Source organism: Haloflavibacter putidus, from assembly GCF_006546625.1.
Taxonomy (GTDB): Bacteria; Bacteroidota; Bacteroidia; order Flavobacteriales; family Flavobacteriaceae; genus Mesonia; species Mesonia putida.
Genome location: NZ_VIAR01000001.1, coordinates 346027 through 403697, shown reverse-complemented (window position 1 = coordinate 403697; position 57671 = coordinate 346027). Strand labels below are relative to the sequence as shown.

Here is a 57671-nt window from a genome sequence, read left to right as displayed (position 1 = left end):
TCAAACATATGATCACGTTTGCTGGCAGAAGGTCTAAAGATAAAACCTTCTAAAACTAGATATCTATTGTTTTTTTCGTCCTTAATGGCATAATTTATAAATGGTCCCGCCATAAATGCGTCTTTTACATCCCAAGTGCCTTTGGTTTCGTAAGCAAAATGTCCGTCTACTTTAGACTCAAACAAATACGGGGCGTAAGCATCTTCTGTTTTTAAGTAACTGCCTTTGTTGGGACCGGGAATATACTTCTGCCCAATAGAGTCGCGCATTTTTATAATATTGGCAATAACGTTGGTATCTTTATCTATAACCTGCATAGGAATTTCGTAAATCAACATTTCCATACTGCCGTTAGGAATGTCTTTTCGTATCCAAACAAAATCTTCTTGTTTTTTTGCATAACGGTAAGCCGAAGGAAAACGTAAGGAAACGCCTAAATTTTCTTCTAAATAAGCATCACTCTCCAAAGATTTTGAAATTCTTCTTTGTTGCTCGTAAATTTCGGTTTGCTTTAAGGCTTTAATTATTTTCTGGTTGTTGTCTTTAAAAAGCGAGATAATCGTATCTGAAGTAGGACCTGCAATATATATTCCTGTTTGAGGTTTGGCAAAGGTATCTTTGGTAATTCTAAAAGAAGCTTGCTTGCGTTTTTCTATTTTAAGGAAAGTTCTATTGGTTTTTACAAAACCTTTAAAAGCTTTAGACGGTATATGGCTAATGGTAAACAAAGGTTCTTGCTGGGGTAAACCTTCTACGGGGCTGGCCAGGGTATCGCGTAAAGCTTCGCCTACTTTACCTTGCCACAAATCATTATCGGTTATTACCGTTAAATGGTTAATACGCCCGGTGCTAGTAGATAAAACAATTTCATTTTTTTCGCCGTTTTTACAGGCAAATAGACTTAAGAACACTCCCAACAATAACAGTGTTTTTTTCATAATAACAGGTTTAGAATAGATAATTACCCGTCAGATACTTTTAGCTTCATTCCGGGTTTTAGCTTATGCCCGCGAATATCATTCCATTTTTGAATATTTTGAACCGTAATACCAGGAAATTTTTTAGAAATGCTCCAGAGGGAGTCACCGCTTTTTACCGTATATATTTTTTGGTCTATAGCAGTTTTCTTTTTCTTTTCTGTTTTAGAAGCGGTTACAGCAACATTTGTAGCTGGCTTACGCGGATAAATAGTGAGATATTGCCCAACTCTAATGTTGTTGCCGCGCAGATTATTCCACCGGCGAATTTTACTTACGCCAACACCATAACGCTCGGCTATTTTTCCTAAATAATCGCCACTTCGAACACGATATCTAATTTTTGCATCTGCTTCTACATAACGCGGCAAACTTTCTTTTTCTTCTTCTAGTTTTTCTTCTACAAAATTGTAAATCACATCTTCGTTAGCCACAAAAACGCCGGTTTCTTTTAAAGGTAAACGTATGGCGTAGTCTTTTCCTTTTATAAAAGGAATAATACCCAGTTTATAACTCGGGTTTAAAAACGAAAGCAATTCTTTATCTATACCGGTTACTTTACTAATTTGCTCAAACTTTAATAATTGTTTTACCTTAATAGTGTCTGTTTCGTAATAAGTAACTTCTGGCTTGTAGGGCTCAAAACCGTGTTCTTTAGAAAATTCAAAAATGTACATTGTTGCCAAAAATGCCGGTACATAACCTGCAGTTTCACGTGGTAAAAAACGTCTCATTTCCCAATAGTTTGTATTGCCACCACTACGTCTTATGGCTTTAGAAACGTTTCCGGGACCAGAGTTATAAGAGGCTAAAGCCAAATCCCAGTCGTTAAACATTCCGTAAAGTCTTTTTAAATATTGTGCTGCTGCTTCTGTAGATTTTAACGGATCCATGCGCTCGTCTACATAACTGCTCACATTTAAATCGTGCATTTTGCCGGTAGCAAACATAAATTGCCATAAACCGGTAGCGCCAACACGCGATTTTGCACGCGGATTTAAGGCCGACTCTACAATTGCCAAATATTTCATTTCTAACGGAATGTGGTACTTGTCTAATTTTTGCTCAAACATAGGAAAGTAGTAGGCGCTTAAAGCCATTAACCGTTCCATAGATTCACGATCGCGTTTTAGGTAATAATGAATAACGCTTTCTAAAGAAGTATTATAACTAATATTAAACGGGGTTTTGGCATCTAACATTGCCAAACGTTTTTTTAAGGTATCTGTAGGAACGTGCTTTATAATTTCATCTTCGGTTTCCAGCTCTTCACTCTTGGCTATTTTACTGATAGCTTTGCGCATTTTGGGATACAAATCAGAATTTATAAGTTCTTTTATCCATAAAGAATCTATTACGGCAGTTTTTTTATAATCTTTTAAAGCAAAAACAACCGAGTCTTTTAAAATCTCAGGAATTGGCGAAATAGTAGTATAATCTGGTATTAACAAATCTGTACTATCCGGATTTGCCGTTTGCGCAGCGGTTTCTTTAATAGGTTGTTCTTTTAGTTCTTTCTGACCAAAAACAACTATTGGTAAAAAGAAAAGAATAAAAAGTACGTTTCGCATAATTTATAAAAGGGGTTTTTTGTATTTCTAATTTTCTAGAGCTGCAATGCCGGGTAAAGATTTGCCTTCTAACATTTCTAACATAGCGCCGCCGCCGGTAGAAACATAACTAACGCGATTTTCTAAACCAAATTGTTTTACGGCTGCAACGCTATCTCCGCCACCAACAAGAGAAAATGTACCGTTTTTGGTTGCCGCGGCAATAGCTTCGCCTATTTTTATCGTGCCTTCTGCAAATTTTTCCATTTCAAAAACACCCATTGGGCCGTTCCACAATATAATTTGAGAAGCCTTTATTATTTCCGTAAAGTTTGCAACACTTTTTGTGCCAATATCCAATCCCATCCAGCCATTTTCTATTGCATCTACCGGCATTGTTTTGGTATTGGCATTTTTATCAAACTTATCTGCTACCACGCTGTCTACGGGTAAATGCACTTCTACATTTCGCTTTTTAGCTAGTTTTAAAATATCTAAGGCCAAATTGAGTTTATCTTCTTCTACCAAAGAATCACCAATCTCTCCGCCTTGCGCTTTTATAAAAGTAAAAGTCATACCACCACCAATTATAAGATGGTCTATTTTTTCTAAAATATTTTCTATCACCGTAATTTTAGAAGAAACTTTTGCGCCACCCAAAATTGCAGTTACCGGTTTTTCTTTTGCATTTAAAACCTTATCCAAATTATTAATTTCTTTTTCTAATAACCTGCCGGCACGCTTGTTTTCGAAATATTTGGCAATAACGGCAGTAGAAGCGTGAGCGCGATGTGCGGTACCAAAAGCGTCGTTTACATAAATATCGCCATGTTTGGCCAATTGCTGTGCAAAATCTTCGTTACCTTCTTTCTCTTCTTGATAAAAACGCAGGTTTTCTAATAAAAGTATTTCGCCATTCTCCAATTTTTCTGATGCTGCAAAAGCTTCGTCACTCACACAATCGTCGACAAATTTAACTTGCACACCCAAAATCTCAGAAACTTTAGAAGTAATATGTTTTAAAGAAAATTTTTCTTCTTTACCAACCGGTCTTCCCAGATGCGACATTAAAACAACTGCGCCACCATCTTCTAAAATCTTGGTTATGCTAGGTTTTGCAGCTTCTATTCTGGTGGTATCGGTAACTTCAAAATTTTCGTTTAGTGGGACGTTAAAGTCTACGCGAATTAAAGCTTTTTTATTACTGAAATTATAATTGTCTAAGGTTTTCATTGGTTTCGAATTTTTCCAAATTTAAAGAATTATTGCTTTTCTAGGGCTTCAAAATAAATTAAAAATGGCTAATTTAGCCGAATATGTTGTTTTCGGAAATTTTAGGTTTAGAACATCTTAAAAATCACCTTTGCGGAAGTGCCGACAGGGGTCGTATACCGCATGCGCAGCTTTTTGTAGGTAAGTCTGGCAGCGGAACTTTGCCCATGGCTATAGCTTATGCGCAATATATTTTATGCAGTAATACCAACTCTGAAAATACTACCGGAAAAGAAGCTTGTAACCTAAAGTTTAAAAAATTGGCGCATCCAGATTTGCATTTTGCCTTTCCGGTGGCCTCTACTGCAAAAATACAAACCAAACCGGTATCCAGTTATTTTTTGGAAGAATGGCGTAATTTTGTAAAAGAAAATCCATACGGAAATTTATTTGATTGGTACCAAGCGGTTGGTATAGAAAGAAAGCAAGGTAACATTAGCGTACACGAAGCACAAGATATTGTAAAATCTTTGTCGTTAAAAGCTTATGAAGGCGGTTATAAAGTAATGCTTATTTGGGGAGCAGACAAACTAAATATGGAAGCCTCTAATAAACTGCTTAAACTTATAGAAGAACCACCTACAAAAACCGTTTTTTTATTAATTAGCGATAATGAACAGCAAATTTTACAAACCATCCGCTCGCGGTGTCAGGTAATTCATTTTCCGCCTCTAGGCGAAAAAGTAATAGAAGAAGCGCTTATCAACTTTAAACAAGTAAACCAAAAAGAAGCTAAAAAAATTGCACACCAGGCGCAAGGAAATTATAGAAATGCTTTGCATATTTTAGAAAAAGACGAAACGGATGCGCAATTTGAAAAATGGTTTATAAACTGGGTACGCACTGCTTTTAGAGCAAAAGGAAATAAAACCGCTATTAACGCATTACTAAATTGGAGCGAAGAAATTTCTAAAGAAAATCGTGAAGTGCAAAAACGTTTTTTATATTATTGCTTAGACTTTTTTAGACAAGCACTTTTGCAAAACTATACGGTAGGCAAATTGGTTTATTTAGAACCTAATGAGAAAAAATTTCAATTAGAGAAATTTGCACCTTTTGTGCATGGCGGTAATATTATAGAGATAGTAGCGCAGCTTGAAGAAGCCATTTATCATATAGAACGCAATACCAATTCTAAAATGGTACTTACAGATTTGTCTATAAAGCTAACCCGTTTATTGCATAGAAAAGAAACAGCTTAGCATATTTCCGTAAAGAAAAATACGCTAAGCTGCACGACTAGAAATTACTCTTTAACATCTTCTGCTTTGTCTGTTTTATTATCTTCTTTATTTAAAGCTTTTAAAACGTCATCTGTGATGTCTTTGCCTTCTTTGGCATACATAATATTGGCGGTTTCGTTAGAGCCAAAAATATAAGTGTAATTATGCTCTTTGCCGTAGTCTACCACAAAATCTTTTACAGTGTCTATTAACGAGTCTATCACCGCATCACTTTCTTGACGCAATCTATTACTTTGTCTTTGCTGTTGCTGCTGCAAGACTTGCTGTTTTTGCATCAATTCTTGCTCTCTTTTCTGTCTGTCTTGCATAGACATGCTTTCTGCTTGTTGTTGGTATTCTTGCACTTCTAGCTGAAAAACCTTGGCTACAGAATCTAATTCGGTTTTGAGCTTTTCCATTTTTTTATTAAACCTACTTTCAGTAGATTTCATTTCTTTATATTCTTTTATCAGCTCTGTATTATCTACATAGGCGGTTTTTTCTGTTTCATTACAAGAAACTAATAATGCAACTGCCGCAATACTTAAAATTAATTTTTTCATGATTGATTTTTATTTGTACGCAAAAATAAGCATCCTAAATCAAAAATCTTATTTTAAAATAGAATAAATATTTTCTATTAATTTAATTATATTTATAGTTAAATATTATTAAAAATGACGGTGTATTTTTCGATTATAGATAATTTCTTTAAAATTAAGGCATAAATAGACCTAGACGCTACAATAATGCTTTAAATAACCTAATTTGGCTTATTTTTTAAAATATAAATTAAAGATGAATAATTACCGGACTTTTTTGCCTTCAAATTACTTTGTAATCCAATTTGAAAAGCTTTTATAAAATTATTAGACTTATTTTTATACTTTTCGGAAAGTAGACTAACATAAAAAGAATCAAAGGGTAAAGCTTCTGTTTGCACCAATTCTAAATCAAACTTAGAAAATAAGTTTTTTATGCCTGCAGGCGAAAAATGCCAAAGATGTCTAGGCACATCGTAAGCTGCCCAAAATTCCTTATAATATTCTGCATCGTAACTTTTAAAATTAGGAACGGCAACTATTAAACTCCCGTCGTCTTGCAGCAGTTTTTTTATATTTTCTATTTGCTCTTCCAAATTTGGTAAATGCTCTAAAACGTGCCATAAAGTAATTACTGCAAACTTGCTCTTTACATCTTCCAAAGAATTATTTAAAAACACTCCTTTTTCTTTAGCTAAACTCCGTGCCTTTTGGTTAGGCTCTACTCCATTTATTTGCCAATTGTTTTCTTTTGCCAAAGCTAAAAAATCACCGGTTCCTGCACCAATATCTAGTAGCGATTTTTCGCGTTTATTTTGTTTTGTTAATAAACGCAACTTTTTCTTCAGCATAAATCGCTTTACCATTTGATAAATTTTATCGGTAAAACTTTTAGAAGAATCGGTGTGCGAAATATAGGCTTCGCTCTTATAATAATCTGCTAGTTTTTCTCCGGAAGGCTGCGGTTGGGTAATTAGAATACTTTTATCATCATTATAATAAAGATCAAAATTTTCTTGCGATACACTAAAATCTTTACAAGTAAAAGCAATGGTAGAAGGTTGAAGTAATTTCATATTAATAGCTGAAAATTTTTCGGAATTCATGCAGGCGCAGAAGAACCATTCGTTTTTCTAAACTTTTCCCTTTTAGAAGATCTTCGCCATTTTCTCCCATAACCCGAATGTATAAATACTGGTGTTTATTTTGTCTTTCCTTCCGTTCATCATCTTTTGCATCCTGAATTGCTTTCCTCCGTTTTTGCTCATGGGTTTTGCTATCGCGATTCTCTTTGGCATCTAAAATACCTTCCAACAAATTAAAATGCTTGTCATAATCATAAACCGGACTTATATCTACGCGTAATTCTTTTCCTTCCACCAAACTGGTGGTTGTAAAGTAGTACGGATTTTGTGTTTCGGTTAAAACAAAAAAGTCTTCGATTAGTCTGGTTTTTTGAGCAAAAGAGCCATTGTATTCAAAAATATACGTATTTAAAGCATCTTGATTTTTCTGATTTTCTACAATTTTATAGGTAGGTATCTCGGGAGCCCTATGTACATAAAAACAGGACTGCAAGCACAAAAGAACAACTAAGAAAACTACTTTCTTCATTTTTACAGTATTTGTTCCACGTGGAACAATTTACTTTTAACGTCCCATATAAACCAATAAAACAGAAATATCACTAGGACTAACACCGCTAACACGTGAAGCTTGCGAAACCGTTTTAGGTTGAATTTTATTTAACTTCTCACGGGCTTCCATAGACATAGACTGAATATTGAAATAATCAAAATTTACCGGGATTTTCAAATTTTCCAGTCTGTTTAATTTGTCGGCGTTATTTTTCTCCTTTTCGATATAACCCGAATACTTCACTTGAATTTCAGCCTGCTCCAAAATTTCATTATCCAAATCGTTTTCACGAATATACTCCTCTACTTTACGGAAATTACGTACGTCAGATAAATCTAATTGCGGTCGTGCAAAAATTTTGAACATTTTACCGCTTTGTTTTACAGGAGCAGATTTATTTGCTTCTAAAACCGGATTAGCTTCTTCTGGACTAACGCTGGTTTCCTTAAAGAACTCAACGAACTTATTGGCTTGTTCTTTCTTGTATTGCATTCTTCGCAAGCGCTTCTCGGAAGCCAATCCTATCTTATAGGATTTTTCCGTTAAACGGAAATCTGCATTATCCTGTCTTAAAAGCGTACGATACTCTGCTCGCGACGTAAACATTCTATACGGCTCTTCTGTACCTTTTGTAATAAGATCGTCTATTAAAACGCCTATATATGCTTCATTTCTACTCAAAACAAAGCTTTCTTCTTTTTTAACTTGCAGAGCTGCATTAATTCCCGCCATTAGCCCTTGACAGGCTGCTTCTTCGTATCCGGTAGTGCCATTTATTTGTCCGGCAAAAAACAAACCTTTAACCAGTTTTGTTTCTAAGGTGTGCGTTAACTGGGTTGGCGGAAAATAATCATATTCTATCGCATAACCAGGTCTAAAAAATTTTACGTTTTCAAAACCTTTTACAGATTTTAAAGCTGCAAACTGAATATCTTCCGGTAAGGAAGTAGAAAATCCGTTAACGTAATATTCTACTGTACTCCAACCTTCCGGTTCTACAAATAACTGATGTCTATCTTTATCTGCAAACCTATTAATTTTATCTTCTATACTAGGGCAATATCGCGGACCAACACTTTCAATTCTTCCATTAAACATTGGAGAACGATCAAAACCATCTTTTAAAATTTCATGTACTTCCGGAGAAGTGTAACTCATATGGCAAGAACGCTGTTCTGTAAGCGGTTTTGTAATATCTAAATAAGAAAATTTAGCCGGTACATCGTCGCCGGGTTGTTCTATCATTTTAGAAAAATCTAAACTTCTTCCGTCTACCCGCGGCGGCGTTCCGGTTTTCATTCTTCCGGCCTCAAAGCCTAAATCTATCAAATCTGCAGTGATTCCGGTTGCGGCGCGCTCGCCACTTCTTCCTCCGCCAAAATTTTTATCTCCAATATGAATTAATCCGTTAAGGAAAGTACCATTTGTTAGAATTACCGTTTTAGCTTTAATCTCTAAACCTAATGAAGTTTTTACTCCTTTAATTTGATTATTTTCAACCAAAATGCCGGCAACCATTTCTTGATAGAAATCAAGATTTTCGGTATTCTCTAACATTAAGCGCCAATCTTCTGCAAAACGCATTCTATCACTTTGCACCCGCGGACTCCACATTGCCGGACCTTTTGATTTGTTGAGCATTTTAAACTGAATAGCACTAGTATCTGAAACGATACCGCTATAACCGCCCAACGCATCAATTTCGCGAACAATTTGCCCTTTTGCAATACCTCCCATAGCCGGATTACACGACATTTGAGCGATATTTTGCAAATTCATAGTTATTAGAAGTGTTTTGCTTCCCATATTAGCTGCGGCAGCGGCTGCCTCGCTTCCTGCGTGTCCGCCTCCTACAACAATTACATCATATTCCTTTTCAAACATAAACTTTCTATTCGGATTGTTCCACGTGGAACAATTTAATTTTTTCGTCTTCTTTATTGCGCATTATTTCTTTATCGGGAGCGCTTTTATCTTTGTAACCCATTAGGTGTAAAATGCCGTGCGCCATTACTCGACGCAGCTCTTCATCAAAAGTCACACCAAAATCTTGTGCATTTTCTTTTATCCGTTCTGTACTGATAAAAATATCGCCGTTTAATAAACTACCCTCAACATAATCAAAACTAATAATATCTGTATAGGTATCGTGGTTTAAATAATTTTTGTTGATGGTAAGTAAATAAGCATCGTCACAAAATATATAGTTTAATTCGCCGGTAACAAAGTCTTCTGACTTTGCCACCCCTTCTAACCAATTGCGATACTTTTCTGCGTGCGTCAACCGAAAAGCATTTTCACTAAAAAAATTAATCATTAATTTGTTTTAAAATAGTCTTGCACAATTATTTTATAATTTTCGCGCAAAGGTAAGCTTTGACGATTTAAAATTTCAGTAGTATTAAAATATTCTTTAGCCTTTTTTAACTGCTCGTTTAAGGTGTTTTGATACTGTTTCTGATTGGTTTCAGCTTTTCTTCTATTTTCTTTGCCCTGTTCTATATTGGCTTCTTTTAACTTTAGTAATTGATGCTCTAAATTCTGCATTCTTTTTTGGGTTTCAGAATTAAAACCATCTTCTAACAATTTATTCTCAATAAAATCCATTTTTCTAGCAAGACGTTTAGCATTTTTCCCTAAACCTTCTTTGCGTATCATATCTTCTAATTGCATACGCAGCATTTGTTGTTCTTGGAAAATTTGATACAAGCGTTTACTTTGCTCTTCACCATTATCTCCTTGCTGACCTTGCCCCTTACCTTGACCTTGCTGTTTTCCCTGTTGGCTTCCTTGTTGTTTGCCTTCTTGTCCACCAGAATCTTTGCCTTTGCCCTTTTTCTTTCCTTTTTCGCCCTTTCCTTCCTGCATACCTTGCTTCATTTGCTCACTTAATTCGCCTTGTTTTTTGATTATATCCGGTAACTGAAAACCTTTTCCCGGACTATTACCGGATTGTCCGGGTTTAGAATTTCCTTGTCCGGGACTGTTCGCTTGCATTTGCGCATTCATTTGGTCCAAAGATTCATTAAGCATATTAGCCAATTCGTTCGCGCCGGTTAAAGCGTATTGCTGATTAGAAACTCCTTTTCTTATTTCGTTTTGGGCTAGTCTGTCTAAAGCTTTATCCATATTAAATTCAACATCCACAATTTTTTCGGTAATCTTATCAGAGATTATTGGGTTCCGTAAAGCCAAAGCGTATAAACTATCGTCTATAAATTCAAAATTTTCTCGTAAAAGATTTTGCTTGCGTAATTGTTTACCAAAGTCTGGATTGCGGTTATTAATGGTCTTAAAAACTTCCATTAAATCTTCTTGTTCAAAAGAAAAAATAAGCAAATTTTTTAAAATCTGTCGTAACATTTTGGCGTCTTCGGCCTGTTGTTCCATACCGCCCTGCATCATCATTTGTTGCATTTTGGCACTCATTTGTTGCATCTTTTTTGCAGCGTTTTTTTGTTTTTGCTTGGCTTTTTGAGAAGATGGCGATTCTTTTTGTTTTTCTTGCGCGTCTTGCTCTTCTTGTTCGGCTTTTTCTAAGTTTTCTGTAGCCTCTTCTTGATCTTCTTTTACAGATTCTTCTTTGTCCTTATCGCGCGATATATCCATTGGTTTTTTTAATGCCTCATTTTCCTTTTGTAAACTGTCTAATTCCTTTTGGATTTCCTCAAATTCTTTATTTAAATTCTTTTGCTTTTCCGCAGTGTTTTCCTGCTTTTCTTGCTTAGATTGTTGCGACTGTTTTTTAGCCAATTCTTCTAAATCTGAGGCTATTTTCTCAGCTTTTTGTTCTACATAGTAACGCTTGGTCAATTCTAACAGCTGCTCTAGATTCTTTTGTTGATTTTCATTTTTTTTAGAAAGTTGCTCTAATTTTTGGTTAAGCTGCTCTTTGTTAAGCTTTTCTTGGTACTTTTCTATTTCTTCCAGCAACTTCTCTTTCTCTTTTAGCTTTTTTTGGGTTCGTTCTAAACGTTCTTGAAGTTCTTCGTTAAAGGCATCGGGTTTTTCTTTTCGCGCTTCCTTTAAATTCTTTTTCATTTGCTTGGCATATTCCTGCATCATTTTTTCTTGTTGCTTTTGTCGCTGCAGAAAAGATTCTAGCTTTTTCCTGTCATTATAACTAAGTTGTTTTTTTTCTTTTTGCAACTTATCTAAGTCTTTAAACTCTTCTCTACTCTCGCGCATTTTAGACATGGATTTATCCATACCTTTAATCATTTTTTCTTGCTGATTTAATTGCTCGTCGCGCTTTTCATTTTCGGTTAGTTTTCGGTAATTGAAAACGGTAGAATTGGTAGCTTTAAAACCATTAATACGGTCGTTGTCCAGCAACCTAAAAAACAATTGATAATCTTTGCCTGCGTCTACTTCCAAGGCATTGGGAAAAGCATAAACAAATTGATCTATAGTAGCTTTATTTATAGCAATACTGGCAGTTTTTCTATTATTAGTTTCTTTTGTGGGATAGTAAATTACCTGCAAACTTTGCAAACCGTGATCATCGCTCAATTTGCCTTTAAAGTATAATTTATCTGCGTTTAAGCTATCCCGTTTCATCTCTACTTCAATTTCCGGAAATTGATCTTTGACAACTTTTAATTGATAGTTGAGACGTTCGTAATTTTCTAAAGCCTTATTAGATGTCGTAATTTCATAAGGAAAGTTGGACAATATTTGCTTTTCCAATTTAAATTCCGGTTGGTTTTGCTCAAATTGTAAGATGGTGTCGGCATAAAATAACTTTACGAAATTGGTTGCAGCCGTGCGCAATTGCCAATTGACCTTTGTACCTTCGGGAATGGTTGCATTTCCGGTTCCTTTTAAAGTTTCGTTAGATTTCCCTAAATAATCCGGGTAATCTAAATACATTTCAAAGTCTATTAATCGCGGAATTTCGGTTACCTCCAAATTGTATTGCGGAGAGCGAACGCCGTTGGCTTCCAAATAAAAGGAAACATCTTCCTCTAAACCAATAAAATTATAAGCAAAGTATTGATTATTAAATTTTTGCAAATAGTAAGTATCTTGATTAAAAACAATTTTTACATCTTCCGGTTGTATTTTACCTAAGGTTTGCACCTTTAGCTCAAAATTTTGATTTTGATTAACCTTTAAATCTTCGTTTAGAATAAAAAACTTTAATGGCGCAGGAGGTTGGTAGGCTTGCTTATAATTAACAACACGCGTATAACTGTCCGAAAATAGTGCTTGATTGCCTGAAATATAAACTGCCAAAATTACCAATAACGGAATAGAGGCATATTTTAAAAATTTTAGGTTGGTGCGAAAATCAATTGATTTCTGGAAAGGGATTGGTTTTAACTCTTCTGCTTTTTGCTCTATGCTTGCCAATAACAGTTCTGATTGGTTAGTTTTTTCAGAGGTTTTAAGCTGTAAAACATTAAGAAGTTTATCATTAACTTCAGGAAAGTGTTTTCCGATTATTTTGGAAGCTTCAAAATAATTAATTCCCTTAGCAAGTTTAAATAATTTTGTTACCGGATATAAAATAAAACGTGCAAAAAGTGCAATTTCCACTCCTACAAATAACCAGAATAGAACCCTTCTTGCACTACTTTGTAGCCAAAAGAAATACTCAAAAGAAACGGTAAACAAAAAATAAAGTAAGCCAATTGCAAAAAATAGAATTACACCTTTGATTAATTCGTTTACATAAAAACGTCTAATAAAAACTTCTAATTTCTGAATAATTTGCCCGTAATTAGTCATATTCTCTTGAATTTTCTTTCACCTTTAAAAGTACAATAAAAAAATTTAGAGTAAGCTTACCTAAAATGGTTTAACTTTCTAGGTAAATCAAATATCCTCCCAGTTTTATATTCGAGATTTGAATAATTTATACTAATCCATTTTTAAAAATATGACAAGCGACTACCCTAAATTTACTCCGGTTTTTTAAGTATAACGTGAGCGTAGCTTGTTAGGAAGGAAATAGGGTTTTTAACTAAGTAGTTCGTTTTACGCTTTTCTAAAAGATGTAAAAAAGGGAGTTTTTTTCTATAATAACCATGGCCAAAATAGCCAACAAACTCAAGGACTTCATATCCAAGTGAGTGAAATTTTTGAATATATTTTTTAGAAGGCCCTCTACTCCAACTATAATGCGCAGGAAATTTCTCGTGTTGTTGACGATCGCGCGGATTAAATATATCTAGCAATTTATTGGAAAGTTTTTCTGGGAAAATTCTGTTAACCAAAAATGGCAAAGCATACAAAGTAGAAAAACAATGAGCAGTTACTCCTCCCGGTTCAAGTAGTTCAAAAATATTTTCATAATATTGTTTGCCACTTCCTATATGCTCATTTACCATTCGACTAAATATTAAATCATATTTTTTTGAATGATTTTTAATCTCTTGAGTATTACATAAATCTGCCTCCCATGTAGCAAATATCTTCGGCGCTTTTTTTAATTCTTCCGCAGATAAATCATTAGTGGTATAATTTATCCCCAAAGACAATACTGTATCAGAATCGAGTGTAGGATTAGCTCCTGAACCAATTTCCAATACATTCTTGATTTGATAAGAAGTAATTAAAGTACTTAAAAATTGGGGCGCTAGTTCCCAACCGGGAAACGCTGCTTTATTCCGAAACTCGATTAGCATAGTAAGGTATCAACTCATTGGTAATACAAAAATACAATATTATACTTTACCTTCAATATATCTTTTTTGCATCACTAGAATATTCGCAAACATTCATTGTATATTTGTTAAAAATTAGAAATTATGCAAGCAGTTAGAGTACGTTTTGCCCCTAGCCCAACCGGGCCATTACATATTGGTGGTTTACGCACCGCCCTTTTTAATTATTTATTTGCAAAACACCACGACGGCCAGTTTATTTTAAGAATAGAAGATACAGATGCCAGTCGTTATGTAGAAGGAGCAGAAAAATATATTAAAAACGCTTTAGCTTGGGCTAATATTCCCTATGATGAAGGCCCGGAGCAAGAAGGCAAATACGGGCCATATCGTCAAAGTGACCGGAAAGAAATCTATGCAAAATATGCCGATAAACTTTTAGAAAGCGGCCACGCTTATTATGCTTTTGATACTGCCCAAGAATTAAATTTGCAACGCGTTAATTATGAAGCAGAAAAGAAAACCTTTATTTATAATTGGCATAACCGCAAACAGCTTTCTAACTCTATTGCATTATCGCAACAAGAAGTACACGAAAAATTGCGCAATGGCGAGCCGTATGTGATTAGGTTTAAAACTCCCGAAAAAGAAACCTTGCATATGACCGATGAAATTCGTGGAGAAATACAAATTGATACCAGTACTTTAGACGATAAAGTACTTTTTAAAAGCGATGGCATGCCCACTTACCATCTAGCCAATATTGTAGACGATCATTTAATGCAAATTTCGCATGTAATTCGCGGAGAGGAATGGTTACCTTCTATGGCTTTACACGTTTTACTCTATAAAGCTTTTGGTTGGGAAGCGCCAAAATTTGCGCATTTGCCGCTTATCTTAAAACCAACCGGAAAAGGAAAGTTGAGCAAAAGAGACGGCGATAAAATGGGCTTTCCGGTATTTCCGTTAGAATGGAAAAATCCGGAAACCGGCGATGTTGCCAGTGGCTATCGCGAAGAAGGTTATTTGCCAGAAGCGGTAATAAATATGCTGGCGTTTTTAGGTTGGAACGAAGGAGAAGGTTCGGAAAAAGAAATTTATTCATTACCGGAATTAGTAGAAGCTTTTAGCTTAGCACACGTTTCTAAATCTGGTTCTAAATTTGATCCAGAGAAAACAAAATGGTTTCAACACTATTATTTACAGCAAGAAGACAATAAAAAATTGGCAACCCAATATTTTCAAATTTTAGAAGAGAAAGGTGTAAAAACTACTATAGATTATGTTACCGAAGTAGTAAAAACCATTAAAGAACGTGCCGAATTTGTTAGCGATTTCTGGAGTTTAAGCTCTTTTTATTTTGAAGCTCCAAAAGATTTTGATTCCAAGGCAGCCAAAAAAGCCTGGAAAGAAAATACTACCACAATAATGGTACAAGTTAAAGAGCAATTACAAAAAATAGAAGATTTCTCACAAGATAGCCTATCAAATAATTTAAAACCTTGGATAAAAGAACAAGGTATTGGTTTTGGAAAAGTTATGCAACCTTTACGCCTAACGCTTGTTGGCGAGATGAAAGGCCCAGACTTGTTTCATATAATGGCTTCTATTGGAAAAGAAGAAACCTTAAAGCGAATAGATTATGCTATTAATTATTTTGATTAGAAAAAATTTATTCATTTGACAGAATTTAAAACCGTTTTTATATAAAAGCGGTTTTTTTATTGCTTTACGCGGAATGGAAGTTCGTAAAAAAGAGCTTTTAAAATTCTTTTATTGCATTTGTTTACGGAAGGAATCTTGCTCGAATAAGGTTTTAAAAACTCTTTAAACACTTTATAAAGCAAAAATATTTGCGCTTTCGCTAATAAAAATTTAAGTATCTTACCACGTTTTTAAACTATACTATTATGGGAATGTTTTTATTAGGCTTTATCGTCTTACTGGGATTAATTATTTTAATTAGCGGAATTTTTACTGTAAGACAACAAACCGCAGCCGTTGTAGAACGCTTTGGTAAATTTTTAAGCATTAGAAGGTCTGGCTTACAGTTAAAGATACCATTGGTAGATAAAATTGCCGGCCGTATAAATTTACGTATTCAGCAGTTAGATGTTTTGGTAGAAACCAAGACCAAAGACGATGTTTTTGTGCGTTTAAAAATCTCGGTGCAATTTCAAGTATTACGCGATAACGTTTACGATGCTTTTTATAAATTAGAAAGTCCGCAAGACCAAATCACTTCCTACGTTTTTGATGTAGTGAGAGCAGAAGTACCTAAAATGAAATTAGACAGTGTTTTTGAGCGCAAAGACGATATTGCCAATGCCGTTAAAGCAGAACTAAACGATGCAATGATAGATTACGGCTATGATATTATTAAAACCCTGGTAACAGATATTGACCCAGATGTACAGGTAAAAGCTGCTATGAACCGCATTAATGCTTCTGAAAGAGAAAAAGTTGCAGCCGAATACGAAGCCGAAGCAGAGCGAATTAAGATAGTTGCAAAGGCTAGAGCCGAAGCAGAGAGTAAACGCCTTCAAGGGCAAGGAATTGCGGATCAGCGTCGTGAAATTGCGCGTGGTTTAGAAGAATCTGTAGATGTTTTAAACAACGTAGGTATAAACTCGCAAGAAGCATCTGCGCTTATTGTGGTTACCCAGCATTACGATACGCTACAATCTATTGGTGAAGAAACCGATACTAATTTGATTTTATTACCAAACTCGCCTCAAGCCGGAAGCGATATGCTAAATAATATGATTGCTTCTTTTACCGCATCTAACCAAATTGGCGAAAAAATGAAAGAACAAAACAAAGCTAAAGGCATTGTAAATAGAAAAGATAAAGCCAAGAAAAAATTAAAAGATAACAGAAACGAGCAAGAAGATAATGACAATTTGTATGATGAAAATAAAGACCAATAAAATTTAAAAAGCTAAAATTAGCTTCGGGTTTTACCTACAATTTTAGCCTTCTGAATACCTAAAATTTTATTTACTGCTTTTAATATTAAAGCTTTTTTTGCAATAGAAACCGCTACGTTGGTTGCAATATTTATAGGCGATAAGTCTTCTTTTACATCATTGATGCTAAGTTTAATTTTTTCCTTATCTATTTGCGTTTGCAAACGTAAAATTTTAAGGTCGTGGTTTACTTCGTGATAAGATTTATAAGTTTTCATCGTCCGGTTTTTCTTGGTTATTAACGGTCTGATTTTCTAAGGTCTTATCTAAAACTTCTTCTTGCTGATCTGATGTAAAATATAAGGCCGAAACTTTTTCGAGTATAATTTTGTCTATCAAAGGCCTTCCGAAAAGTAAAATAAATAAGAAAAGTAAGAAATAAATACCTCCCATAATCAAAAAACCTAACGTATAACTTCCTATTGCGTTACCAATAAGAAATGCGCCGGCTACAGATATAAAGGCCAGAAACATAAAGAAAAGACTACCCATTAATAAAATCTTAATTAAAGCAGAAGAAAATTTTGTAATTTTCTTAAAAGCATCCAACTTATAATATTCAAGCATACTTTGCACGTATGCTTGAATATTTTCATTAAGGTCGTTAATGTGGTTGGTTAGATTGGAAAGACCCATAAAGTTTTATGCTAATTTTTTGCCTTTGGTTTTAGCCTCTTCTTTTTGGACTTCTTTTTGTAAACGTGCATTTTTTTCACGCAACTCTTCCAATTTACTCTCCATTGACTTTAAAATATCGTCTGCTTTATAACTTGCAGAAGATAAGGTTTCTTCTAAACGTGTTTCAAAATTCACCTTTGCCTTTTGAGCAGTATCGCTTAGTTGTGAAGTTGTTTCCTTCATTTGTTTATCAAACCTACCCTTTGCTTTTTTTGCTTCTTTATTAAGTTTTTTACGTGTTTTTACACCAGAATCTGGTGCATATAGCATACCTATTCCCGCGCCTATTGCTGCTCCGGTTATCAATGCTAAGAAAGTATTTCCTGAATTTGCCATGGTTATTGTTTGTTAAGTTAACATATATTTGTCTCAAAAGTACAAAACATTCGTATTCTTGCTGTTAATAACCGGTTAATATCTTAAATACCTATGCTAAAATATTCTTAATTATTTTTTCTTAGCCCAAGAATCGCGCAAGCTTACTGTTTTATTAAAAACCAATTTTTCTGCACTACTCTTCTTATCTACGCAAAAATAACCAATACGTTGAAACTGAAAACGATCTAAGGTTTTAGCACTTTTTAAACTCGGTTCTACAAAACCGGTAGTAACATTTAACGAGTTTGGGTTTACAAATTCTAAATACTCTTTTTCTTTATCTGCAGTTGGATCTTCTACCGTAAATAAACGGTCGTACTCGTTAACTTGTACCGGTAAAGCGTGTTTTATAGATACCCAATGCAACGTGCCTTTTACTTTGCGTTTTGCTTCTTCAAAATCGCTACCGCTTTTGCTTTTTGGGTCGTATGTACAATGAACTTCTATTACATTACCATCATCGTCCTTTACACAATCGTTAGCTTTTATAATGTAAGCATTTTTTAACCGCACTTCTTTCCCTAACTTCAAACGGAAAAATTTGCGGTTTGCCTCTTCCCTAAAGTCTTCTTGCTCTATATAAATCTCTTTAGAAAAAGGTAATTCACGGCTTCCAGCAGTTTCGTCTTCGGGATTATTTTCTGCCTCTAACCACTCTTCTTCTTGCTCATAATTGGTAATTACCACTTTAAGCGGATTTAAAACACCCATTACCCGCGGCGCGGTTTTATTCAGATCTTCTCTGGCGCAAAATTCTAAATGCGACATGTCTATCATATTTTCGCGCTTACCAACACCAATAGATTCGGCAAATTTTCTTATAGATTGCGGTGTGTAACCTCTTCGGCGTAAGCCAGAAATAGTTGGCATTCTGGGATCGTCCCAGCTTTCTACCACATTTTTTTCTACCAATTGTGCCAATTTGCGCTTGCTTACCACCGTATGGCTTAAATTACGTCTTGCAAACTCACGTTGCTTCGGTAAAAAATCGCCGGGTTGCTTAATTTTTTCTAAAAACCAGTTATACAATTCGCGGTGCGGTAAAAATTCTAAAGTACAAAACGAGTGCGAAATACTTTCTATAAAATCGCTTTCGCCGTGTGCCCAATCGTACATTGGGTAAATTTTCCAATTATCTTTTGTGCGATGGTGTGTTTGGTGCAAAGTTCTGTACATAACCGGATCGCGCATAAGCATATTGCCGGCAGCCATATCTATTTTCGCACGTAAAACGTGCGCTTTTTCTTTGGTTTCGCCATTTTTCATGGCTTCAAAAAGTTCTAAATTCTCTTCTACGCTACGATTTCTGTACGGACTTTCTTTTCCCGGTTCTGTAGGCGTTCCTTTTTGTTGCGCAATCTCGTCAGATGTTTGGCTGTCTACATACGCATTGCCATCTTTAATAAGCTTTACCGCCCAATCGTACAACTGCTGAAAATAATCTGAAGCATAACATTCTTTTTCCCATTTAAAACCCAACCACTCTACATCGCGTTTTATAGAATCTACATATTCTTGTTCTTCTTTTATAGGATTGGTATCGTCAAAACGCAAATTTACCGGCGCATTGTATTTTAATCCTAAACCAAAATTAAGATTTATCGAAGATGCGTGCCCAATATGCAAATAGCCATTGGGTTCCGGCGGAAATCTAAACTTTAAATCTTCTTTTTTATAATCGTTTTTTAGGTCTTCTTCTATAATTTGCTCAATAAAATTAAGCGATTTTTTTTGCTCTGTCATAAGTACAAGGTATAAGCAACAAAGTTATCAAAAATAAAAAACTTGTAGAACGCTAGGTTTAAAGTATTTTCAAAATATAATCGGAAAGTATAAAGAAGGTAAAATTTTCTTTACGGAAGATTTCTTTACGGAAAAAAAACCTATTTCAGTAAAATTATACTTCAAATGTTTTTTCCAACTCCATTTAAGATTTCAGCGACTATTACTACCAGAATTTTTAACGTTATATAAATATACATCCGCGCATAAAATTTTTAATTTTAAACCCCTACCCCAACTTAAAGATAAAAGAAGTTAGAAAAATAAGTGTTCAAGTTCGCTTTCGCGGAATTTTTTAAAAAGTAGAACCATTAAAATTATAGTTTATGAGTGAATTGGGTGAGATTTTATTATACGCTGGTTTTTCTGGTATAACCGTAATTATAGGCGGATTCTTAGCGCACTATTTTACCAAAAAATCTAAACAAAGTAAACATCGTACCATTTTTAACCACAGTATAACCGCCTTTGGTGGTGGGATAATACTTTCTGCCCTAGCCATGGTTTTAGTGCCTAAAGGTATGGAAGAATTAAGTTTAGCCCCGGTTATAATTTGGTTTGTTCTGGGCTCGTTAACCTTTTTTCTTATCGATAGATTTTTAGAAAAAAAAGGCGGTCAAATAGCACAGCTTCTCGCTATGTTAATGGATTTTATACCCGAGTCTATTGCCTTGGGAGCTATTTTTGCCACAGATACCAAAACCGGTATTTTGCTGGCTATTTTTATAGGTTTACAAAACCTACCCGAAGCCTTTAACTCTTACCAAGATTTACGTAAAAGCAACTTTAGTAACCAAAAAACTTTATGGCTTATGTTTGCTTTGAGCTTTAGTGGTATTGTGGGCTCGTTAATTGGATATTTCTTTTTGCAAGACCAACCAGAAGTAACCTCTTCTTTAATGCTTTTTGCAAGTGGTGGTATTTTATATTTAATTTTTGAAGATATTGCACCACAAGCCAAATTAGAACAAAGTTGGTTGCCGGCCTTAGGTGCCAATTTAGGATTTTTAATTGGTATTGTAGGCGAGAAATTAATTGGTTAAACGCGTAGAAAAAGTTACCTTAGTACTTAAAAGAAGTATTTGTTATGGAAAAAATACGTTTAAACAATATTAGGGTTTATGCCTACCACGGTTGCTTGAAAGAAGAAGAAAAAATTGGTAGCGATTATTTGGTAAATTTAACCGTATACGGCTATTTAGAAAAATCTGCTTATAGCGATAAGTTAGAGCATACCATAGATTATGTCTCTCTTAATAAAATAGTAAAAAAAGAAATGGCCAAACGCTCTAAATTGCTAGAACATGTGGCACAGCGAATTTTAGATAGAATATTTGAAGAGGAAGAAGAGGTTATAAAAGCAGACGTAGAAGTCTCTAAATTAAATCCACCCTTGGGAGGAGATGTAGAAAGCGTTACAATATGTCTATCTAAAGAACGATAATTTTATTGCTATTTGCAAAAATTTATTACATTTGCATTCCTCTTACAAAAGGTGCCGTGGCCGAGTGGCTAGGCAGTGGTCTGCAACACCATCTACAGCGGTTCGAATCCGCTCGGCACCTCAAAAAAAATCTCTTATTTTTAAGAGATTTTTTTATTTCTTACCGTTTGGTAGAATGGTTTCTACCTGGTTTTCTACTTGCTCTAGCTCTGACGGAAACAAGCCTCTGCTTATTAAAATTGCACCAAAGACCATAATCGCAATGCTTATACCTCTTTTAATACGGTAAATACGAATGGGGGTTAATTTATGGTTAAGCTTTTTTGCTAAGAGTATTTTTAGTAAATCTAGAACAAAATAGGTTCCTATCACAGTCATAAAAAATACCAAAAGACGCTCTGGATCCATATTCATCGTGGGGCCAAAAACTATAATTAAACCCAGCCAAAAACCCAAAACACCTATATTAACAAAATTCAGTAAAAAGCCTTTTACTATAAGCCCTATAAAATCGCTTTTTTTGAGTTTTCTAAGTTCTGTATCTTCTGGATTAGGAACTATTTTTTTCTCTTTTACAAAAGTTATAATGCCGTAAGTGGCTAAAATACAACCGCCAAAGACAAACAAAGCCGGATCGTCTTTAATACTGTTTAATAGTTTACTGGTACTAAAATAAGCAATAGATAAAAATACCACATCTGATAGGATAACGCCAACATCAAAAAAAACAGCAGCTCTAAAACCTTTTATGGCAGCGGTTTCTAACAATACAAAAAAAACCGGGCCTAATAAAAAAGCCAAGAAAAATCCCAAGGGTATGGCCGAGAGTATATCTTGAAACATTAAATTATATCTTTTTAAACCTAAACGTTATTGCGTTTTTAATTTTTGCTGATAATCGTTCCGCCAAAGGTAGTTTTTTGTTTTAAAGTAGAAGGATTGCCATAAATATAAATTGTACCGCCTGCGGTTACTTTAGCATCGCAAGATTTACTGGCAAAAACATCTGCACTACCGCCGGCACTTACTTTAACTTGCGTGGTTATACTTTCTAATTTTTTGGCTTCATAACTACCGCCGGCTTTTACGGCTACTTCTTGTTGCTTGGCAGTACCTTTGGCTAATATACGGCCGCCACTATACACCTTAATAATTAATTTTTCTACTTCTAATTGCGTGATAATTTGTGCACCTTCTTGAGCAGATAAAGTAAGTTCTGGTTGTACTATTTTATCTTGCACTTCTATAACAGAACCTTCGTTTACATCTAAAAGCTTTGCGCCGGTATAATAAATTTTAATTTGAATTATATCGTCTTCAAAAATTTCAGATAAGCCGGATTTAATCCGTAAAGTACCATCTTTTACCTTTACGCTTAAGTCTTCTTTTGCTATATTTTGTGCTACAACCTTGTTTTGGTCGCTCTTTATTAACGTAGCTTCTATTTTGCTGTAGAGTTTGATTTCCGTAAAGTCTTTATCTATAAAAAACTCTACGTTTTGCGCATTTACTGCAAAAGTGCAACTAAAAAGGAGTAATAAACCAAGTATATTTTTCATTGTTAATTATTTAATATTTACTGGCTAAGTAAGGAAAAACCTTCCACCAATCTACATCGCCTTCTTTTTTACCCAAACGTACAATAATTAATTCTTTTTCTGGATTTACATAGACATATTGCCCTAAAAAACCATCCATTAGAAAATCGCCATTAGCAGTTGGTAACCAAAATTGATATTGGTAATAAGCCGCACTACCATTGCTGGTATCTATTTTGGTTGAGCGTTCTACCCAATCTTTTGGTACTATTTGTTTTTCTTGAAATTTTCCTTTTTTGAGGTATAATCTTCCTAATTTGGCATAATCTATAGCTGTTGCATTTAGACAGCAAAAGCCTTTTTCTATGCCGTTTTTCTTATCTAAACTCCAACTGGTATTATATTTTGCACCAATTGGTTGCCATATTTTTTCTTGTAAATATTCTGAAACTGTTGTTTTGCCCAAAGCACGATCTAAAACCATAGTTAGTAATTGGGTAGAACCGCTGGTATATTCAAAAGTGTTTTCTGCTTTGGGGTTTATTTTTAAGCGTTTAGATTTTTTATCTAAATTTCTACCGTAATAGAAAGCGGCAGCATCTGCAAACGGACTGTAATAGCTTTCGCTGAAATCTAAACCGGAAGTCATTTGTAGTAATTCTTCTAGCCTGGTGTTTTGCAGTTTCTTATCTTTTAAATCGTCTACGTATTTTCCTACAGAATCGTTTACACTACCAATATACTTTTCTTCTATGGCAATACCAATAAGCATAGAAATAACAGATTTTGCCATTGAAAAAGAGGGTACAACAGAATTTTGTTTGTACCCGTCAAAGTATTTTTCGTAGTGAATTGTATCGTTTTTAATAATAAGAAAGGCTAGCGTATTTTGCTCTTCTAGATACTTTTCAAAAGACATTTCTACTCCTGTAGAGTCGTTTTTATATTTTTTAGGAACTTTTGCATTTGTCGTTTCCGTAAAGTGAAAAGTAGTTTGTGGAGCTTTAATGGTTCTTTTTGGAAATTTTTTATGGTCTTTTACATCTGCAAAATTATAGACAATAAACCTGCCTACCTGGCAAGAAGTCAAGTTTAAGAGCAAACCCATCCCAAGCACCAAAAAAACCAATTTTATCTTCACACTGCTTATTTTTTACACTTCTACTTCTTCTCTACTGCCTATTAAATTAAAATCTAATTGGCGTCTTACCAAATCTGCATTTTTTACCGTTACATAAACTTCGTCCCCTAACTGATAGGTTTTGGAGGTTTTTCTTCCTACAATGGCATATTTTTCTTGAACAAAATCAAAATGATCTTCTTTAATATCGCGCAATCTGATCATGCCTTCGCATTTGTTTTGCTCTATTTCTACAAAGATACCAAAATCTGTCACCCCAGAAATTACGCCTAAAAATTGCTCGTTTTCATGATCTTTCATGAATTTTACTTGCATATATTTTATAGAATCGCGTTCTGCGTTGGTAGAAAAGACTTCCATATCGCTACAATGCGCGCATTTTTCTTCGTATTTCTCTTCATCTCTAGATTCTTTACCATCTAAATAAGCTTGCAGTAAGCGATGCACCATTACATCTGGATAACGACGTATGGGCGAAGTAAAATGCGAATAATAATCAAAAGCAAGGCCGTAATGCCCTATGTTTTTGGTACTATAATAAGCTTTGCTCATTGTTCTAATTGCCAAAGTATCTACCAAATTTTGTTCTTTTTTACCTTCTACATCTTTTAGCAAACCGTTAATGGAACTACTAATATTCTTTTTGGATTTTAAATTGAGTTTATGCCCAAATTGCGATACCAAGTTTTGTAAAGCGGCTAATTTTTCGTCGTCCGGCTCATCGTGACAACGGTAAACAAAAGTTCTTTCTGGTTTCATTTTTCCTACAAACTCAGATACTTTTTTATTGGCCAACAGCATAAATTCTTCTATTAATTTATTGGCTTCTTTTGCTGTTTTAAAGTAAACGCCAATAGGTTCTTTGTTTTCGTCTAAATTGAATTTAACTTCTACCTTATCAAAAGAAATAGCTCCTTTACTCATACGTTTTGCCCGCATTTTTCTAGCTAAGCCGTTTAAAGTAGAAACTGCTTCTACAATTTTAGGATCTGCGGTATAAGCTTTTCCGTTTATAGCAATTTTTGACGGAATTTCTCCGTTGTTATATTCTATAATATGTTGTGCTTCTTCGTAGGCAAATCTAGTGTCGCTATAAGTTACCGTTCTACCAAACCATTGGTTTTTTACCTTAGCGGTTTTATCTATTTCGAATACTGCAGAAAAAGTATATTTTTCTTCGTTGGGACGCAAAGAGCAAGCATTATTAGAAAGTACTTCTGGCAACATAGGTATTACTCTGTCTACCAAATAAATAGAAGTTGCTCTATCGTAAGCTTCTTGGTCTAAAATGCTGCCCGGCTCAAGATAATGCGCAACATCTGCAATGTGAATTCCTATCTCGTAATTGCCATTTTCTAAAACTTCAAAACTCAAGGCATCGTCAAAATCTTTAGCATCTTTAGGATCTATGGTGAAAGTTAAAGTTTTACGCATATCTCGCCTCTTTTTAATCTCTTTTTGCTGAATAGAGGTGTCTAATTTGGCCGCATACTCTTCTACTTCTTTAGGAAAATCGTGCGGTAACTGATTTTCTGCCAAGATGGCTTGCATTTCTGTTTCGTGTACGCCGGGTTCTCCTAAAATTTCTACAATTTTACCAAATGGCGAGTCGGCAGATTTTGGCCAATCTTCTACTTCTGCAACTACAACGGTATTATCTGGCGCGTCTTTGGTTTTCTTTTTTGGTATAAAAATATCGGTATACATTTTAGAGCCTTTTACCTCTACAAACCCAAAATCTTTTTGCATACGTAAAATACCTATAAATTTGGTTTTATTACGCTGTAAAATTTTTGTTACTTCGCCTTCGTTATTGCGGTTTCCTCGTCTTTTGTAGATATAAACTTGCACCAAATCACCATCAAAGGCTTTATTTAGGTTTTTATTGGGTACAAAAATGTCTTGTTCTAAACCTTCTACAACAATATATGCATCTTTTTTAGAAGTTAGATCTACAATCCCCTCTACATAATCTCGTTTTTGGTTGGTTTTAAATTTGCCTTTATCTGTTTCTAAAATTTGCTTTTTACCGGCTAAGTGCGCCAATTTTCTAATAATTTGGTTCCGGCTGTTTGCATCATCTACTTTTAATTTTGCAGCTATTTGTTTGTAGTTTAGCGCTTTATTCTCTTTGCGGAGTATATCTAAAATCTTTTTACTCAGATTGGCTATTTTGTTGTTCTTCTTTTTGTTCTTGTTATTTCTTGTCATTTATAAAATTCTATTTCCTTTTTAAAAGTACGGTTTAAATTTGATTTGAAATGGCTTTGCCATTAAAGTTTTGTTAAGTATAGAGTGGTTTTAGGCTAACTAAGGTAATAATGTTAAGGTTTTAATTACTTTTCCGTAAAGCATAGCAAAAAGTCTATTTACTAATTGAGAAATTACGGTTTTATTTTTAGCAATGCTGCAAAAATAAGTAAAGATTATGGTATTATTATTAAAAAATTACTATCAAATCGGTACAAATAGTAATAAGACGCGGGATCTATAAAGTTATTTGTTATTTACTCTTAAAAATAATTTAATATTTTGTTAAAATTAAACTAATTTTTTATAAATTTGTAATTATATAATTTTATGACCGTTATGTCACAGTCCAAAAAATTACTTTTATATTTTATAATTATCTTCCTAGTAGGACTGGTAACGGTAATGGTATTTATTAATCTTTCTTTAGATAATACCATTCCTACAGAAGTTACACGTCAAACTCCTTCGGCTTCTGTAAGTTATACTTCTTAATTTTTTATTTTTGCGTACCTTTAGCAGAAAATTTGTATGCATAATTACATTTGTTTGGCAAGGTTTACCTATACCTTTGAGTATGCTGTTTTAAAACTCTTATTGCAGCGCGAGGGTCTACGTTTTTATTTTGAAAATGAAACCTTGGTAAACATAGCTCCTTTTTATTCTAACGCTTTGGGCGGAATTGCCCTAAAAGTTCATCCGGAAGATGTGGGCGAAGCTACGCAAATTTTAACCGACTTTAAAAATCAATCTCCTTTAAAAAAAGTTTAGTTGTTGTTAACACTATATATAATCATCTTTTCTTTTTTATAAATTTTTAAAACTAAAATGATGTATATTATTGCTTGTTAATAGCGGGATATTAAAACTAATATCTATTAGGAATTTACAATAATACTAGAACATAAACAAAGTGTTATGAAAATGTTAATAGTAAATACTTGACAACAAAGGCATTTATAAACTTTATCAACATTTGTTTACAGCTAGTATGTGTGAAAATTGTTTATTTTTTGAATTAAAAATAGATGTTTATAAGTAGGTTTTGGTTCTTGATAACTTCTCAAGAAATTCTGACAAATCTATTTTGATATACCGAAAATTTGTCCCTATTGAAAAATATTTCTAATAAACAAAAATAGCTTATCAAAACTAATCCCAAGTTATGCACAATTTCTGTTAATGGTTAGCCCTATGAAAACTAACAGATTAGCTTTTTTAATTAACAAGCTAAAAATTGTGGGTAGAAAATGCTTTCTTTACCTTTGTAAAACACTATAAATACTATACTTATGAAAATTGCAATAGGTAACGATCACGCCGGTACGGCTTACAAAAAAGCGCTTGTTAATTATCTTAAACATCAAAATATTACCACCAATAATCACGGTACAGATTCTGAAGATAGTGTAGACTATCCAGATTTTGTGCATCCGGTGGCAAAAGAAGTAGAAGATAAAAAAGTAGATTTTGGTATTATAATTTGCGGAAGTGGAAACGGCGCTGCTATGACGGCCAACAAACACCAAGATGTGCGTGCTGCTTTATGCTGGAACGCAGAAATAGCCGAGCTGGCCAGAAAACACAACAATGCAAATGTACTTAGCATTCCTGCCAGATATGTTTCTGAAGATGAAGCTTTAGAAATGCTAAAAGTATTCTTATCTACAGAATTTGAAGCCGGTCGTCATGAACGTCGCGTAGAAAAAATTGCTTGTAAATAAATAATAATGAGCCACGATCACCAACATTCTTCCGCGTTAAGCAGTAAAAATTTAGTTATTTCTATTGTGCTAAATGTTATTATTACCGTAGCGCAAGTTATTGGTGGTTTTATAAGTGGTAGTTTGTCGTTGCTTTCTGATGCGCTTCATAATTTTACAGATGTAGTAAGTCTTCTTATAAGTTTATTGGCTAATAAAATGGCCAAAAAAGATGCTTCTTTAAATAAAACATTTGGCTATAAACGCGCCGAAATAATCGCTGCGTTTATCAATGCTGCTTCTTTAATGGTAATTGCTACTTTACTTATAAAAGAAGCTATTACCCGATTTATAAATCCGCAAGAAATAGATAGCGGTTTGGTAATTTGGTTGGCAATTTTGGCAATTGTAGGTAACGGCATTAGCGTCTTGATAATGAAAAAAGACAGCAAAGCCAATATGAATATGCGCTCTGCCTATTTACATTTGTTAACAGATATGCTGGCTTCTGTGGCGGTTTTAATAGGTGGTTTGTTAATGAAATATTATCAAATTTATTGGTTAGACAGCGTTTTAACGGCGGCTATTGCTGTTTATTTAATAATTGTGGGTTGGGATTTATTAAAATCTTCGTTTGAAGTTTTAATGCTTTTTACTCCCAACGAAATTATTATCAAAGACATTGTAACCGAAACTTGTAAAATAGAAGGAGTAAAAAATATTCACCATATACATATTTGGCAATTGAATGAAGACGAAGTGCATTTAGAAGCGCATATAGATTTTTTTGAAAATATAAACCTTTCTGAATTTGATCGTATTTTAATTAAGATTGAAAAATTACTCCACGACAAGTTTAACATCAACCATGTTAATATTCAGCCAGAATACAATAAACCCGATAGTAAAGATATAATTGTACAAGATTAACACGAATGAAATTAAAACTTAGCTCTAAAATATTTGAAGAATTAAGCTTAACAGAATTATATGCAATCCTGCAATTGCGTTCAGAAATATTTGTGGTAGAACAAAATTGCGTTTACCAAGATATAGACGGTAAAGATGCGGAAGCGCTACATATAATTGGAAAAAAAGATGATAAAATTGTGGCTTATGCGCGATGTTTTGCCCCTGGTTTTTACTTTCAAGAAGCAGCTATTGGTCGTGTTTTGGTTAGCGAAAAAGAACGTAAACAAGAATTCGCCCATCAACTTATGGAAGCTTCCTTACAAGCTATAAAAGAAGTTTATCAAACTACTACCGTAAAACTCTCTGCCCAACAATACCTTACTAAATTTTACGAAAAACATGGTTTTGTTATTACAGGAAAAGGCTATTTAGAAGACGGCATTCCGCATATTGCAATGCGTAAGGAAAAGTAATTTATAGCAGCATTTTTTTAAGAAGCTTAAGTTATTTGTTTTTCCCAAGAGACTTAAGTTTCTTGTATAAGATAAAACGATTACATAACCTTTCATAGTGTATAGATTTTACGGCAATCTATCAGGCTTGTCTAAAAAAAATATTATAACTACTTTTGCGCGCTATTTTAGACAGGGTTTTTCTTGTATTCTAAAGTAAATATATAGACAAAAAGTACATGAAAAAAATATTCAATCTATTTGATTTTCAGCAGAAAGTAAATTACAAAACAGAAATTTTAGCTGGACTTACCGTAGCTTTGGCTTTAATTCCCGAAGCTATTGCTTTTGCTTTTATTGCAGAATTATCGCCATTAACCGGTTTATATGCTGCTTTTGTTATGGGCTTAATAACCGCTATTTTTGGTGGACGTCCAGGGCAAATTTCCGGGGCAACCGGAGCTGTTGCCGTTGTTATTGTAGCATTATCTATCTCGCACGGTGCAGAATATATTTTTGCAACCGTTATTTTGGCCGGAGTTTTACAAATTCTGGCGGGAGTTTTACGCTTGGGTAAACTTATGCGTTTGGTACCGCATCCGGTAATTTTTGGTTTTGTAAACGGTTTGGCGGTAATTATTTTTATGTCACAACTCGATCAATTTAAAGATGCTAGCGGCAATTGGCTAACCGGCACGCCACTGTATATTTTATTAGGTTTGGTTGGTATTACGATGTTTATAATCTGGGGTTTACCAAAGCTAACCAAAGTATTTCCTTCTTCTTTAGCAGCAATTTTAGTGGTTTTTGGTTTGGTAGTTGTTTTTAATATAGATACAAGAACCGTGGGAGATATTGCTTCTATAAAAGGTGGTTTCCCTCCTTTTCACATTCCAATGGTGCCATTTAATTGGGAAACTTTAAGCCTTATTTTTCCGTATGCGGCAATTATGGCCGGCGTTGGTTTGATAGAAAGTTTACTTACCTTAAATATTATAGACGAAATTACCGAAACTCGTGGCAATGGTAACAAAGAATGTATTGCGCAAGGTTCTGCCAATATGCTTTCCGGTTTTTTCTCTGGTATGGGTGGTTGCGCAATGTTAGGGCAAAGTTTAATTAACGTTTCTTCCGGCGCAAGAGCGCGTTTGTCTGGAATTGTAGCAGCTGTAATGTTGTTGATTTTTATCATGTTTGGTTCTGGTATAATTTCGCTTTTACCAATGGCTGCGCTTACCGGCGTTATGATTATGGTTGCTATTGGTACTTTTGAATGGGCAAGTTTAAACACGATAAACAAAATGCCAAAATCAGATATTTTGGTAATGGTGTTGGTAACTTTGGTAACTATATTTTTACATAATTTGGCTCTGGCCGTATTGGTTGGCGTAATTATTTCTGCTTTGGTTTTTGCCTGGGATAACGCCAAACGAATTCGTGCCCGCAAGCATATTGACGAAAATGGCGTAAAGCATTACGAAATTTACGGACCTTTATTTTTTGGTTCTACAACTGTCTTTAACAGTAAATTTGATGTTTTAAACGATCCCGAAGAAGTGGTTATAGACTTTTCGGAAAGCCGGGTGGTAGATATGTCTGCCATAGAAGCTTTAAACAAACTTACCGCGCGTTATTTAAAACAAGGTAAAAAAATTCATTTAAAACATTTAAGTCCAGATTGTCGAACACTTTTGCACAATGCAGACAAGATTATAGACGTAAATATCATAGAAGATCCGCATTATAAAGTGGTGGTAGACGACGTATAATTTCTTCAACAAGGGGTTAAAACCCCTTGTAAAAGACTAATTCGGTAAAAATCCCTTGTAAAAATAGAAGGAAACGAGCCTATTTTTTATTGAAAAAACTCAGGTCACCTTCCGGTTAATTTGTATTTTAAAGCAATAATCTAGCTTTTACGCCATGCAAGTTTGTCCGTTATGTTTTTCTAAAGCTTCCAAATTTTTTACAACTTCGAAGCGCACTTTTTATCAATGTTTATATTGTAAGGGAATTTTTGTTCCACCGGTTTACTTTTTGTCTTCGCAAGAAGAAAAAGAGCGTTACCAAACCCATGAAAATGACGTAAATAATGTCGGTTATCAAAAATTTGTAGAACCTTTGGTACAACAAATTTTAAAATATACCCAACCAACTGATAAAGGTTTAGATTATGGCTGTGGCACTGGTCCGGTAGCGGCAAAATTGTTACGTGAAAACGGGTACGATATACAATTGTACGACCCATTTTTTAAAGATGATAAAGGTATTCTAGAAAAGAAATATGACTTTATTTTTAGTTGCGAAGTGATTGAGCATTTTCATAAACCACAACAAGAATTTACATTTTTAAGCGATTTATTAAAACCAAACGGAAAACTCTTTTGCCGCACAGCAATCTATTCCGAAAAGATAGATTTTGAAAATTGGTATTATAAAAACGACCTTACGCATGTATTTTTTTACCATAAAAAAAGCTTTGCTTATATACGCCAGAAATTTGATTACAAAAATTTAGAAATTATTAACGACAGCATTGTTTACCTAGAAAAATAAAGCACTTACCACCAAACTACCATACAACGCTCAAAGGTAGTTGCCGATTTTTTTATCCATAACAAAGCAGATTTTTTATTGGCAAAAAGTTGTTCTAACTGCCGGTTTATTTCCGTAAAGGAAAACCATTCTTGCTGTGACTCGGACAAAATTGGCCAATCTGGTTTTTTGGGAGAAAAATATTCAAAATTGCCATAATCTTTTTTGGTAAATTCTTCTTTCTTTAAATAATAACCAACTATACAAGCAGAATTTAAAGGCGCAATATTTTTGCTTTGCATGTATTTAGGAAGAAATAAATTAGCTTTAAAACATACCTCTTGTTCTAAATTTTGTACATCTATAGCCACATTTTCTAAAATTTCTGTAGTTTCCGGTTGGTATAATAAAGGTAATTGATGCGTTTTAAGATGCTTTATTTTTCGGGTCAAACTGTCTTTACGGTTAGGACCAATCCATCTGTCCATTTCCGCTTCGAAATTGGGATCGTACACATAAAATTTATAGACCAATTCTACATGTAAATTTTGTTTGCGATTAATATTCCGTAGAAAAAAATCGAATTCACCCAACGTTTCTTTATTATAAATTATTTGGAGATTATTGGCCAATAATTCATAATCTTTAGAATTTTGTATTGCTAAACTAAAGAAATGTTCGGCTCGTTTTCCTAAAACCAAACGCGGATTTATGTCTTCTAACTGACTTAGATCCGGCTTGTTAATTTGCGGAAGTTTAAATTGGTTTAGCTCAAACAAATTATTTTCCCAAAGTTCAGGGGTTTGTATAAAACCTTGGTATTGTTGCCACAACTTCTGGATAGCTTTTAGTTTAAAATAGATTTGTATTTTTTGCTATTGTTTAAAATACGCTGGGCTTCTAAAAGCTCCGGATTATTTTCTATATAATAGTTATATAAACCGTTTTCGTAAAAATAGCGCGGAATGATTTCGCTGGTAATCAAATGCGTTATTTCTTCTTGTTTTTCGTCTAAAGCTTCTTCTTTTGCCGTTTTTAAGGCCTTTTGCAAATTGCTGTATTGTTTTTGAATGGCTTGGTTAAAACCTTCTTTTTTTGCGCTGCTTAGCGCGTTTTGCAATTCTTTTTCGGTTTGGGTTTTATACTCAAAATCAATTTTCTGTAAAAACTTTTTAAACTCATTGTAATCTGCAGCGCTAAAATTAAAATTGTTTGGCTGCTCTAACGAATGCGAATAATAATATTGCGTGGCATAATCAAAAATGGCGTCTTGCTCTAAAAGTGCATTGGTAATTCCGCTATATTCAGAGGTTTTTAAGCTTATATCTGGTGCAATACCGCCGCCGTCGTACACTTTTCTGCCGTTGCGCGTAGAAAACTCGTTATAATCTTCTGCTTTTGTCCTAACGGCTTTTCCGTTTTTATCGCGGTGCCAGTAATCTAAAGCTTGAATGCAACGCCCACTTGGCGTATAGTAACGCGAAATAGTAATTTTTGCCTGCGTACCGTAAGTAAGTTTTTTAGGCCGTTGTACCAAACCTTTTCCAAAACTGCGGGCGCCAATAATTACTGCCCGGTCTAAATCTTGTAAACTACCCGAAACAATTTCGCTCGCAGAAGCACTTTTACCGTTGATTAAAACCGCCAACGGAATTTGCGTATCTATCGCGTCTTTTTTGGTTTTGTAGGTTTGGTTATATTTTTTTATAACAGATTTGGTGGTAACAATGGTTTCGTCTTTGTTTACAAATATATTGGTCACGTTTACCGCTTCAGAAAGTAAACCGCCGGGATTATTCCGTAAATCTAAAATTATTTTGGTTGCGCCTTCTTTTTTGAGTTTTTGTAAGGCTTTTGCCGTTTCCGCGGAAGCTTTACGATTAAATTTAGATAAAACAATATAGCCAATATCGCCGTTTATCAATTTATAAAAAGGCACAGCCTTTAAACTAACCGCTTCTCGTTTTAAAGTGGTAGTTTTCTTTTCTCCTTGTCGTAAATAAGTAAGTTGTACAGCAGTTCCCGGGGAGCCTTTTAGCAACTCTCCCGCATCGTCATCAAAATCTGCTACTTCTACATCGCCAATTTTTGTAATCTCGTCTCCGGCCTTTAAACCGGCTTTGTCTGCCGGATAATCTTTATATGCCTGAATAATGGTAATCTTATGGTCGCGTGTTTTAATAGAGGCGCCAATGCCGGTATATTCTCCGGAGTTTTGAATACGCGCCGCTTCTACTTCTTGCTCGTTCCAGAATTTTGTGTACGGGTCCAGATCGTTAAGCATAGCAGTAATGGCGGTATCCATCAAATCTGCCGGATTGGTCTCGTCTACATAATTCATATTCAACTCCTTAAAAAGCGAAGTAAATATTTCTATTTGTTTGGCAATGGCAAAAAAATCTGATTTATAACTAGTGGTGGTTATAAAAATACCAATGGCCAAAATGGGTATTAATAAACGTTTCTTCTTCATCTTCTTGCTTGTTTTGTATCGGTAGCAAATTGGGTTAATAAAGCTTGCATTTTTTGCTCTAATTTTTGATAGTTTTCTTCTTTTCTACCAAGATAAATAAACATAAATGCATAAGGCTGTCCCAACGAATATACAATATACTTATTTTTTCTAAAAACTTCGCGCATTAGCCGTTTGATGCGATTGCGGTTTACGGCCAATTTAAAATTGCGTTTAGGTACAGAAACCCCGGTTTTAAATGTTTGCTTTTCGGAAGTTTCTAGTGGAATATAAATAAGTTTAAGCGGAAATTTCTTGATAGATTTTCCTTCCGTAAAAAGTTTATTGATTAGAATCTTACTTTTTAATTTTTCGTCTTTGCCAAAACTTTCTTTCATACGGGTAAAGATAGAAAAAGAATGCTTTTTCACTATTTTAATGAGGTTTTTCCGTACTTAAAATAAAGCAGTTCTTTTATATCTTGCAAAAAAGATTGTTTTACTAAAACTTTATCTCAATATATTTTTTGAATTATTTAGTGAGAAAACAATTTTTTTGAAATGTTCGTTTTTATACTTTTCCGGGAAATAGGAAATTCTGACATTTTAGATGGAGATATGATTCCCGCTTTCGCTGGAATTTTGGACGGAAATGAATAGCATAACGAAAATAAAGATTCCTGCCTGCGCAGGAATTTAATTCCATAAAGAGATTCAATTTTGATAATTTTGACTTAAAAAAAGCCTCATTTTTAAAATGAGGCTTTCAAATTTGAAATCTCTATAGGCTTTACAAGCTATTTAATAATTCGCTCTTTTTTTCTAGATACTGTCCATAAACTCCTTCATGCTCAGGATTATTTAAAAAATCTGTTAAGCAATGCTCAGATTTTAATTTTGAAGGCAAAGCTCTATCGCCGTTTAATAAAGTTCCTCCATCGCAATAAATATTGTTCCTATCCATATTTTCGCTATCCGAACAAACATCACCTGTTTCTACATTTTGATTAGCGATTAACAATTTACCTGTGGTTTCATTATGTAGATAAATTCTAACATTTAGTATAAAACAATCATCATCAACACTAACCAAGTCAGATTCTACACTAAACATGGGAAGTCTATTAGTAGATTCTATGTCTTGATTTAATGTTTGCTGATTCTCAATTTGAGAAATATTTTCTTCGCTAATTTCTTCACTAGTACAAGCAATTAAGCTTAACGAAAAAAACATTAAAAAAATTAATTTTTTCATAATAATAAGTTTTTAAGATTAGTTCACTTCGAACCTAAAAAAAAACGATTTTGCAACTTAAATAGTATATTTTAACAAATTTTAATGTTATATAATTAATCTTATTGAATTGTATAAACCCCTGCTCAGAAATCCCGCATTTACTCCGTTTCCATCATTCCGGATTTATACCAAAAATCTCATTCTCTAAAATTTAAATTCAACCGATTGCTGTCCTTCCGGGCTTGACTTGGAATTTTATTTTACAAACGCGCTAAATGATTTTTAGCGAATTGCAAAGCGCAACGAACATAAAATTTTCTGCCTGCGCAGGAATTTATAAACGCTCGCGCTCTTTGCTTTCTATACTGCGTTGGTTGTCTTGCAAATTCTTGTTTCCAAACTTATATTTTACGCCAAATTGCACATAGCGGTTTTCGGGTTGGGCAAAAAAACCGTTGTCTTGGTTTAAATAGTCTGAGCGCAACCAAGTGGCTTGCTGGTTTAAAACATCTGCCATCCGAAGGCTTGTTTCTAATTTTCCCTTCAAAAAAGTTTTTCTAAGGCCAAAAGACAAGGTAAGCATTTCTTCTATTTGATACGAACCTTGAATCAAGTTAGAGATATAAAGCAAACTTAAATCGCCGCTAAAAGTACCGTCTTTAGACAAAGTTACATTATTGTACCAATAAGCGTAAAGACCGTCTGTTTCATTAGTTACCAATTGGTTATTGCTTTCTAAAGCTACAAATTCTTCTTCTTCGTGAAAAACCGATAAAATTAACTGAGAATACCACCAATCGTTTAGACTACGACCGTGAAAAAAGTCAATTCCGTACGAATAACTTTCTTCCATATTGGCATAAACCGAGCGCAATACGCATAAATTATTGTCTTGAAAAACTAATTGCCCGGGATTTTCGCCATTATCCCTAAAGTAAAAATCAAAACTATAGCTGTTTTTAAAGGTATAATTCAAATTAAAATTATTGCTTATAGAAGCATATAAGTTCGGGTTACCGGTCTGAAAATTATTTTCGTTTAAATAATACCGAAACGGATTTAAACTCGAATAGCGCGGCCTGCTTATTTTTCTTCCGTAGGTAAAAGCCAAACTATGCTTGTCTGAAATGGTATAACCTAAATTTACACTAGGAAAAAGCTCTGTATAATCGCGATTTCTGGTCGTGTTTTCTGTTTCAGAAACGCCTTGGTTACTGGTGTGTTCTAAGCGCAAGCCAACTTTTGCATTAAATTTTTCCCAGTCCCTGGCAAAACTTAAATAGCCGGCATAAATATCTTCGTCATACAAGAAAACATCGCTCAAATTTTGGTTTTCAAAACTGTTGGCATTCGAGTTTATATCGTAAAAATCTATTCCACTGTCAGAGTTAATGTGCGAAATTTTTAATCCGCTTTCAAACCCATATTCTGCAAAAGTGGTTGTAAAATCTACTTGACCGGTATAAATATTAATTTCCTGTTCTGCAACAGTATTAAAATTATTGGTATTGCTCAAATTACCATTTGGCAAGAAATAATTGGTGTTTACCGTTTGGTTTTTGTCCTGTTCATAATAGGTATAATGAAAATTTGCCGAAAGTTCTGTAGACGGTTTTTCAAACGTGTGGGTATAGCTTAAATCTGTTGCAATGTTTTGCAATTTGTTTTCCAAATTACTATTGGTTACAAAAGTAGAATCTACCGTATTTTGCGCATCGTAAATAGTGGTTTTTACCAAATTATCTATATCGGTATTGGGCGATAAAAGTCCGGTAAAATTTAAACTAAGCCTGTTTTTATCATCTAAGTTATAATCTATAATACTATTTAGATTGTGCGCATAACTATGCGTTGTCTTGTCAAAATCAGTTCGCCATTTTTCAAAAACCGACTGGTTTTCTATAAAGTTGATGTAACTTTCATCTTCCTTAAAGGTTTTTTTAGGATTAAAACTGTAATTGGCAAAAAAGTTTAGTTTATCGGTTTTATAATAATGACTTGTACCAATTTTATATTTAGGGAAAATAGCTTGGGTATAAGCGGCGTTTACGCTTCCTTTATAACCGGGCACCAAGGTTTTGGAAGTTCTAATGTTTAAAACCGGTCCGCCTTCGGCTTCATAACTCGCCGGCGGATTGGTGATTACTTCTACAGATTGAATATTTTCTGCCGAATAACTTTCTAACAACTGCTGCAGCTCATCTGCACTTAAATAAACTTTTCTGTTATTGATGTAAACGGTTGCCGGGCTGTTTTTAATCCGTAAAGAATTTTGAATGGTTATTACTCCCGGGGTTTGCTTTAAAACATCCCAACTGCTGCCCGAAGATAAACTGGTATTTTTTACTTTAAATACAAGTCTATCACTTAATTTTACTATTTCGGGGTTTTTAAAAGTAAGTTGCACTTCGTCTAAGTGGTCGGTGTCTTCTTCTAGAGTAATAGTGCCTAGATTTTTATTGGTGTTGCTTTCTATGTTAACACGCTTAGCTGTATAACCCACAAAACTAAAAGTCAGATAATAGTTTTCCTGTTTGGGAGTTTCTATGTTAAAAAAACCATTTTCGTCTGTTACCGTTCCCTTTACAAGGGTAGAATCTGCCATTTTGTACAAAACAGCATTGGCAAATGCAATAGGCTTTTTATTGGGAGAAACAACTTTACCGTCAATTTTATATTGTGCTAATCCGCTATAACTCCAGCAAAAAAGCACGATGACTAGAATTAGTATTTTTTTCAAAAGAGTATAGTTTGCTAAGTTTTAATTGGTATAGGCAAGATAATATTTTCTTCTTGATTAGAAGCGCTTTTTTTTCATTTTCAAAAAACTATATTTGCAGAAAATCACTATATTACCATATTACTAATCTTAGTAAGACAAAGAAATATAGTTGGTTAAGGCACACATTATGAAGCACATCAGGAATTTTTGCATAATTGCACACATAGACCACGGAAAAAGTACCTTGGCAGACAGGCTTTTAGATTTTACCGGTTCTGTAACCGATAGGGAAAAGCAAGAACAACTCTTAGATAGTATGGACTTGGAGCGCGAGCGCGGTATTACCATAAAAAGCCACGCCATACAAATGGAATTTCCTTATAAAGATGAAATTTATACGCTAAATTTAATCGATACACCAGGCCACGTAGATTTCTCTTACGAAGTTTCGCGTTCTATCGCAGCTTGTGAAGGCGCATTATTGGTGGTAGATGCTGCTCAAAGTATTCAAGCGCAAACAATTTCTAACTTGTATTTGGCTTTAGAAAACGATTTAGAAATAATTCCGGTGCTTAACAAAGTAGATTTGCCCAGCGCCAATCCAGAAGTGGTAACAGACGATATTGTAGATCTTTTGGGTTGCGATGCCTCTGAAGTAATCCCGGCAAGTGCCAAAACAGGAATAGGAATAGAAGAAATTTTAAACGCTATTATAGAGCGCGTTCCTGCGCCAAGCGGAAAAATAGATGCGCCGCTTAGAGCGTTGATTTTCGACTCGGTTTACAATCCGTTTCGTGGGGTAGAAACCTTTTTTAGAGTTATAAACGGCAGTATTAAAAAAGGCCAACACATCAAGTTTGTCAACACCGATAAAGATTATTATGCCGATGAAGTTGGGACTTTAAAACTAAAACAATTTCCGCAAAAAGAAATTAAAACAGGCGATGTTGGCTACCTAATTACCGGTATAAAAGACGCCCGCGAAGTAAAAGTAGGAGATACCATAACAGATGCTAAAAATCCAACTACAGAAGCTATTGCAGGTTTTGAAGATGTAAAACCAATGGTTTTTGCCGGTATTTATCCGGTAGAAACAGACGATTATGAAGAGCTGCGCAACTCTATGGAAAAATTACAGCTTAACGATGCTTCGTTGGTTTTTATTCCAGAAAGTTCTGCTGCCTTAGGTTTTGGTTTCCGATGCGGATTTTTAGGAATGTTGCATTTAGAAATTATTCAAGAACGTTTGGAGCGCGAGTTTGATATGACGGTTATTACTACCGTACCCAACGTTTCTTATCACGCTTATACCATAAAAGAACCAGAAGAAGTTATTTTGGTAAACAATCCGTCAGATTTGCCGGAACCTTCCAAATTAGACCACGTAGAAGAGCCTTATATTAAAGCAACAATAATTACCAAAGCAGATTATGTTGGGCAAGTAATGTCTTTATGCATAGAAAAGCGCGGCGAAATTGCTAACCAAACTTATCTTACCACAGAGCGGGTAGAACTTACCTTTAATATGCCCTTGGCAGAAATTGTATTTGACTTTTACGATAGGTTAAAAACAGTTTCGCGCGGTTATGCCTCGTTCGATTATTCGCCAATTGGTATGCGCACGTCAAAATTGGTAAAAGTAGATGTTTTGCTTAACGGAAATACGGTAGATGCGCTTTCTGCCCTTTTGCACGTAGATAACGCCTACGATATTGGTAAAAGAATGTGCGAAAAGTTAAAAGAATTAATTCCGCGACAGCAGTTTGATATTCCTATTCAAGCGGCTATTGGCGCCAAGATTATTGCCAGAGAAACGGTAAAAGCTTTACGGAAAGATGTTACGGCAAAATGTTACGGTGGTGATATTTCGCGAAAACGTAAATTGTTGGAAAAACAGAAAAAAGGTAAAAAACGTATGCGCTCTGTAGGAAATGTAGAAATACCGCAAGAAGCTTTTATGGCCGTTTTAAAACTAAATGACTAGATTAGGTTTTAGGTGGTAGGGATTAGGGCTTTCAGGTATTCTTATTAGATAATTTGTGTATTCGAGTAATCGTGAATTCGTTAATTGGTTAAAAAGCGAATCGTGCATGGATTTTTCAAGCAGTTCTAAAAGCGTATAGCGTATAGCAAAAATAAAAAAACCTTTCTAAAAAGTAATTTTCCGGAAAGGTTTTTAAGACTTACCTCTATTGCTTTAGCATAATATACTCACCATAGGGTATACGGGGCGCAGGCGGCACATTTGGTGGTATCATTATTTCCCCGCCTAAAATAGTAACTTTTATTTTACCTTGTTGGTTTATTACAGGATTGTCTTCTTGTAAGGTTTGTAATACCATAGAATCATTAAGATAATCTCTGGCAGGGTCGTTAAAATAGAGTTTTACCCTTTTTTCGTTGGGGGCGCAATCTTCACAAACAAGAATTTGATCCTTATCAATAATAGCACTACCACCAATATTTCCTTTATGTACATTGCTTGTGTTTTGGGTTAATTGAGGTAAGGTATTTATTATTTCTATACCATTTTCTATATACTGGTATTCGCCTGTCATTAAATCGTAATAAATCTCAAAATCTGGGCTGTAATGTTTTTCTATTTTTTCTAGCGTAATAATAAAACTTGTAGAACCGTTTTGGTATTTCCAAGTACCTTCATATTTATCTAACTCGTTATTAAGGTCTTTATAATAAATATTTTTAGGTTTACCTATGCTAGAAGTGTTTAACGGCATTATACCTGTTTGTGCTTTACAAGATAAAAAAGTAAAGCTTAATAGGCTTATAAAATAAATTATTTTTTTCATTTTTAACTGCGTTTTAGCCAAAATTAATAACTTAAAAACCTTTCCAAAAAGTAATTTTCCGGAAAGGTTCTATTTTAATTTTAAAAGCCAATTCTATTCCCCGTAAGGGAAACAAAATAGTTTTTATTGTCTTACCAAAGTCATTTCTGCAGCTATATCTACTTCCATTTCCGCTCCGTTAGGTAAATCTGGCATAGCTTGCGTATAATTAGGCACGGTTAGTTTTAGTGTGTTGGCATCAAGCATTTGCATAGTAGCTTGAGATTCTTGCTCCATCGAAGAGTCTTGGGTTATAAGCGTATTGCCATCTACTTCCCAAGTACCGCTTCCGTAAACATCATTTAACGTAGAGGTTTGGGTAGTTTCTTGCCCCATTGTATTCATAGTAATTTCTATATCGTAACTCCCAGAACTGGTGTAGGTATTATCTTCGTTAAAAGTTACCACGGCATTATCAAAATCCTGTCCTTGCGCATCATAAGTAGTAGTAAAACTTTGACCGGCCATTGTAGTAGTGGTTTCACCATTGTAGTGAAAATCTGTTAATTCCCAACTACCAGCTAATTCAGAACTGTTAGGAGCAGCTTGCGTACTATCGTCATCACTTGAACAAGACATAAGGGTTACCGTAACTATGGCTACTGCCATTAACATAATTTTTTTCATAATAGGTTTAAATTTTATTAGTTTGCAGGCAATATAAAAGCTTTTATTTTAACATTAAAATAATTTGTTAATAAATTTTTAACAAAGTTTATATTTTAATACGTTAATACTTTAAAAAAGGAGACAAATGGCAGGACACAGTAAATGGGCCAACATCAAACACCGTAAAGGAGCCCAAGACAAAAAGAGAGGAAAACAGTTTACACGCGCAATAAAAGAGATTACGGTAGCCATTAAGGAAGGCGGCGGGGCAGACCCGGAGTATAATTCTGCATTACGTAACGCTATCGCTAATGCAAAAGGTGTAAATATGCCAAAAGACACCATTAAACGTGCTATAAAGAAAGCCAGCGGGGCAGATGCAGATAATTATGAAAATGTAACTTTTGAAGGTTACGGTCCGCACGGGATTGCTTTTTATATAGAATGTACTACAGATAACACCAATAGAACCGTTGCTTCTGTACGTTCTATCTTTACTAAAAACGAAGGAAGTTTAGGCACCAACGGTTCGTTAGAATTTTTGTTTAACCGCAAAGGCGTTTTTACTATTGAGCGCGAAAAAATAGAAACATCTCTCGAAGAATTTGAGCTCGAAATAATAGAAGGCGGCGCCGAAGAAATTGAAGAAGAAGGCGATTTTATTATCGTTTACACGGATTTTACAGATTTTGGAAAAATGTCTGAAACGCTCGAAAAACTTAACATAGAGGTAAAAAACTCTGAGTTACAACGCATTCCCGTAAACACCAACGAATTGCCGTTAGACCAAGCCAAAGAAATTATGAACTTGGTAGATAAGTTTGAAGACGACGAAGATGTACAAAACGTTTTCCATAATATGGAAATTACAGATGCCCTTGTAAAAGCTTTGGAAGAAGACTAATTTTTGTCTTCTTCTTTATCCTCTTTTTTTTCAGATTTTATAGCCTCATCTATACCATCGTCTTCTTCATCGTCAGAAATAGTGTTGTCTAATTCTGTTTTATCGGCGTTGTTTTCTATTTTTAATTCTTTTCCTAAATAGACCAACATATAACCTTCTTCTATCTCTACCTCTTGACTGTGTGATGGGATTATACTTAAATCACCATTATTATTTTTAACAAAAAGCGGAATTATTTCAGAGTCGGTTTTTGTAATTTCTATCAACCCGCTATAATGCTCTTGCGAGTTAATGCGTACTTCCTGTATTTTAGGATGTCTTCTGGCTACATCAGTAAGTTTTACATAATCGTCTGTTGGAGAAAATAAACCTTCTTTTGGGTTGTTTTCGGGATCAGACATTTCCTCTTGCGAGAGAATTCTAAAAGAGCCATTTTCGCCAAAATGTTTTTGAAATTTATCAATTGCCGTTTTATTAATATCGCTGTTTCCGGTTAATCCCATCAAATAACCAATATCGTTAAGTTCTATATTGTTCATAAGTTCGTCTTCGTAAACGCTGCCTTGAATGGCGTCTAAACCTAATTCTTTAGCCTTTCTAATATTGTTACGGTTGCTATCTAACAAAACTACATGGCGTTTGTTTTTCTTTAGATAAGTAGCAATTAACCTGGAAATAGACGAAGCACCAATTATTAAAATACCTTCGGGATTTTTAAGAAAAACACCAACCAATTTTGCAAACATTCTTGCCGTGGTGGCATTCAGTAAAACGGTACCCAAAACTATCATAAATACCAAAGGCGTTATATATTCTGCTCCGGGAACGCCTTGGTTGGCCAGATTAAGACCAAATAAAGAAGCAATACCGGCGGCCACAATACCACGTGGCCCAACCCAGCTTATAAAGAGTTTTTCGTTCAATTTTAAAGAAGAATTTATACTACTCAAAAATACACCTGCCGGTCGTATTACAAATACAACCAAAACAAATAGCAGCACCGCTTCCATATTATATACTAAAAGCAAATCTTCTATATTAATGTTGGCAGCCAACAAAATAAATAAGATAGAAATTAATAAAACGCTCAGCGATTCTTTAAAATATAACAGCTCTTTTAAATTTGGTAGGTTTATATTTCCTAAAACCATCCCCATAATAACTACTGCCAATAAGCCACTTTCGTGAGCAAATAAATCTGCCAAAACAAAAACGCCTAATACGGTAGCAAGGGTAGACACATTTAATAGATAATGCGGAATCACATTTTTCTTGATTGCGAAAGCCAATGCATGCGCAAATGTAAAACCAAAGGTAAAGCCAAAAAGCACGATTTTACCAAACTCTATCAAGGCAGTGGCGGTATATTCTTCGCCGGCGCCGGCGCTAATAAATTCAAATACCAAAACTGCAACCAAAGCTCCTATAGGATCTATTAAAATACCTTCCCATTTTAAAATAGCCGATACATCTTTCTTAAGCGGAATATTTCGTAAAATAGGCGTAATAACCGTAGGCCCAGTTACAATAATCAAAGCAGCAAATAAAAAGGAAATTTCCCACGATAAATCAAAAATAAAATGTGCGGCAATACCAGATCCTATAAAAGTAACGATAACCGCAACGGTAATAAGCTTTACAATAACCGGCCCTACATTTAGCACTTCTCCGCGTCGTAAGGTTAAACCACCTTCAAATAAAATGATACTAATGGCTAAAGACACAAAATAAAACAAGCTTTGCCCAGGAAATAAACCAGATTCGCCATTCCAGATTGGTTCTATTAGTTTGCCGCCATCTTCCGTAAAGAGTGTAGCAATAGGTCCTACTGCTAAGCCAATTAAAATAAGTGGTAAAATAGCTGGAATTTTAAATTTCCAAGCAGACCATTGGGCCAAAATCCCTAAAATTATTATTCCGGCAAGTTCTAACATACGGTAATTTTTATCGCAAAATAACTTCTTTTTAATAAAAAGAAACATTTTTTTTACAGAATTCGAATTTTTTTCGTTTTTTACGGAATGTACTGTTAAAACCGCATTAAAAGAGTGCAAGTAATTATTGTATTTTATAATTTGCAGCGCGCAGCGTAAAACCTAAATTCTTTGTAATGAAATTATACCCAATTGAGGCCGGAAACTTTAAATTAGACGGTGGCGCCATGTTTGGAGTAGTGCCTAAATCTTTGTGGAGTAGAACCAATCCCGCAGATGAAAATAACATGATAGATATTGCCGCGAGATGTTTGTTGATTGAAGATGGCGATAAATTAATTCTTATAGATAACGGCCTGGGAAATAAGCAAAGCGAAAAGTTTTTTAAGCATTACTACCGTTGGGGAGAGCATTCTTTAGATAAATCATTAAAAGAAAAAGGTTTTCATAGAGACGATATTACAGATGTTTTCCTAACACATCTGCATTTCGATCACTGCGGTGGAAGCATACAATGGAATAAAAACCACACCGCCTACGAACCAGCTTTTAAGAATGCAAAATTCTGGACTAACCAAGAACATTGGGATTGGGCAACAAATCCTAATGCTCGTGAGAAAGCATCTTTTCTAAAAGAAAACTTGCTTCCCATGCAGAAAAGTGGCCAACTCAATTTTTTGGATCGCAATGAAAATGGCTCCAATTATTACGAACATTTAAACTTTGGCGTTCTGTTTGTAGACGGTCATACTGATAAACAAATGATTCCGCATATACAATACAAAGGTCAAACCATGGTTTTTATGGCAGATTTATTACCAACTGCCGGCCACGTGCCTTTACCCTACGTTATGGGTTACGATACACGACCTTTATTAACTTTGGCAGAAAAGCGCGCTTTCTTAGAAAAAGCTGCAGAAGATAATTTCTTATTATTTATGGAGCATGATGCACATAACGAGATTATAACTGTAAAAAACACAGAAAAAGGCGTACGCTACGACCAAAGTTATACCTTTAACGAAATTTTTAATTACTAATATAAACCGATGAAAAGAACATTTTTTAAACCTACCGTCATTGCTGCTTTTATTGCGGCAATTTTGGCTACCGGCTGTGGAACTTCTGGCCCTACCATTACCTCAACACCTATAGAAAATATAGATCAGCAACCTTTAAAAACTTCAGATTTAACAGATAATGAATTAAAAGGTTGGGGCGGCGCAGACTTGGTAAACGATACCATACCGGGAATGAGCGTGCAAAAAGCTTATGACGAAATTATAAAAGACTACGAAGGTAAAACCGTAATAGTTGGCGTGATAGACAGCGGGATAGATATTGAACACGAAGATCTAAAAAACGTTATCTGGACAAATCAAGACGAAATACCAAATAACGGTATAGACGATGATAACAACGGTTATGTAGACGATATTCACGGCTGGAACTTTTTAGGAGACGCCGTTAAAGAAAATCTCGAGTTTGTTAGAATTCTTAAAAAATTGGAGCCAAAATATAAAGGTAAAAGCGAAGCAAGCATAAAAGCTTCAGATAAAGAAGAATTTGCCTTATACCAGCGTGCCAAAAAAGAATACGACAAAGAGTATAGCGAAGTAACTAGAAATAAAAATTATTACGGACAGTTGCAACAGCAGTTGGAAACTTCTATACAATTGGTTTCTGATGAAATTGGTGAAGATTTTTCCCAAGAAGACTTGGAAAATATGGAAGCCAACACAGAAAAATTGCAACAATCTAAAGCCTTTTTGTTGAATATAATGAACAATATTGGCGACTTAGACGATGCTAAAAAACAATTAAGTGGCGGGATGGATTATTTTCAAAGTCGCCTGGATTCGCATTTAAATAAAGACTTAGATGGTCGTGCGGTAGTGGGAGACGATGTAGACGATATTACAGATACAGATTACGGTAATAATGATGTAGACGGACCAGATCCTAAAAAGGAAGACGCCAAGCACGGTACACACGTAGCAGGAATTATTGCTGCAGAACGCAATAACGATGTTGGTATGAACGGCGTTGCCAATAATGTAAAAATTATGGCTGTTAGAGCAGTACCGGATGGAGATGAGTACGACAAAGATATTGCTTTGGCTATACGCTATGCGGTAGATAATGGCGCAAAAGTTATAAACACTAGTTTTGGTAAGTATTTTTCAACACATCCAGATTGGGTTCGTGACGCAATCAAATATGCGGCAGACAACGATGTATTAATCGTAAATGCCGCCGGAAACGATGCTTTAAATATGGATGAAACAGATATTTATCCTAACGATCAATCTACCAAAACTCCGCAAGAATATGCCGATAACTTCTTAACCGTTGGTGCCTTAAATTATGAATATGGCTCTGGTTTGGTTGCAGGCTTTTCTAACTACGGAAAAACTAATGTAGATGTATTTGCTCCGGGAACCAAAATTTGGTCTACCACGCCATTAGATCAATACGAGTATTTGCAAGGTACTTCTATGGCTTCTCCAGCAGTTGCCGGCGTAGCAGCAATAATACGTTCATATTATCCAAAACTTAGTGCCGCTCAAGTTAAAGAAGTTATTATGAAAAGCGGTTTAAGCTCACAAGCAGACGTAATGGTTGGCGGTAGTGCAGACGATATTAAACCATTTTCAGAACTATCTGTTTCTGGCAAAATGGTAAATTTATACAACGCACTTATTTATGCAGATAAAATGAAGTAAGCCAAACTATAAAAATTAAAACCCAAGGTGTTCTATTTTAAAGTAGCTTTTTAAGTCTTAACTTTATATTTTTAGAGCACCTTTTTTTATTAATCAAAAATTAAATTTTCATGTGTAAACACCTAAAGCAAACTTGTCAAGTTGGACTTTTATTTTTTATCTGTTCCGTGACCTTTGCACAAAACAATACTTCCTACTGGCAACAACACGTAGATTATACGATGGAAGTAGATATGAATGTAAAAAACTATCAATACACCGGTAAGCAAGAACTGGTATATACCAACAACTCGCCAGACACTTTGCAACAAGTTTTTTATCATTTATACTTTAATGCTTTTCAACCCGGTAGCGAAATGGATGTACGTTCTAGAACCATTCAAGATCCAGATTCTAGGGTAGGAAGCAGAATTGCAGGCCTAAAACCAAACGAAGTTGGTTATCTAAAAATAGATAAATTAGAACAAGACGGCAAGCAGGTAAATCATAAAACCGTAGGAACCATTTTACAAGTAAGTTTAGATAAACCCATTTTGCCGGGAGAAAAAACCACTTTCAAAATGGATTTTAACGGCCAAGTTCCCAAACAAATAAGAAGATCGGGAAGAAATAGCGCAGAAGGTGTTGCTCTTTCTATGACGCAGTGGTACCCGAAGTTAGCAGAATACGATTTTGAAGGCTGGCACGCTACGCCTTATATTGGTAGAGAATTTCACGGCGTTTGGGGAGATTTTGATGTAAAAATAACCATCGATAAAGATTATGTTCTTGGCGGAACCGGTTATTTGCAAAACCCTAATAAAATTGGTCACGGTTACCAAGATAAAGGCACCAGAGTAAAACATCGCGGCAAAAAATTAACCTGGCATTTTAAAGCACCAAAAGTACACGATTTTACTTGGGCAGCAGATCCAGATTTTGTGCACGACATCCACAAAGCAAAAGATGGTACAACTTTGCACTTCTTATATAAAGACAATCCCTCGTACGAAAAAGAAAATAACTTTACGGAAAATTGGAAAAAATTACAACCTAAAACAGAAGCTTTGTTAGATTTCTTTACGGAACATATTGGGCCCTATCCATATAAGCAATATTCTGTTATACAAGGTGGTGATGGCGGTATGGAATATGCTATGTCTACTTTAATTACCGGAAACCGGAAATTTGGAAGTTTAGTAGGCGTAACCGCGCACGAATTAGCACATACCTGGTTTCAATTTGTATTGGCAACCAACGAAACCAAACACGAATGGATGGACGAAGGTTTTACCACCTACATTTCTAGTTTAGCTATGAATGAGGTGATGAACGAAGAAAAAGAAAATCCGTTGGCCGGAAGCTATCGTGGTTATACATATTTGGCAAATTCCGGTAACGAACAACCGCAAAGCACCCACGCAGACCGTTATAACTTAAACCAAGCTTATGGTTTGGCTGCTTATTCTAAAGGAGCCGTTTTCTTAGGACAATTGGGCTATATTATTGGGCAAGAAAACCTTTCTAAAACCTTACACCGTTATTATGACGAATGGAAGTTTAAACACCCAACCCCAAACGATTTTATTCGTGTGGCAGAAAAAGTGTCTGGCGCTAATTTAAGTTGGTATTTGACAGATTGGACGCAAACCACCAACACAATAGATTATACCATAGAAAAGGTTACAGAAAAGGAAGGCAAGACACAAGTGCAACTAAAACGCAAAGGTTTAATGCCAATGCCGTTAGATGTAAAAGTAAGCTATAAAGATGGTAGCAGTAAAAACTATTATATTCCTTTACGGATGTTGTATTTTACCAAACCGGGCGCAGAAAATATCCAAAAAGACTGGCCTTGGGCAATGCCAACTTATACGCTTTCTTTAGATACAAGCAAAGAGAGTATTTCTAAAATAGAAATAGACCCATCGCAACTTATGGCAGATGTAGAAAGGGAAAACAATGTATATGAGAATTAGGATATAATTGTTTTTTCTAAAATTTCAATAAAGCTGTTTTAAAATAGTAAATCTCTCGGAGTATTGTTTTAAAACAGCTTTCTTGTTTAAAAAATGGAATATTCCTTTTTGTAAAAGCGTTATTTTTTTAGCCTAGGTGCATTACTAATTTTATGAAAAAATTACTAGCAGTAACCGCGCTATTTTTGGCGTTTGGTTTTAACAGTACAGATGCAATTGCAAAAGAGAAAGAGCAAGAATGTGCAATGCAAGCTTGGGAAATTGCCAGCACTATGTGCGCTGTGTTTGAATGCTCCGATTATGAATATTGGAACACTACTAATGGCTTGTACGAAGCTTGTTTAAAAGATATTAATAATACTAAAAACCTCATAACTTTTACTCTCCAATGAAAAATATAATTGTTTTTACTTTCATTATTTTAAGCAACATTACCATTTATGGTCAAGATAAAAGCTATGAGGTAATTTATTCCATTAAAATAAATAAAGAAGAAATGTTGAACGAAATTGAAAAAAAGGTTTCGAACGATAGAATAAAATACTTACCTGTTTTTTCCAAAATGATAGATGCTTCTAATAATACAAAATTCTCCTTAAAAATAGAAGATGGTATTTCATTATTCCAGCCAATTGCTAGTTTAAAGAGAGGGGAAGAAAATAATTCATTAAAAAAAAGGGCTTTTGCCACGATTAGGCCTTTATGACCCCATGTATTTTGATCTAAACTGCGAAATTTTTTATAAAGAAATCAATAGTGCAGGTATTCATAAATTAGTTTCTTTACCTCCTAAAGATATAGATTGGAATATAAAAAAGGAAACCAGAATTACGTCCGACTATGAATTATTTAAAGCAGAAGCTATGGTAGATAATAATAAGGGCGGGAAAACAAAGTTGGTTGCTTGGTTCTCACCAGACTTACCGCCTAATTTCGGTCCAGGCTTATTTAATGACTTGCCAGGAATGATAACAGATATAAGCGTTACGGAGCTACAAGCCGGGATACATTATTCTATGAAAGCAGAAAAAATTACGCTAAAAAATGATTTATCACTGCAAATACCTTTAAAAGATTTAGAAGTTATAACAGATAGTGAATTACAAGCAATCTTTAGAAAAATGAACAGCAATTTTAGACCGGATTAGAAGAATAATAGCCCTATCCAACCTAAATTTAATAAAATCAAAACCCTGACAATCCTGTTCTTCCTAACCATATTTCTTTCGGTAACACTTTAAAACCTGCGCTTAGAAGCTAAAGCCTTGCAAAACCCAAAAATTATTAAGAACTTGAACCTTAATTTCCCGATTAACTACAACTAAAAACTGTTAAAGTGTAAAATTGTTTATGTAAAACCGTTTTTTTTTTTATAAGTTTGGTTTTTATTAACAATTAAATTTTTAAATTATGAAAAAATTACTAGCAGTAACCGCGCTATTTTTAGCGTTTGGTTTTAACAGTACAGATGCAATTGCAAAAGAGAAATAACAAGATTGTGTAGCGGCAGCTTGGGATTTTGGAACGTTAATGTCGGCTATGTATGGAGGTAATCCTTATTGGTACACAGACGCATATTATATGGCAAATTGCAGGTAAATTCATAGACCGTAAAACTTTTGTTTTATGGGCATAATTATTTGAATAAATGATAAATAGAAATATTGTATTAATTTTTTTGTTAGTTTTTAGTTTTACAGCTGCTTGGTCTCAACAAAGTGGTAAAGTTGTATATAGAAAAAAAATGGACATTCAAGACACAATGTTCACTAGTCTAAAGCAAAATAATCCTGAGGAAAACGAACACTTTTTAAGGGAAGCCAAAAAAATGGCAGAAACCATAGAAAAATTCTCTTATGAACTATTATTTTGGGAACATGAAGCTATTTTTGAACAACAAGAAATCTTACTTAAAAATAGTATGTACGCTGGTTTAAAAAATATGGAAGGCATTAATTATACTAATTTGGAAACGGAGAAGACTTTAGAGCAGGTAAATGTTAGCGGCTCTTTCTTTTTGGTAAATCGCAAAAAAGCAGATTGGGAAATAACAAAAGAGAGTAAAACTATCTCAGGTTTTAAATGCATAAAAGCAATTAGTAAAAAGAAAATTTACGATGCCAGATCAAAAGCTTATAAAACTAAAGATATTGTAGCTTGGTTTACGCCAGAAATACCTGTTAGTTTTGGCCCTAAAGGTTATTTTGGTTTACCTGGTCTAATTATAGAATTAAAAGTAGCTGCGGGCACTAAGTTTTACGTGACAGACTTAGATTTGTCGCCACAGCACTCAAAAATAGAAAAACCACGAAAAGGGCGAGAAGTTTCTGAAATGGAATTTAAGGAGATAATGAAGGAACTTAATACGAAATTTTTTAATATGAGTAATAATAATTGATTACCAGAAATTTAATGCATATCAAAGCAACCCTGACAATCCTGTTCTTTCTAACAGGATTTTCTTCCGTAATAGCACAAAATGTTCGTTTAGAAGCTAAAGCCTTGCAAACCCCAAAATTTATTAAGAACTTGGTTTTTTAGTTTCCCGATTAAGTGCAAATAAAAACTGTTAAAGTGCAGATTTAATTATGTAAAACCGTTTTTTTTTTTTTATAAGTTTGGTTTTTATTAACAATTAAATTTTTAAATTATGAAGAAATTACTAGCAGTAACCGCGCTATTTTTGGCGTTTGGTTTTAACAGTACAGATGCAATTGCAAAAGAGAAAGAAGAAACATGTTTTGACAAAGCTTGGAGGTATGGCACTGTAATGGGTGAAGGATGGGAATATTTAGAATGGCATTATATGAATGAATATTATAATGATCATTGCCTCTAAATTATTAATCAAGCTGCCTTAGGTTCTATTAAGCTTGGGGTAGCTTTAAAAAATCAAAATGAGTTTTAATTATATATATTTATTGTTTTCGTTGCTATTTGTATCTTGTGCGAGTAATGCTCAAAACGAAGGGTTAAAAATCACCTATAAAAAGAAAATAATTTCTTCATTAGATGGAAAAAAAGGTAAAGCTTTAAAAAAAGAGAATCCTAAATTATTTGAAGAATATTACGCCATTGAAAAAAAACGTAAAGAGGCAGCAAAAAGATTAAAGTACAAATTACTTATTACCAATCAAAGTGCTTTATTTGAAGTAGAGGAAATTTTAAAAAGAGACGGCAGAAATATTGCCGCTTTTGGACCCTTCAAAGGTAATTATTATACTAATCTTAATACAGAGGAGAATTATTGGCAGGTAGATGCTTTCGGTCGTGATTTTTTAGTAGATTTCGGTAAAAGAGGCTGGAAGCTGAAAGAAGAAAAAAAAGAAATTTTAGGATACATTTGTAAAAAAGCAGTTGGTAGTTGGACGGTTAATAACGATAATAACAAAAGCTACTTAAAAGTAGAAGCTTGGTACGCTCCGGAAATACCTTTAAATTTCGGGCCTTTAGGCTTTAATGGTTTGCCTGGTTTAATTTTAGAAATTTCTACTGTTAATGAACGTTACTACGCTACGAGAATTAAGAAGTCCAAAAATTTAAATATAGAAAAGCCAGTAAAAGGTCAAAAAATATCATTTGATGACTTTAACGCCATGGCAAAAGGTGCAATGCAAAATGCTAAACAAAATTAGAAAATACCTAAAGCCCTATCCAAACTAAATGTAATAAAATCAAAACCCTAACAATCCTGTTCTTCCTAACAGGATTTTCTTCCGTTATGGCGCAAAATGTGCGTTTAGAAGGCAAAGCCTTGCAAAACCCAAAAATTATTAAGAACTTGAACCTTAGTTTGCCGATTAACTACTACAAACTGTTAAAGTGTAAAATTGTTTATGTAAAACCGTTTTTTTTTTATATAAGTTTGGGTTTTATTAACAATTAAATTTTAAAATTATGAAGAAATTACTAGCAGTTGCTGTATTATTTACAGCATTTTCTTTTACAAGTTTAGGCGCAGATGCCAGAGAACAGGAGCAAAGTTGTTTTGCTACTTATCACGAGATATTCCATGATCATTATGGTGGTATAAATTTAGATAATATTGATCTCTTTAATAACTTCGTACTTGAATGTCAAATATATCGAGGGTAAATTTAATGTTAAAAATTTTTTTTAAAATTTTAGTGGTCTGTGTATCTATTTGTTGTTTTAACCAGAACCTAAATGCACAGACTTCTTTTAAAATAATTTACGGAATTTCTGAAATAAAATTACGTCGCCCTATAGATAGTTTAAATGAAAGATCTAAACATTTTACTGAAAAAATTATTAACCGTTCAAAAGATGTAAATTATTTACTTTTTAGCAATAAAGAAAATTCGTATTTTAAAGAAGAAAAGACCTTAATGATAGAAAGTGATTCACGAATTGAATCGCTTTATTATAAAGCGGTGAAACAATTTACTTCTTTTAATACAGAAGTTTACGCCAATCATAAAGACAAAAAAATCACTTTTATTAAAAACCTGGTAAGTCAAGATTTTACAGTAAAAAGAGATTATTATAATTTTAATTGGGTTATAAAAGAAGACCATAAAAAGATTTTGGGTTTCACTGCCAGAAAAGCAACAGGTAATTACTATTATCCAGTAACTAATGAGAACTTAGAGGTAGAAGCTTGGTTTATCCCATCCATACCTTTACAATCGGGGCCAGATATTTTTATGGGCTTGCCGGGCTTAATAGCAGAAGTTCATTTAAAAGGAGCAGTAGTAACGGCCAAGAAAATTGAGCAAAGTGAAAACTTCAAAGTCGAAAAAATAGAGGATAAAGAAGCCATGACCCAAAAGGAATACGAAGATTTAATCTCGAGATTGACCCAAAAATTTATTGAAGAGTAGAAAAGTCGACCACCAACTTGCAAAACCCAAAATTTATTAAGAACTTAAATTTTAGTTTGTGTTATGAAAATCAATTAAAGAGAGATACGACCATATTTGTAAGAAGCAGTAATTCTTTTATTTTTAATGCTATATAAAAAATTCGTAATAACGGCAGTAGTACTATTTAGCCAGATACTTTATTCGCAATCTTCTGGTAAGTTGACCTATGCCTTAGACATAGAACTTACAGATTATTCAAAAATGAAGACGACAAATCCTCAGCAATACAAAAAATATAGAAAAATAGATAGAAAAGCTAGAGAGATTGCTAATAGTCTGGAGTATAAGTTGCTTTTTAAAAATGATAAATCCATTTTTAAAAGAAAAAATATTTTGACTAAAAATAATAACAGTCCATTTTTAAAAATAGCAATTGCGCCAATTCAAGGGATTTTTTATAACGATTTGGCTTGCGCGGAAAGATTACAACAAACAGAAGATTTTGGCAAGACTTATTTAATCTTTTTACCAGAGTTAGAATGGCAGATAAGTAACGAAACCAAAACAATAGGAACCTATGCTTGTCAAAAAGCAACCACAGAAAAAACCTATTATAATAAAGATGGCGAATTAAAAACACAGAAAGTAATTGCTTGGTTTACCAAAAGTGTACCCATCAATCACGGTCCGCTAGCTTATGCCGGTTTGCCTGGTTTAATTGTGCAATTAAAGGTAGATAAACGAATATTTACTCTGGAAGAGATAGACAAAAAAGAGAATACTATAGAAATTACACGTCCTAAGGGTAAAGCAATAAATTTAAAAAATTACTATAAGCTTTTTTCCACCGCGATGCAATCTATGCGTTAAGTAACATTTGACGTTTAATAAAAAAACAAATAAAGACCTATCCAAAATAAATTTAATAAAATCAAAACCCTAACAATCCTGTTCTTCCTAACAGGATTTTCTTCCGTAATGGCGCAAAATGTGCGTTTAGAAGGTAAAGCCTTGCAAAACCCAAAATTTATTAAGAACTTAGTTTTTAGTTTACCGATTAACTACAACTAAAAACTGTTAAAGTGTAAAATTGTTTGTGTAAAACCGTTTTTTTTAAAGTTTGGTTTTTATTAACAATTAAATTATATTTTTATGAAAAAATTACTAGCAGTAACCGCGCTATTTTTGGCGTTTGGTTTTAACAGTACAGATGCAATTGCAAAAGAGAAAGAACAAGAATGTGCAGATTTCGCTTGGGTCGCTGCTTCAAATTGGTGCAGTAATAGAGATGGAGGGTGCTCTGATTATCAATACTGGGTTTTTACGGATATTGCATATAATGAATGTATGAATTAACCAACCTAAGTTGCTTCACACTTTTTTAATTTAAAAAATATGCAAAAATCACCTTTACTTATCTTGTTATTGCTATGGGTTAACATTTTACAAGCCCAGAAAATGTATGAAGCAACTTATGATTTTCAGTTAGATAAAAATAAATTTGCTGACAACTTTAAACAAGAAAAAACGCAGAATGATAAACGTTATAACCGCATGTTAAAACGTATGTTATCTAGTGCGAATAATACAGATTTTTCTTTGGTTTTTAATGCTGAAAGAGCAATCTTTAAGCCTATAGAAAGGTTAACAATAGATAATGCCATAAGCGATAAAGTAGGAAAAGCACTTTTGATATCTTTGGACGCAGAAACAAAACTGTACACCGATATAGCCTGTGAAAATCATTTTAAAGAGGTTAATGCTGGAGGAAAGACATATTTGGTTAACTATCCTTTAAAAACAATAAATTGGAAAATCACCAATTCTAAAAAGAGCTATAAGAACTTTGAAATTATTAGAGCCACGGCCGTTATTACGAATGCAAATGGTGTAAAAACTCAGGTAGAAGCTTGGTTCTGTCCTAAAATTCCGGCTAGATATGGACCGATAATGTTTGGAGGTCTCCCCGGTTTGATTATGCAGCTTAAAGCGGAAGAAAAAACCAAGAAAGGTTTGCGTTATAGTTTTAACCTAACTTCTATTGAAGAAATAGATAGGCTAAGAATTAAAATTCCTAATGATAAATACGAAATTATAACCAATCAAGAATTACAAGCAATCTTTAGGAAAATGAACAGCAATTTTAGACCGGATTAGAAGAAACTAAACAATAGCCCTATCCAAACTAAATTTAATAAAATTAAAACCCTAACAATCCTGTTCTTCCTAACAGGATTTTCTTCGGTAGTAGCGCAAAATGTGCGTTTAGAAGGCAAAGTCCTGGACAGCACGCAAAACAGCATACCTTATACCAATCTTATTGCAAGTCCGTTGGCAAAAAACCAAGACATTACTTTTGCCATCACAGATACCCAAGGCCGGTATAAATTAACGCTAAACCAAGACGTTACCTACAAAATAGAAGTTACGCATATGGGTTTTTCTAAATTTACAGATACGCTAAACCTAACAGAAGACCGCGTAAAAAACTACAGCCTGCAAGAAAGTACCCAAAGCCTAGAAGAGGTAATTGTAAAACAAGAAATGGCGGTAATTGTAAAAGAAGATACCATAACCTACCGTACAGAGCAGTTTAAAACCGGCGAAGAACGCAAACTGCGCGAAGTTTTAAAAAAATTGCCCGGCGTAGAAGTAGATAGGGAAGGCAATGTAAAAGTAAACGGCAAAAAAGTAACCAAATTAATGGTAGAGGGCAAAACCTTTTTTACCGGAGACACTAAATTGGGCGTTAACAATATTCCTGCAGATGCCGTAGAAGAAGTAGAAGCTTTAGACAATTATAACGAAGTTAGTTTTTTAAAAGGTTTGAGTGATAGTGACCAAATGGCGCTTAACATCAAGCTAAAAGAGGGCAAAAAAGAATTTGTTTTTGGAGATATAGAAGCCGGTGGTGGTATAAAAGAGCGTTTTTTATTCCATCCCACCTTGTTTTATTACAGTCCCAAAACAGCCATAAATGTAATTGGCGATTTTAATAATATTGGCAAAAAATCGTTTACCCTAAAAGATTATATAGATTTTGAAGGCGGTTATGCCGCTATGATGGATGGTTCTACTTCTTTTGGCGATATTTATAACAGCGATTTTGCCAGTTTTCTGGGCCAAGAAGATTTTATCTACCAAAAAAACGATTTTGGCGCCGGCAGCTTGTCGCAGCAAATTAGTCCAGATTTGCGCTTAGAAGCTTTTAGTATCGTAAATAAAGGCAAAACCCGTACGCGCACCACCAAAGAAATTGCCTATGTAACCCAAGATAATTTAGACGAGTTTAGGGAAACCACCAACAACAACACGGTTTTATTCAGTTTAAACAAGATAAAGTTGCGCTACCAACCCAACGAAGATACAGATGTGGCCTACGATGCTTTTATAAAAACCTCCAATGGCGATGCTACAGAAAATTTGAATTCAATCACTGCGGCAGACAGCTTGCGTACCAACATCTTACAAAAACCCAAAAATCTGAGTATAAACCAAGAAATCAGGTTTAACAAACAATTTTCGTATGAGCATACTTCTACCTTAACTGCGGCTTATAAATACAACAACCAAGAAAACAAGAACGATTGGCTGTTTAACCGGCCGGTACTTAATAATTTAATTCCTTTTCAGGAAGATGGCGAATTTTATAATTTATTACAAAACACCGCAACTAAGCGGCATCAAGCCAATTTGGATCTCAAGCATTATTGGGTGCTCAATAATTTTAACCATATTTATCCTAAAATTGGAGTCAATTTTTTTCATGAAAAATTTTCTTCCTTAGACCGGCAATTGCTCCAAGACGGCAGCATAAATAGTTTTGAAGATAGCGGTTTTAATAATGCCACCACTTTTAG

At 34.4% G+C, this 57671-nt stretch carries 55 protein-coding genes and 1 tRNA gene (2 of these 56 only partly in view); 30 read left to right on the top strand and 26 right to left on the bottom strand.

The window, feature by feature from the left end; all coding sequences use genetic code 11:
- The 3 genes in view from FKR84_RS01805 to FKR84_RS01795 are tightly spaced (at most 27 nt apart) and all read right to left on the bottom strand, a layout consistent with a single transcriptional unit that may run on beyond the window.
- Nucleotides 1-938, bottom strand: partial view of a DUF4837 family protein gene (locus FKR84_RS01805; protein ID WP_141420470.1) — the 5' portion only. 37 nt of this gene lie to the left of the window's left edge; the window shows 938 of its 975 coding nt (coding positions 1-938); the start codon lies at nt 936-938; its stop codon lies beyond the left edge, outside the window.
- A 23-nt stretch (nt 939-961) separates the two neighbouring features.
- The gene (locus FKR84_RS01800; protein WP_141420469.1) at nt 962-2548 is read right to left on the bottom strand and encodes a lytic transglycosylase domain-containing protein; all 1587 of its coding nucleotides are present in this window, start codon (nt 2546-2548) and stop codon (nt 962-964) included.
- A gap of 27 nt (nt 2549-2575) precedes the next feature.
- The gene (locus FKR84_RS01795) at nt 2576-3760 is read right to left on the bottom strand and encodes a phosphoglycerate kinase (protein ID WP_141420468.1); all 1185 of its coding nucleotides are present in this window, start codon (nt 3758-3760) and stop codon (nt 2576-2578) included.
- A gap of 83 nt (nt 3761-3843) precedes the next feature.
- Here FKR84_RS01795 and FKR84_RS01790 point away from each other — a divergent pair, with 83 nt between their 5' ends.
- A complete protein-coding gene (locus FKR84_RS01790) occupies nt 3844-5001 on the top strand; it encodes a DNA polymerase III subunit (RefSeq protein WP_141420467.1) in 1158 nt (385 codons plus the stop codon).
- Between the two features lie 44 nt (nt 5002-5045).
- Here the strand turns inward: FKR84_RS01790 and FKR84_RS01785 are convergent, their stop codons facing one another.
- The 7 genes from FKR84_RS01785 to FKR84_RS01755 all read right to left on the bottom strand — a co-directional run bounded on the left by FKR84_RS01785 (nt 5046) and on the right by FKR84_RS01755 (nt 13834).
- The gene (locus FKR84_RS01785; protein WP_141420466.1) at nt 5046-5585 is read right to left on the bottom strand and encodes an OmpH family outer membrane protein; all 540 of its coding nucleotides are present in this window, start codon (nt 5583-5585) and stop codon (nt 5046-5048) included.
- A gap of 200 nt (nt 5586-5785) precedes the next feature.
- The gene (locus FKR84_RS01780; RefSeq protein ID WP_233357629.1) at nt 5786-6640 is read right to left on the bottom strand and encodes a class I SAM-dependent methyltransferase; all 855 of its coding nucleotides are present in this window, start codon (nt 6638-6640) and stop codon (nt 5786-5788) included.
- Between the two features lies 1 nt (nt 6641).
- The gene (locus FKR84_RS01775; RefSeq protein WP_141420464.1) at nt 6642-7178 is read right to left on the bottom strand and encodes a hypothetical protein; all 537 of its coding nucleotides are present in this window, start codon (nt 7176-7178) and stop codon (nt 6642-6644) included.
- A 36-nt stretch (nt 7179-7214) separates the two neighbouring features.
- Entirely contained in the window at nt 7215-9086 is a 1872-nt protein-coding gene (mnmG, locus tag FKR84_RS01770) for a tRNA uridine-5-carboxymethylaminomethyl(34) synthesis enzyme MnmG (protein ID WP_141420463.1), read from the bottom strand.
- A gap of 7 nt (nt 9087-9093) precedes the next feature.
- Nucleotides 9094-9519 (bottom strand): rRNA maturation RNase YbeY, encoded by a 426-nt coding sequence (ybeY, locus tag FKR84_RS01765; protein ID WP_141420462.1) that lies wholly within the window; start codon nt 9517-9519, stop codon nt 9094-9096.
- Nucleotides 9519-12935: a hypothetical protein gene (locus tag FKR84_RS01760; RefSeq protein ID WP_141420461.1), complete on the bottom strand. Its 3417-nt coding sequence runs from the start codon at nt 12933-12935 to the stop codon at nt 9519-9521. The genes ybeY and FKR84_RS01760 overlap by 1 nt, the downstream gene beginning before the upstream one ends.
- Nucleotides 12936-13108: 173 nt before the next feature.
- A complete protein-coding gene (locus FKR84_RS01755) occupies nt 13109-13834 on the bottom strand; it encodes a methyltransferase domain-containing protein (protein WP_141420460.1) in 726 nt (241 codons plus the stop codon).
- A gap of 123 nt (nt 13835-13957) precedes the next feature.
- On the opposite strand from FKR84_RS01755, the gene gltX reads away from it, so the two are divergent.
- Both gltX and FKR84_RS01745 read left to right on the top strand, forming a co-directional pair.
- Nucleotides 13958-15478 carry a glutamate--tRNA ligase gene (gltX, locus tag FKR84_RS01750; RefSeq protein WP_394348473.1) on the top strand — a complete coding sequence of 507 codons (1521 nt, stop codon included), beginning with the start codon at nt 13958-13960 and terminating at the stop codon, nt 15476-15478.
- Between the two features lie 245 nt (nt 15479-15723).
- Complete coding sequence (locus tag FKR84_RS01745; RefSeq protein WP_141420458.1) at nt 15724-16743, top strand: SPFH domain-containing protein; 1020 nt, start codon at nt 15724-15726, stop codon at nt 16741-16743.
- 17 nt (nt 16744-16760) lie between these two features.
- Here the strand turns inward: FKR84_RS01745 and FKR84_RS01740 are convergent, their stop codons facing one another.
- The 4 genes from FKR84_RS01740 to FKR84_RS01725 form a co-directional block, all read right to left on the bottom strand.
- Nucleotides 16761-17000, bottom strand: coding sequence for a DUF6327 family protein (locus tag FKR84_RS01740; protein ID WP_141420457.1), 240 nt, complete (start codon nt 16998-17000; stop codon nt 16761-16763).
- On the bottom strand, nt 16987-17418 hold the full coding sequence (locus FKR84_RS01735; protein ID WP_141420456.1) for a phage holin family protein: 432 nt from the start codon (nt 17416-17418) through the stop codon (nt 16987-16989). Before FKR84_RS01735 ends, FKR84_RS01740 begins: the two co-directional genes overlap by 14 nt.
- Before the next feature lie 6 nt (nt 17419-17424).
- Complete coding sequence (locus tag FKR84_RS01730; RefSeq protein ID WP_141420455.1) at nt 17425-17796, bottom strand: YtxH domain-containing protein; 372 nt, start codon at nt 17794-17796, stop codon at nt 17425-17427.
- 111 nt (nt 17797-17907) lie between these two features.
- Nucleotides 17908-19581 carry a glutamine--tRNA ligase/YqeY domain fusion protein gene (locus FKR84_RS01725; protein WP_141420454.1) on the bottom strand — a complete coding sequence of 558 codons (1674 nt, stop codon included), beginning with the start codon at nt 19579-19581 and terminating at the stop codon, nt 17908-17910.
- 365 nt (nt 19582-19946) lie between these two features.
- Here FKR84_RS01725 and FKR84_RS01720 point away from each other — a divergent pair, with 365 nt between their 5' ends.
- The 3 genes from FKR84_RS01720 (at nt 19947) to FKR84_RS01710 (ending at nt 21185) form a co-directional block, all read left to right on the top strand.
- Nucleotides 19947-20663: a ZIP family metal transporter gene (locus FKR84_RS01720; RefSeq protein WP_141420453.1), complete on the top strand. Its 717-nt coding sequence runs from the start codon at nt 19947-19949 to the stop codon at nt 20661-20663.
- A gap of 44 nt (nt 20664-20707) precedes the next feature.
- Nucleotides 20708-21064: a dihydroneopterin aldolase gene (folB, locus tag FKR84_RS01715; RefSeq protein ID WP_141420452.1), complete on the top strand. Its 357-nt coding sequence runs from the start codon at nt 20708-20710 to the stop codon at nt 21062-21064.
- 50 nt (nt 21065-21114) lie between these two features.
- Nucleotides 21115-21185, top strand: a tRNA-Cys gene (locus FKR84_RS01710).
- A 32-nt stretch (nt 21186-21217) separates the two neighbouring features.
- Here FKR84_RS01710 and FKR84_RS01705 read toward each other — a convergent pair.
- From FKR84_RS01705 to rnr, 4 genes are read right to left on the bottom strand one after another with little or no spacing between them, the layout of a single operon-like run.
- The gene (locus tag FKR84_RS01705) at nt 21218-21907 is read right to left on the bottom strand and encodes a LysE family translocator (RefSeq protein WP_141420451.1); all 690 of its coding nucleotides are present in this window, start codon (nt 21905-21907) and stop codon (nt 21218-21220) included.
- Between the two features lie 38 nt (nt 21908-21945).
- Nucleotides 21946-22623 carry a head GIN domain-containing protein gene (locus FKR84_RS01700; RefSeq protein WP_141420450.1) on the bottom strand — a complete coding sequence of 226 codons (678 nt, stop codon included), beginning with the start codon at nt 22621-22623 and terminating at the stop codon, nt 21946-21948.
- Between the two features lie 10 nt (nt 22624-22633).
- Nucleotides 22634-23743 carry a serine hydrolase domain-containing protein gene (locus FKR84_RS01695; protein ID WP_233357628.1) on the bottom strand — a complete coding sequence of 370 codons (1110 nt, stop codon included), beginning with the start codon at nt 23741-23743 and terminating at the stop codon, nt 22634-22636.
- 12 nt (nt 23744-23755) lie between these two features.
- Nucleotides 23756-25954: a ribonuclease R gene (gene rnr / locus FKR84_RS01690; protein WP_141420449.1), complete on the bottom strand. Its 2199-nt coding sequence runs from the start codon at nt 25952-25954 to the stop codon at nt 23756-23758.
- A 378-nt stretch (nt 25955-26332) separates the two neighbouring features.
- On the opposite strand from rnr, the gene FKR84_RS13270 reads away from it, so the two are divergent.
- The 7 genes from FKR84_RS13270 to FKR84_RS01660 all read left to right on the top strand — a co-directional run bounded on the left by FKR84_RS13270 (nt 26333) and on the right by FKR84_RS01660 (nt 31616).
- Nucleotides 26333-26488 (top strand): hypothetical protein, encoded by a 156-nt coding sequence (locus FKR84_RS13270; RefSeq protein ID WP_233357627.1) that lies wholly within the window; start codon nt 26333-26335, stop codon nt 26486-26488.
- A gap of 36 nt (nt 26489-26524) precedes the next feature.
- Complete coding sequence (locus FKR84_RS01685) at nt 26525-26764, top strand: DUF2007 domain-containing protein (RefSeq protein WP_141420448.1); 240 nt, start codon at nt 26525-26527, stop codon at nt 26762-26764.
- A gap of 521 nt (nt 26765-27285) precedes the next feature.
- On the top strand, nt 27286-27717 hold the full coding sequence (rpiB, locus tag FKR84_RS01680) for a ribose 5-phosphate isomerase B (protein ID WP_141420447.1): 432 nt from the start codon (nt 27286-27288) through the stop codon (nt 27715-27717).
- A gap of 6 nt (nt 27718-27723) precedes the next feature.
- Nucleotides 27724-28626: a cation diffusion facilitator family transporter gene (locus FKR84_RS01675; RefSeq protein ID WP_141420446.1), complete on the top strand. Its 903-nt coding sequence runs from the start codon at nt 27724-27726 to the stop codon at nt 28624-28626.
- A 5-nt stretch (nt 28627-28631) separates the two neighbouring features.
- Entirely contained in the window at nt 28632-29081 is a 450-nt protein-coding gene (locus FKR84_RS01670) for a GNAT family N-acetyltransferase (RefSeq protein WP_141420445.1), read from the top strand.
- Nucleotides 29082-29299: 218 nt separating this feature from the next.
- Nucleotides 29300-30829 (top strand): SulP family inorganic anion transporter, encoded by a 1530-nt coding sequence (locus tag FKR84_RS01665; protein ID WP_141420444.1) that lies wholly within the window; start codon nt 29300-29302, stop codon nt 30827-30829.
- A 268-nt stretch (nt 30830-31097) separates the two neighbouring features.
- Nucleotides 31098-31616: a class I SAM-dependent methyltransferase gene (locus FKR84_RS01660; protein ID WP_233357626.1), complete on the top strand. Its 519-nt coding sequence runs from the start codon at nt 31098-31100 to the stop codon at nt 31614-31616.
- 5 nt (nt 31617-31621) lie between these two features.
- Here FKR84_RS01660 and FKR84_RS01655 read toward each other — a convergent pair whose 3' ends face one another.
- The 5 genes from FKR84_RS01655 to FKR84_RS01635 all read right to left on the bottom strand — a co-directional run bounded on the left by FKR84_RS01655 (nt 31622) and on the right by FKR84_RS01635 (nt 38023).
- Nucleotides 31622-32428, bottom strand: coding sequence for a DUF1853 family protein (locus FKR84_RS01655; RefSeq protein WP_233357625.1), 807 nt, complete (start codon nt 32426-32428; stop codon nt 31622-31624).
- Between the two features lie 14 nt (nt 32429-32442).
- Complete coding sequence (locus FKR84_RS01650; protein WP_141420441.1) at nt 32443-34068, bottom strand: S41 family peptidase; 1626 nt, start codon at nt 34066-34068, stop codon at nt 32443-32445.
- Complete coding sequence (gene rnpA, locus FKR84_RS01645; protein ID WP_317129096.1) at nt 34065-34478, bottom strand: ribonuclease P protein component; 414 nt, start codon at nt 34476-34478, stop codon at nt 34065-34067. The genes FKR84_RS01650 and rnpA overlap by 4 nt, the downstream gene beginning before the upstream one ends.
- A gap of 358 nt (nt 34479-34836) precedes the next feature.
- A complete protein-coding gene (locus tag FKR84_RS01640; protein WP_141420440.1) occupies nt 34837-35301 on the bottom strand; it encodes a hypothetical protein in 465 nt (154 codons plus the stop codon).
- Nucleotides 35302-35617: 316 nt separating this feature from the next.
- A complete protein-coding gene (locus FKR84_RS01635) occupies nt 35618-38023 on the bottom strand; it encodes a TonB-dependent receptor domain-containing protein (RefSeq protein ID WP_141420439.1) in 2406 nt (801 codons plus the stop codon).
- Between the two features lie 169 nt (nt 38024-38192).
- Between FKR84_RS01635 and lepA the strand changes: the two genes are divergently transcribed.
- Nucleotides 38193-39989 (top strand): translation elongation factor 4, encoded by a 1797-nt coding sequence (lepA, locus tag FKR84_RS01630; RefSeq protein ID WP_141420438.1) that lies wholly within the window; start codon nt 38193-38195, stop codon nt 39987-39989.
- A gap of 205 nt (nt 39990-40194) precedes the next feature.
- On the opposite strand, the gene FKR84_RS01625 is transcribed toward lepA, so the two are convergent.
- Together FKR84_RS01625 and FKR84_RS01620 are read right to left on the bottom strand one after the other, a co-directional pair.
- Complete coding sequence (locus FKR84_RS01625; RefSeq protein ID WP_141420437.1) at nt 40195-40815, bottom strand: DUF6705 family protein; 621 nt, start codon at nt 40813-40815, stop codon at nt 40195-40197.
- 123 nt (nt 40816-40938) lie between these two features.
- Complete coding sequence (locus tag FKR84_RS01620) at nt 40939-41481, bottom strand: hypothetical protein (protein WP_141420436.1); 543 nt, start codon at nt 41479-41481, stop codon at nt 40939-40941.
- Between the two features lie 127 nt (nt 41482-41608).
- Here FKR84_RS01620 and FKR84_RS01615 point away from each other — a divergent pair, with 127 nt between their 5' ends.
- On the top strand, nt 41609-42367 hold the full coding sequence (locus tag FKR84_RS01615) for a YebC/PmpR family DNA-binding transcriptional regulator (RefSeq protein ID WP_141420435.1): 759 nt from the start codon (nt 41609-41611) through the stop codon (nt 42365-42367).
- On the opposite strand, the gene FKR84_RS01610 is transcribed toward FKR84_RS01615, so the two are convergent.
- Entirely contained in the window at nt 42364-44301 is a 1938-nt protein-coding gene (locus FKR84_RS01610) for a cation:proton antiporter (RefSeq protein ID WP_141420542.1), read from the bottom strand. The genes FKR84_RS01615 and FKR84_RS01610 overlap by 4 nt on opposite strands.
- A gap of 176 nt (nt 44302-44477) precedes the next feature.
- On the opposite strand from FKR84_RS01610, the gene FKR84_RS01605 reads away from it, so the two are divergent.
- The 15 genes from FKR84_RS01605 to FKR84_RS01535 form a co-directional block, all read left to right on the top strand.
- The gene (locus FKR84_RS01605) at nt 44478-45341 is read left to right on the top strand and encodes an MBL fold metallo-hydrolase (RefSeq protein ID WP_141420434.1); all 864 of its coding nucleotides are present in this window, start codon (nt 44478-44480) and stop codon (nt 45339-45341) included.
- A 9-nt stretch (nt 45342-45350) separates the two neighbouring features.
- A complete protein-coding gene (locus FKR84_RS01600) occupies nt 45351-47027 on the top strand; it encodes a S8 family peptidase (protein ID WP_141420433.1) in 1677 nt (558 codons plus the stop codon).
- A 110-nt stretch (nt 47028-47137) separates the two neighbouring features.
- Nucleotides 47138-48985: a M1 family metallopeptidase gene (locus FKR84_RS01595; protein WP_141420432.1), complete on the top strand. Its 1848-nt coding sequence runs from the start codon at nt 47138-47140 to the stop codon at nt 48983-48985.
- Between the two features lie 152 nt (nt 48986-49137).
- Complete coding sequence (locus FKR84_RS01590; protein WP_141420431.1) at nt 49138-49377, top strand: hypothetical protein; 240 nt, start codon at nt 49138-49140, stop codon at nt 49375-49377.
- Nucleotides 49374-49691 carry a hypothetical protein gene (locus tag FKR84_RS01585; protein WP_141420430.1) on the top strand — a complete coding sequence of 106 codons (318 nt, stop codon included), beginning with the start codon at nt 49374-49376 and terminating at the stop codon, nt 49689-49691. Before FKR84_RS01590 ends, FKR84_RS01585 begins: the two co-directional genes overlap by 4 nt.
- Nucleotides 49669-50133: a GLPGLI family protein gene (locus tag FKR84_RS01580; RefSeq protein ID WP_141420429.1), complete on the top strand. Its 465-nt coding sequence runs from the start codon at nt 49669-49671 to the stop codon at nt 50131-50133. The genes FKR84_RS01585 and FKR84_RS01580 overlap by 23 nt, the downstream gene beginning before the upstream one ends.
- Before the next feature lie 500 nt (nt 50134-50633).
- Nucleotides 50634-51383, top strand: coding sequence for a GLPGLI family protein (locus tag FKR84_RS01575; RefSeq protein WP_141420428.1), 750 nt, complete (start codon nt 50634-50636; stop codon nt 51381-51383).
- 252 nt (nt 51384-51635) lie between these two features.
- Nucleotides 51636-51824 carry a hypothetical protein gene (locus tag FKR84_RS01570; protein WP_141420427.1) on the top strand — a complete coding sequence of 63 codons (189 nt, stop codon included), beginning with the start codon at nt 51636-51638 and terminating at the stop codon, nt 51822-51824.
- 58 nt (nt 51825-51882) lie between these two features.
- A complete protein-coding gene (locus tag FKR84_RS01565; protein WP_141420426.1) occupies nt 51883-52620 on the top strand; it encodes a GLPGLI family protein in 738 nt (245 codons plus the stop codon).
- A 262-nt stretch (nt 52621-52882) separates the two neighbouring features.
- Entirely contained in the window at nt 52883-53080 is a 198-nt protein-coding gene (locus FKR84_RS01560) for a hypothetical protein (protein WP_141420425.1), read from the top strand.
- Nucleotides 53081-53085: 5 nt separating this feature from the next.
- Nucleotides 53086-53829, top strand: a complete 744-nt coding sequence (locus tag FKR84_RS01555; RefSeq protein WP_233357624.1) for a GLPGLI family protein — start codon at nt 53086-53088, stop codon at nt 53827-53829.
- A 126-nt stretch (nt 53830-53955) separates the two neighbouring features.
- Nucleotides 53956-54681 (top strand): GLPGLI family protein, encoded by a 726-nt coding sequence (locus tag FKR84_RS01550; protein WP_141420423.1) that lies wholly within the window; start codon nt 53956-53958, stop codon nt 54679-54681.
- A 282-nt stretch (nt 54682-54963) separates the two neighbouring features.
- Nucleotides 54964-55167, top strand: coding sequence for a hypothetical protein (locus FKR84_RS01545; RefSeq protein WP_141420422.1), 204 nt, complete (start codon nt 54964-54966; stop codon nt 55165-55167).
- Nucleotides 55168-55206: 39 nt separating this feature from the next.
- A complete protein-coding gene (locus tag FKR84_RS01540) occupies nt 55207-55968 on the top strand; it encodes a GLPGLI family protein (protein ID WP_141420421.1) in 762 nt (253 codons plus the stop codon).
- Between the two features lie 102 nt (nt 55969-56070).
- Nucleotides 56071-57671, top strand: the 5' portion of a protein-coding gene (locus FKR84_RS01535; RefSeq protein ID WP_233357623.1) for a TonB-dependent receptor. It continues 1015 nt past the right edge of the window; only the first 1601 of its 2616 coding nucleotides appear in the window; the start codon lies at nt 56071-56073; the stop codon falls past the right edge of the window.

Bases quoted from the DNA above. Each gene is read 5' to 3' on its own strand.
- FKR84_RS01800 (WP_141420469.1), bottom strand. From the start codon at position 2,548: ATGCGAAACGTACTTTTTATTCTTTTCTTTTTACCAATAGTTGTTTTT.
- FKR84_RS01795 (WP_141420468.1), bottom strand. From the start codon at position 3,760: ATGAAAACCTTAGACAATTATAATTTCAGTAATAAAAAAGCTTTAATT.
- FKR84_RS01790 (WP_141420467.1), top strand. From the start codon at position 3,844: ATGTTGTTTTCGGAAATTTTAGGTTTAGAACATCTTAAAAATCACCTT.
- FKR84_RS01785 (WP_141420466.1), bottom strand. From the start codon at position 5,585: ATGAAAAAATTAATTTTAAGTATTGCGGCAGTTGCATTATTAGTTTCT.
- FKR84_RS01780 (WP_233357629.1), bottom strand. From the start codon at position 6,640: ATGAAATTACTTCAACCTTCTACCATTGCTTTTACTTGTAAAGATTTT.
- FKR84_RS01775 (WP_141420464.1), bottom strand. From the start codon at position 7,178: ATGAAGAAAGTAGTTTTCTTAGTTGTTCTTTTGTGCTTGCAGTCCTGT.
- mnmG (WP_141420463.1), bottom strand. From the start codon at position 9,086: ATGTTTGAAAAGGAATATGATGTAATTGTTGTAGGAGGCGGACACGCA.
- ybeY (WP_141420462.1), bottom strand. From the start codon at position 9,519: ATGATTAATTTTTTTAGTGAAAATGCTTTTCGGTTGACGCACGCAGAA.
- FKR84_RS01760 (WP_141420461.1), bottom strand. From the start codon at position 12,935: ATGACTAATTACGGGCAAATTATTCAGAAATTAGAAGTTTTTATTAGA.
- FKR84_RS01755 (WP_141420460.1), bottom strand. From the start codon at position 13,834: ATGCTAATCGAGTTTCGGAATAAAGCAGCGTTTCCCGGTTGGGAACTA.
- gltX (WP_394348473.1), top strand. From the start codon at position 13,958: ATGCAAGCAGTTAGAGTACGTTTTGCCCCTAGCCCAACCGGGCCATTA.
- FKR84_RS01745 (WP_141420458.1), top strand. From the start codon at position 15,724: ATGGGAATGTTTTTATTAGGCTTTATCGTCTTACTGGGATTAATTATT.
- FKR84_RS01740 (WP_141420457.1), bottom strand. From the start codon at position 17,000: ATGAAAACTTATAAATCTTATCACGAAGTAAACCACGACCTTAAAATT.
- FKR84_RS01735 (WP_141420456.1), bottom strand. From the start codon at position 17,418: ATGGGTCTTTCCAATCTAACCAACCACATTAACGACCTTAATGAAAAT.
- FKR84_RS01730 (WP_141420455.1), bottom strand. From the start codon at position 17,796: ATGGCAAATTCAGGAAATACTTTCTTAGCATTGATAACCGGAGCAGCA.
- FKR84_RS01725 (WP_141420454.1), bottom strand. From the start codon at position 19,581: ATGACAGAGCAAAAAAAATCGCTTAATTTTATTGAGCAAATTATAGAA.
- FKR84_RS01720 (WP_141420453.1), top strand. From the start codon at position 19,947: ATGAGTGAATTGGGTGAGATTTTATTATACGCTGGTTTTTCTGGTATA.
- folB (WP_141420452.1), top strand. From the start codon at position 20,708: ATGGAAAAAATACGTTTAAACAATATTAGGGTTTATGCCTACCACGGT.
- FKR84_RS01705 (WP_141420451.1), bottom strand. From the start codon at position 21,907: ATGTTTCAAGATATACTCTCGGCCATACCCTTGGGATTTTTCTTGGCT.
- FKR84_RS01700 (WP_141420450.1), bottom strand. From the start codon at position 22,623: ATGAAAAATATACTTGGTTTATTACTCCTTTTTAGTTGCACTTTTGCA.
- rnr (WP_141420449.1), bottom strand. From the start codon at position 25,954: ATGACAAGAAATAACAAGAACAAAAAGAAGAACAACAAAATAGCCAAT.
- FKR84_RS13270 (WP_233357627.1), top strand. From the start codon at position 26,333: ATGTCACAGTCCAAAAAATTACTTTTATATTTTATAATTATCTTCCTA.
- FKR84_RS01685 (WP_141420448.1), top strand. From the start codon at position 26,525: ATGCATAATTACATTTGTTTGGCAAGGTTTACCTATACCTTTGAGTAT.
- rpiB (WP_141420447.1), top strand. From the start codon at position 27,286: ATGAAAATTGCAATAGGTAACGATCACGCCGGTACGGCTTACAAAAAA.
- FKR84_RS01675 (WP_141420446.1), top strand. From the start codon at position 27,724: ATGAGCCACGATCACCAACATTCTTCCGCGTTAAGCAGTAAAAATTTA.
- FKR84_RS01670 (WP_141420445.1), top strand. From the start codon at position 28,632: ATGAAATTAAAACTTAGCTCTAAAATATTTGAAGAATTAAGCTTAACA.
- FKR84_RS01665 (WP_141420444.1), top strand. From the start codon at position 29,300: ATGAAAAAAATATTCAATCTATTTGATTTTCAGCAGAAAGTAAATTAC.
- FKR84_RS01650 (WP_141420441.1), bottom strand. From the start codon at position 34,068: ATGAAGAAGAAACGTTTATTAATACCCATTTTGGCCATTGGTATTTTT.
- FKR84_RS01640 (WP_141420440.1), bottom strand. From the start codon at position 35,301: ATGAAAAAATTAATTTTTTTAATGTTTTTTTCGTTAAGCTTAATTGCT.
- lepA (WP_141420438.1), top strand. From the start codon at position 38,193: ATGAAGCACATCAGGAATTTTTGCATAATTGCACACATAGACCACGGA.
- FKR84_RS01625 (WP_141420437.1), bottom strand. From the start codon at position 40,815: ATGAAAAAAATAATTTATTTTATAAGCCTATTAAGCTTTACTTTTTTA.
- FKR84_RS01620 (WP_141420436.1), bottom strand. From the start codon at position 41,481: ATGAAAAAAATTATGTTAATGGCAGTAGCCATAGTTACGGTAACCCTT.
- FKR84_RS01615 (WP_141420435.1), top strand. From the start codon at position 41,609: ATGGCAGGACACAGTAAATGGGCCAACATCAAACACCGTAAAGGAGCC.
- FKR84_RS01610 (WP_141420542.1), bottom strand. From the start codon at position 44,301: ATGTTAGAACTTGCCGGAATAATAATTTTAGGGATTTTGGCCCAATGG.
- FKR84_RS01605 (WP_141420434.1), top strand. From the start codon at position 44,478: ATGAAATTATACCCAATTGAGGCCGGAAACTTTAAATTAGACGGTGGC.
- FKR84_RS01600 (WP_141420433.1), top strand. From the start codon at position 45,351: ATGAAAAGAACATTTTTTAAACCTACCGTCATTGCTGCTTTTATTGCG.
- FKR84_RS01595 (WP_141420432.1), top strand. From the start codon at position 47,138: ATGTGTAAACACCTAAAGCAAACTTGTCAAGTTGGACTTTTATTTTTT.
- FKR84_RS01590 (WP_141420431.1), top strand. From the start codon at position 49,138: ATGAAAAAATTACTAGCAGTAACCGCGCTATTTTTGGCGTTTGGTTTT.
- FKR84_RS01585 (WP_141420430.1), top strand. From the start codon at position 49,374: ATGAAAAATATAATTGTTTTTACTTTCATTATTTTAAGCAACATTACC.
- FKR84_RS01575 (WP_141420428.1), top strand. From the start codon at position 50,634: ATGATAAATAGAAATATTGTATTAATTTTTTTGTTAGTTTTTAGTTTT.
- FKR84_RS01570 (WP_141420427.1), top strand. From the start codon at position 51,636: ATGAAGAAATTACTAGCAGTAACCGCGCTATTTTTGGCGTTTGGTTTT.
- FKR84_RS01565 (WP_141420426.1), top strand. From the start codon at position 51,883: ATGAGTTTTAATTATATATATTTATTGTTTTCGTTGCTATTTGTATCT.
- FKR84_RS01560 (WP_141420425.1), top strand. From the start codon at position 52,883: ATGAAGAAATTACTAGCAGTTGCTGTATTATTTACAGCATTTTCTTTT.
- FKR84_RS01555 (WP_233357624.1), top strand. From the start codon at position 53,086: ATGTTAAAAATTTTTTTTAAAATTTTAGTGGTCTGTGTATCTATTTGT.
- FKR84_RS01550 (WP_141420423.1), top strand. From the start codon at position 53,956: ATGCTATATAAAAAATTCGTAATAACGGCAGTAGTACTATTTAGCCAG.
- FKR84_RS01545 (WP_141420422.1), top strand. From the start codon at position 54,964: ATGAAAAAATTACTAGCAGTAACCGCGCTATTTTTGGCGTTTGGTTTT.
- FKR84_RS01540 (WP_141420421.1), top strand. From the start codon at position 55,207: ATGCAAAAATCACCTTTACTTATCTTGTTATTGCTATGGGTTAACATT.